38 protein-coding genes are annotated in these 50,210 nt (G+C 42.0%); 21 read left to right on the top strand and 17 right to left on the bottom strand.

Features of this window, described 5'->3' with window-relative positions; translation table 11 throughout:
* A partial coding sequence (locus tag LPA49_RS19465) for a transposase domain-containing protein (protein WP_230237514.1) occupies positions 1-205 on the bottom strand: 205 nt, incomplete at its 3' end.
* Positions 206-330: 125 nt separating this feature from the next.
* Complete coding sequence (gene mutS, locus LPA49_RS19460; protein WP_180311368.1) at positions 331-2,901, bottom strand: DNA mismatch repair protein MutS; 2,571 nt, start codon at positions 2,899-2,901, stop codon at positions 331-333.
* 21 nt (positions 2,902-2,922) lie between these two features.
* On the opposite strand from mutS, the gene LPA49_RS19455 reads away from it, so the two are divergent.
* Positions 2,923-3,420, top strand: coding sequence for a CinA family protein (locus tag LPA49_RS19455; RefSeq protein ID WP_036970798.1), 498 nt, complete (start codon positions 2,923-2,925; stop codon positions 3,418-3,420).
* 58 nt (positions 3,421-3,478) lie between these two features.
* Complete coding sequence (gene recA / locus LPA49_RS19450) at positions 3,479-4,525, top strand: recombinase RecA (protein ID WP_036970796.1); 1,047 nt, start codon at positions 3,479-3,481, stop codon at positions 4,523-4,525.
* A gap of 551 nt (positions 4,526-5,076) precedes the next feature.
* On the opposite strand, the gene LPA49_RS19445 is transcribed toward recA, so the two are convergent.
* Both LPA49_RS19445 and LPA49_RS19440 read right to left on the bottom strand, forming a co-directional pair.
* Entirely contained in the window at positions 5,077-7,200 is a 2,124-nt protein-coding gene (locus tag LPA49_RS19445) for a TonB-dependent siderophore receptor (RefSeq protein WP_230237512.1), read from the bottom strand.
* Positions 7,201-7,338: 138 nt separating this feature from the next.
* Positions 7,339-8,508: a DcaP family trimeric outer membrane transporter gene (locus LPA49_RS19440; protein WP_036970793.1), complete on the bottom strand. Its 1,170-nt coding sequence runs from the start codon at positions 8,506-8,508 to the stop codon at positions 7,339-7,341.
* 271 nt (positions 8,509-8,779) lie between these two features.
* Here LPA49_RS19440 and acs point away from each other — a divergent pair, with 271 nt between their 5' ends.
* The gene (gene acs / locus LPA49_RS19435; protein ID WP_180311371.1) at positions 8,780-10,720 is read left to right on the top strand and encodes an acetate--CoA ligase; all 1,941 of its coding nucleotides are present in this window, start codon (positions 8,780-8,782) and stop codon (positions 10,718-10,720) included.
* Between the two features lie 96 nt (positions 10,721-10,816).
* A complete protein-coding gene (locus tag LPA49_RS19430; RefSeq protein ID WP_036970789.1) occupies positions 10,817-11,467 on the top strand; it encodes a response regulator transcription factor in 651 nt (216 codons plus the stop codon).
* A 51-nt stretch (positions 11,468-11,518) separates the two neighbouring features.
* Here LPA49_RS19430 and purU read toward each other — a convergent pair whose 3' ends face one another.
* Entirely contained in the window at positions 11,519-12,349 is an 831-nt protein-coding gene (gene purU, locus LPA49_RS19425) for a formyltetrahydrofolate deformylase (RefSeq protein ID WP_074988871.1), read from the bottom strand.
* A 459-nt stretch (positions 12,350-12,808) separates the two neighbouring features.
* Here purU and LPA49_RS19420 point away from each other — a divergent pair, with 459 nt between their 5' ends.
* Positions 12,809-15,451: a DUF2339 domain-containing protein gene (locus tag LPA49_RS19420; RefSeq protein ID WP_230237510.1), complete on the top strand. Its 2,643-nt coding sequence runs from the start codon at positions 12,809-12,811 to the stop codon at positions 15,449-15,451.
* A 12-nt stretch (positions 15,452-15,463) separates the two neighbouring features.
* On the opposite strand, the gene LPA49_RS19415 is transcribed toward LPA49_RS19420, so the two are convergent.
* Entirely contained in the window at positions 15,464-18,904 is a 3,441-nt protein-coding gene (locus tag LPA49_RS19415) for a PAS-domain containing protein (RefSeq protein ID WP_075594105.1), read from the bottom strand.
* A 385-nt stretch (positions 18,905-19,289) separates the two neighbouring features.
* On the opposite strand from LPA49_RS19415, the gene LPA49_RS19410 reads away from it, so the two are divergent.
* The 12 genes from LPA49_RS19410 (at position 19,290) to LPA49_RS19355 (ending at position 32,930) form a co-directional block, all read left to right on the top strand.
* Positions 19,290-19,553 carry a DUF4212 domain-containing protein gene (locus tag LPA49_RS19410; RefSeq protein WP_036970763.1) on the top strand — a complete coding sequence of 88 codons (264 nt, stop codon included), beginning with the start codon at positions 19,290-19,292 and terminating at the stop codon, positions 19,551-19,553.
* A gap of 10 nt (positions 19,554-19,563) precedes the next feature.
* Complete coding sequence (locus tag LPA49_RS19405; protein WP_036970761.1) at positions 19,564-21,288, top strand: sodium:solute symporter family protein; 1,725 nt, start codon at positions 19,564-19,566, stop codon at positions 21,286-21,288.
* A 120-nt stretch (positions 21,289-21,408) separates the two neighbouring features.
* Positions 21,409-23,247: a DUF294 nucleotidyltransferase-like domain-containing protein gene (locus tag LPA49_RS19400; RefSeq protein ID WP_075594106.1), complete on the top strand. Its 1,839-nt coding sequence runs from the start codon at positions 21,409-21,411 to the stop codon at positions 23,245-23,247.
* A 9-nt stretch (positions 23,248-23,256) separates the two neighbouring features.
* Positions 23,257-23,880 (top strand): 3'-5' exonuclease, encoded by a 624-nt coding sequence (locus tag LPA49_RS19395; RefSeq protein ID WP_036970755.1) that lies wholly within the window; start codon positions 23,257-23,259, stop codon positions 23,878-23,880.
* A gap of 43 nt (positions 23,881-23,923) precedes the next feature.
* On the top strand, positions 23,924-24,385 hold the full coding sequence (locus tag LPA49_RS19390; RefSeq protein WP_075594107.1) for an isoprenylcysteine carboxylmethyltransferase family protein: 462 nt from the start codon (positions 23,924-23,926) through the stop codon (positions 24,383-24,385).
* A 420-nt stretch (positions 24,386-24,805) separates the two neighbouring features.
* Positions 24,806-25,822 (top strand): erythrose-4-phosphate dehydrogenase, encoded by a 1,017-nt coding sequence (epd, locus tag LPA49_RS19385; RefSeq protein ID WP_036970750.1) that lies wholly within the window; start codon positions 24,806-24,808, stop codon positions 25,820-25,822.
* Between the two features lie 41 nt (positions 25,823-25,863).
* Positions 25,864-27,039: a phosphoglycerate kinase gene (locus LPA49_RS19380; RefSeq protein WP_036970748.1), complete on the top strand. Its 1,176-nt coding sequence runs from the start codon at positions 25,864-25,866 to the stop codon at positions 27,037-27,039.
* A gap of 194 nt (positions 27,040-27,233) precedes the next feature.
* Entirely contained in the window at positions 27,234-28,298 is a 1,065-nt protein-coding gene (fba, locus tag LPA49_RS19375) for a class II fructose-bisphosphate aldolase (protein ID WP_036970746.1), read from the top strand.
* A gap of 398 nt (positions 28,299-28,696) precedes the next feature.
* Positions 28,697-29,647 carry a porin gene (locus LPA49_RS19370; protein ID WP_230237508.1) on the top strand — a complete coding sequence of 317 codons (951 nt, stop codon included), beginning with the start codon at positions 28,697-28,699 and terminating at the stop codon, positions 29,645-29,647.
* A 147-nt stretch (positions 29,648-29,794) separates the two neighbouring features.
* Positions 29,795-30,484 carry a phosphate regulon transcriptional regulator PhoB gene (gene phoB / locus LPA49_RS19365; protein WP_036970740.1) on the top strand — a complete coding sequence of 230 codons (690 nt, stop codon included), beginning with the start codon at positions 29,795-29,797 and terminating at the stop codon, positions 30,482-30,484.
* Positions 30,485-30,538: 54 nt separating this feature from the next.
* The gene (gene phoR / locus LPA49_RS19360; protein ID WP_182396142.1) at positions 30,539-31,870 is read left to right on the top strand and encodes a phosphate regulon sensor histidine kinase PhoR; all 1,332 of its coding nucleotides are present in this window, start codon (positions 30,539-30,541) and stop codon (positions 31,868-31,870) included.
* A 91-nt stretch (positions 31,871-31,961) separates the two neighbouring features.
* Positions 31,962-32,930 carry a PstS family phosphate ABC transporter substrate-binding protein gene (locus LPA49_RS19355; RefSeq protein WP_036970734.1) on the top strand — a complete coding sequence of 323 codons (969 nt, stop codon included), beginning with the start codon at positions 31,962-31,964 and terminating at the stop codon, positions 32,928-32,930.
* A gap of 53 nt (positions 32,931-32,983) precedes the next feature.
* Here LPA49_RS19355 and mdoH read toward each other — a convergent pair whose 3' ends face one another.
* The 10 genes from mdoH to LPA49_RS19305 all read right to left on the bottom strand — a co-directional run bounded on the left by mdoH (position 32,984) and on the right by LPA49_RS19305 (position 43,652).
* Positions 32,984-34,966: a glucans biosynthesis glucosyltransferase MdoH gene (mdoH, locus tag LPA49_RS19350; RefSeq protein ID WP_230237506.1), complete on the bottom strand. Its 1,983-nt coding sequence runs from the start codon at positions 34,964-34,966 to the stop codon at positions 32,984-32,986.
* Positions 34,938-36,602, bottom strand: coding sequence for a glucan biosynthesis protein (locus tag LPA49_RS19345; RefSeq protein ID WP_074988881.1), 1,665 nt, complete (start codon positions 36,600-36,602; stop codon positions 34,938-34,940). The genes mdoH and LPA49_RS19345 overlap by 29 nt, the downstream gene beginning before the upstream one ends.
* A gap of 397 nt (positions 36,603-36,999) precedes the next feature.
* Entirely contained in the window at positions 37,000-37,239 is a 240-nt protein-coding gene (locus LPA49_RS19340; protein WP_065978048.1) for a hypothetical protein, read from the bottom strand.
* 57 nt (positions 37,240-37,296) lie between these two features.
* Entirely contained in the window at positions 37,297-38,148 is an 852-nt protein-coding gene (gene panC / locus LPA49_RS19335; protein ID WP_036970720.1) for a pantoate--beta-alanine ligase, read from the bottom strand.
* Positions 38,148-38,942, bottom strand: a complete 795-nt coding sequence (gene panB, locus LPA49_RS19330) for a 3-methyl-2-oxobutanoate hydroxymethyltransferase (RefSeq protein WP_036970718.1) — start codon at positions 38,940-38,942, stop codon at positions 38,148-38,150. The genes panC and panB overlap by 1 nt, the downstream gene beginning before the upstream one ends.
* Before the next feature lie 29 nt (positions 38,943-38,971).
* Complete coding sequence (folK, locus tag LPA49_RS19325; RefSeq protein WP_118844031.1) at positions 38,972-39,460, bottom strand: 2-amino-4-hydroxy-6-hydroxymethyldihydropteridine diphosphokinase; 489 nt, start codon at positions 39,458-39,460, stop codon at positions 38,972-38,974.
* 2 nt (positions 39,461-39,462) lie between these two features.
* Positions 39,463-40,749: a polynucleotide adenylyltransferase PcnB gene (gene pcnB / locus LPA49_RS19320; protein WP_230237504.1), complete on the bottom strand. Its 1,287-nt coding sequence runs from the start codon at positions 40,747-40,749 to the stop codon at positions 39,463-39,465.
* 293 nt (positions 40,750-41,042) lie between these two features.
* Positions 41,043-41,987 (bottom strand): tRNA glutamyl-Q(34) synthetase GluQRS, encoded by a 945-nt coding sequence (gene gluQRS / locus LPA49_RS19315; protein WP_074988884.1) that lies wholly within the window; start codon positions 41,985-41,987, stop codon positions 41,043-41,045.
* Between the two features lie 20 nt (positions 41,988-42,007).
* On the bottom strand, positions 42,008-42,451 hold the full coding sequence (gene dksA, locus LPA49_RS19310; protein WP_036970706.1) for an RNA polymerase-binding protein DksA: 444 nt from the start codon (positions 42,449-42,451) through the stop codon (positions 42,008-42,010).
* Between the two features lie 211 nt (positions 42,452-42,662).
* Positions 42,663-43,652, bottom strand: coding sequence for an AraC family transcriptional regulator (locus LPA49_RS19305; RefSeq protein WP_036970703.1), 990 nt, complete (start codon positions 43,650-43,652; stop codon positions 42,663-42,665).
* A gap of 147 nt (positions 43,653-43,799) precedes the next feature.
* On the opposite strand from LPA49_RS19305, the gene LPA49_RS19300 reads away from it, so the two are divergent.
* Entirely contained in the window at positions 43,800-46,349 is a 2,550-nt protein-coding gene (locus LPA49_RS19300) for a penicillin acylase family protein (protein ID WP_118844034.1), read from the top strand.
* Here LPA49_RS19300 and sfsA read toward each other — a convergent pair.
* On the bottom strand, positions 46,339-47,058 hold the full coding sequence (gene sfsA, locus LPA49_RS19295) for a DNA/RNA nuclease SfsA (RefSeq protein WP_199525318.1): 720 nt from the start codon (positions 47,056-47,058) through the stop codon (positions 46,339-46,341). The genes LPA49_RS19300 and sfsA overlap by 11 nt on opposite strands.
* Before the next feature lie 161 nt (positions 47,059-47,219).
* On the opposite strand from sfsA, the gene pepB reads away from it, so the two are divergent.
* From pepB to LPA49_RS19280, 3 genes are all read left to right on the top strand, one after another.
* On the top strand, positions 47,220-48,515 hold the full coding sequence (gene pepB / locus LPA49_RS19290; RefSeq protein ID WP_036971743.1) for an aminopeptidase PepB: 1,296 nt from the start codon (positions 47,220-47,222) through the stop codon (positions 48,513-48,515).
* 193 nt (positions 48,516-48,708) lie between these two features.
* Positions 48,709-49,275, top strand: a complete 567-nt coding sequence (locus LPA49_RS19285) for a phosphoribosyltransferase (RefSeq protein ID WP_036970696.1) — start codon at positions 48,709-48,711, stop codon at positions 49,273-49,275.
* Positions 49,276-49,961: 686 nt separating this feature from the next.
* Positions 49,962-50,210, top strand: a 249-nt coding sequence (locus tag LPA49_RS19280; RefSeq protein ID WP_218640583.1) for a helix-turn-helix domain-containing protein, incomplete at its 3' end; no start/stop codon positions are given.

The raw sequence follows: 50,210 nt of genomic DNA, 5'->3' as shown, positions 1-50,210 counted from the left end.
CAGTTTCGTTTCGGAATAAACTCATACCAATTACAGACCACATAATAGCTTCTAGCGGTAACCGCCTTTTACGAACAGTGGCAACTCCCGCATGTTCAAATGCTTGTTCAAGAATATCAGGGTCAAGAACCTGCTTAAGTTTGTCGAGTGTATGTACATCATCTAAAAAGGAGGACATATCATCAAAGTGTTGAATTAGAGACATAAAAAAAATCCGATACTATTTCTAATATCGGATTGTGAAGCTATGAAAAGATCAGTCAAGTGATCATAAAAATATGCTTAACTGATCTGCATTAGACATATTGTCAGCTTTTTTTATGCACGCAATTAAAGTAAATCTTTTAATTGGTATAACAGCTGGTGTGCTTGTCTTGGTGTTAAACTGTCTGGGTCGAGCTGCTGTAAAGTTAGCTCAAGTTCAGAGGGTTCATTGTCAAACGCCAGTGCTTGCTGTTGTTGCACAGGGGCTGTAACAGGCTGATGATTTTCAAGCATTTTTAGTTTTTGCTTTGCTTGCTGAATAACGGCTTTTGGTACACCGGCAAGCGCGGCAACTTGTAAACCAAAGCTTTTACTTGCTGCACCTTCAAGCACGGTATGCATAAAGGCAATAGTGTCGTTATGCTCAATCGCATCTAGGTGAACATTAACCAATCCTTGCTGCTGCTCGGCCAGTTCAGTTAGCTCAAAATAATGGGTGGCGAATAAGGTTTTTGCGGCAATTTTTGAGGCTAAATAATCGGCCGTAGCATAGGCGAGAGACAGGCCATCATAGGTCGAAGTACCGCGTCCTATTTCATCCATCAAGACCAAAGATTGCGCCGTGGCATTGTTTAAAATGGTCGCTGTCTCTGTCATTTCAACCATAAAGGTTGAACGCCCTGATGCTAAATCATCACTTGCGCCAATACGCGTAAAAATGCGGTCAATATTGCCAATTTCTGCGCTGTCAGCAGGGACATAAGACCCAATATGTGCCATGAGTACAATTAACGCAGTTTGACGCATATAGGTTGATTTACCCCCCATGTTTGGCCCTGTGATGATCAACATCTTACGGTCGTTGCTTAACTCGACAGGGTTGGCAATAAAGGGGTCTTTCATTACTTGCTCAACAACGGGATGACGCCCTTGCTTTATGCTTATATTGTCGTTATCACACAGTGTTGGTTTGGCGTAGTTGAGCGCTTGCGCACGTTCAGCTAAATTATTAAGAACGTCTAAATCAGCCAGTACCGCAGCCATCGTTTGTAGCTGCTCAATATGCGGTGCTATAAATTCAAATAGTTGTTCATAAAGTTGTTTTTCGAGAGCCAACGCTTTTGATTGGCTACCGAGTACTTTGTCTTCATGCTCTTTTAGCTCAGGAATGATATAGCGTTCGTTATTTTTTAATGTTTGACGACGAATATAATCAGCAGGGACTAAGTGTGAATTAGCACGGCTAACTTCAATGAAGAAGCCATGCACCTTGTTGTAGCCAATTTTTAAGGTGCTGATGCCTGTGCGTTCACGCTCGCGCTCTTCCAGTTTTTCAAGGATATCGGTTGCGCCTTGGCTAAGCGCACGCCATTCATCTAACTCACTATTATAGCCTGGGGCAATAACTCCCCCATCACGAATAAGTACCGGTGGTGTTTCAATGACTGCGCGTTCTAGGAGATCTTGCAGCGCTGGTAATTCTTGTGACTGTGCGATGATCTGGTTAATGCGTGGATCGCTGGCATCATTAAGTAGCTCATGCAGTGGTGCCAGCGCTTGTAATGCACTACGTAAACGCGTTAAGTCACGAGGTCTGGCTGTGCACAATGCAAGGCGCGCGATAACTCGCTCAATATCACCAATTTGTTTTAATGATTCGTGCAGTTCGCCGCACAGTTGAGCATCGATGATCGCACTAATCGCATTTAGGCGTGAGTTAAGCTCATCTTTACTGCGCACAGGGGTATGAATTCGGCGTTTTAATAAACGAGACCCCATTGCTGTAGCGGTTTTATCAAGCACCTGTGCCAAGGTGTTTTCATAGCCTCCAGAGAGGTTAACAGTGAGCTCTAAGTTTTTACGGGTTGCAGCATCTAAGATCACTGCGTGTTCGTTTTGCTCAAGGGTAATGGCGCGAATATGTGGCAGAGCAATGCGTTGAGTGTCTTTTACATATTGCATTAAACAGCCCGCTGCAATCAGAGCGCAATGGGCTTTATCAACCCCAAAGCCAACTAGATCTTTGGTGCCAAATTGATCGCATAAGAGGTGTTGTGCGGTGTCTAAATCGAACTCCCATTCTGGGCGACGGCGAGCCCCTTTAATATGTTCGATTAAGTGAATATTGGCAAACGTTTCACTGTAAAGCAGTTCTGCTGGCGCGAGGCGTTGCAGTGTTGAGCTAAATGCTTCGTCAGTATTCACTTCAAGTACATTAAAACGGCCTGAGTTAATATCGAGGTAGGCAATGCCGTAAACACCGTGTTTATTTTGCCACACACTTGTGAGTAAGTTATCTTGGCGCTCTTGCAGTAAGGCTTCATCGGAAATAGTACCGGGTGTTACAATGCGCACGACTTTACGCTCTACCGGACCTTTGCTGGTTGCTGGGTCGCCTATTTGTTCGCAAATAGCAACCGATTCACCCATTTGTACAAGGCGTGCTAGGTAATTTTCTACTGCGTGATAAGGTACGCCGGCCATAGGAATAGGATCGCCACCGGCTTTACCGCGATGAGTTTGAGAAATATCAAGAAGTTGAGCTGCACGTTTAGCATCATCAAAAAAGAGTTCGTAAAAATCACCCATACGATAAAACAATAAAATATCGCGATGCTCGGCTTTTATTTTTAGATACTGCTGCATCATCGGTGTTTGTTGTTTTATAGTGTGTGGAGCATAAAGATCAAACGACATGTATTTACCCAAAGGCTGAATATGGAATTACATCAAGAGATTAAAACACTTGCTGCGAAATTAGGAGCTATTTTAACGGATAAACGCTTATGGATCACTACCGCTGAATCATGCACGGGCGGGGGCGTGAGCTATGCGCTAACAGATACACCAGGAAGTTCTCATTATATTGACCGTGCTTTTGTTACATACAGCAACCAAGCAAAGCATGAATTAATTGGTGTGAGTAACGAGACTTTACAGAACTTTGGCGCCGTCAGTGAGCAAACTGTTTTAGAAATGGCGTCAGGTGCTGCGAAGGCTGCAAAGGCAGATATTGCGATTGCTATTTCGGGTATTGCGGGCCCCGGTGGGGCAACCCGGGATAAACCGGTTGGTTTGGTGTGGTTTTGCGTGCATTTTGCAGGAAAAAATTACCCAAGCAAACATGTTTTTACCGGTGATAGAGCCAGTGTTAGAGCTCAAGCTATTGTTTATTCAATAGAAAAAGTTATCGAGATAATAAAATCAGAAAATTAGCTTGATACTGTGATTTCATACAGTATACTGTCTGCATTAGCCGGATTTGGAGAACAGAATGAACGATAACAAACAAAAAGCGTTGGACGCTGCTTTATCACAAATTGAACGTCAATTTGGTAAAGGTTCAATTATGAAATTGGGCGACAACAAAGCCCTTGATATTGAAGCTATCTCAACAGGTTCACTGGGGATTGATATTGCATTAGGTATAGGTGGTTTACCAGCAGGACGTATCGTTGAAGTATACGGCCCTGAATCATCAGGTAAAACAACGCTAACGCTACAAGTTATCGCTGAAGCTCAGAAGCAAGGCAAAACGTGTGCATTCGTTGATGCTGAGCATGCTCTCGATCCTGTATACGCACAAAAGCTAGGTGTAAACATTGATGAGTTACTTGTTTCTCAGCCTGATACTGGTGAGCAAGCATTAGAAATCTGTGACATGCTTGTTCGTTCAAGTGCGGTTGACGTGGTTATTGTTGACTCGGTTGCTGCATTAACACCAAAGGCTGAAATTGAAGGCGACATGGGTGACTCACACATGGGTCTTCAAGCTCGTTTAATGTCGCAAGCCCTTCGTAAATTAACGGGTAATATTAAGCGCTCGAACACCTTGTGTATTTTCATCAACCAAATCCGTATGAAAATAGGTGTTATGTTTGGTAACCCAGAAACAACAACGGGTGGTAACGCACTTAAATTCTACGCATCGGTACGTATTGATATTCGTCGTATTGGTTCGGTGAAAGAGGGTGATGAAGTTGTGGGTAATGAAACCCGCGTTAAAATTGTTAAAAACAAAGTTGCACCGCCGTTTAAACAAGCTGAGTTCATCATTATGTATGGTGAAGGTATCTCTAAACACGGTGAATTAATTGACTTAGGTGTTAAACATAAGATTGTTGAAAAGTCAGGTGCTTGGTATAGCTACAACGGTAATAAAGTAGGCCAAGGTAAAGCAAATTCAATTAAGTTCTTAAAAGACAACCCAGAGATCGCAGATGAGATTGAAGGTAAGTTACGTGAAATGCTATTACTTCAAGCAACTATTAAGCCTGAAGACGGTGTAGATGTTGGCTTGATAGCTGAAGACGAGCTATAAAACACCTTTACAGTGTATCGTTAAGCGTGATTTGACCCGCCCTTAACACAAAAAGACCGCTACTTAGTTAGCGGTTTTTTTATGGGCGAATAATAGTCGCACTGAACCGTTTTTATAGGTGAAAAGTTGCGCTGGGTGTAGCGGCGATTTACAGGGGCGGGCCTATACCAGTTCACTTAATTAATACCATTTTGCAAAAATACTTAATCATTTTGAGTGATTAAACCAGTCGCTACCTACGTTAAAAATTTCTGATTTAGAATAACTAAATAACTAAATAACTAAATAACTAAATAACTAAATAACTAAATAACTAAATAACTAAATTTTTGCCTTGTTATCAATGCGGTTTTATTGCCTCAAAATAGACCACTTAATTAAGCGTAATGCTATAAGTGAACAATTTTAGGAATTAAGGTAAGGGGATATAAGGGATTCAATCTGTCAACGCGGGATAAACCAGCTGCAACGAGTCGATATATAAAAGCCGCACAGTGTGCGACTTTTAAATTCTTAAAGTTTAGAGCTTATCGTTTCAAACTTGGCACTCATTAAAGCTGCCAGTTGAATGAAACAGCATAGCTACGTGGCGCACCATAGTAACCTTGTGCCCAGAATAGGCTATGAAGGTACTTTTCGTTGGTGACGTTATTAATATTTAAGTTAACACTAACATTGTCGTTAATATCGTAAGTGGCCATTAAGCTTAATAAACCATAGGCATCTTGCTGAGTGGTTATTTGCGGTGCATTAGTATCAGCATCGCGGACCTGTACGCGCTGCGTATCGTCTTGCCATTGGTAATTTAGGCCAAAGGTTAAGCCATCAACTTCAGGCACTTTGTGAGTTAGCGCAAGTTTAAATTGATTTTCTGGCGTGTAGTCTTTTACCAGCTCATCACCATCGATGTTTAAGTTGCTATAGCTAAAACTTGCACTCAATGTTTCATTGATTTGACCGCTAAGTTCTAGTTCAAAACCATCGCTATTAATGCCGTCTGCGCCATAGTAGCGTGTATCATCCGGTAAGGATCCTGGTACTGCTACAGCAAGACCCACTTGCTCTGCATCAAAGTAGGCAACAGTGACAAACAGGTTGTCATCAAGTAATTGTGCTTTTAAACCCACTTCACTACTTTTACCAGTAATAGGGTTGAGATAGTCACCATTTATGTCACGCTCAGTTTGCGGCACAAATGTTTCTGTGTAGCTTGCATAAGTTGAAAAGCGCTCGTTGATATCATAAACAACACCGTAGTAGGGCACGGTTTGATCGCTGTCTTTATCTTTCGCTTTCCCGTATGACTCACCTTCAGTTTCCCAATTTACTTGGCTGACACCTGCTAAGAAGCTAAGTGAATCGGTGGCTCTAATGCGTGTTGAAATATAAGCTGAACGTTGACGGCTAGTCAGATCTGCTCCTGTTAAACCATCAGTGAGTGTTGGAATTGGCGCAACTCCGTCCCAACCACCCAGTTCAGGCATTTTAGGGAAACCATTGCCTGTGGTGCGGTCATAAAGAGATTTATCATTATAATCCATGTCTGCTTGGTTAACACCAAACGATAGGTCATGCTCCATACCAAATAAATTAAATTTACCCGTTGCATAGATATCTAAAATGTCGTGCTTATCTTTATGATCGTATTCACTTGCGTAACCTGTTAAGCCTAAACCTGTTTCTCTATCAGGCGTGCCATAAACATAGAAAAGCTCAGAGTCTTGCTCATTTTCTAAGTGTGCATAGCTGGCTTTTAAAAACCAAGTATTAGTGATTGCTTGCTCAATAGATAAAAATAACTGCTCGGTGGTGTTGTTCCAGTATGACCAATCGGATGCAGTGCTAGTTGATACATCGAAGTTAGTCGCAGTACCATCGCTATAATAAAGTGGTAACGCCTCCCAAAGAGGGCTGTCTGCGTCTTTATTTTGTTTAACATAGTTAGCTGTTACGACTGTGCTGTTAGTCAGTTGGCCTTCATATGCTAAGTAATAAATTGTTTTATCTTGCTCGTAGCGATCAAGATAAGAGTCTGTTTTATGCTTTGTAAATACGGCACGCACTGCGTGGTTATCGTTGATAGCCGTTGATGCGTCAAGTTCAAGACGTTTATTATCCCATGAGCCATATGACACTGATGCATTGACCTGTGTTTGATATGTTGGGCGTTTTAATACCATGTTGACCGTTGCCGATGGATTACCAGCACCAGTCATTAAGCCATTAGCACCACGAACAATTTCGACACTATCGTATATAGAGGTATCAAGTGTGCCTTGAATAGAGCCATTATCTTGGGGTAAACCCATGCCATTAACTTGAAAGTTGGTAATTTCAAAGCCGCGAGCTTTAAAGTAGGTGCGATCGGTTTCAATTTGCTCAACAGTCACACCCGGGGTGCTTTCAAGTACTGAGTTTAAATCATCAAGTGAGAAGTCATCCATCAACGCACGAGAAACAACAGAGATAGACTGAGGTGTTTCTTTTATGGTTAAGCCCAATTTGGTCGCTGATTGAGCTTGTTCGGTAATATAGTTTTTGTGATGTTGACCGTAGACAGCAATTTTTTCGATCGCAGGTTCTTCTTTTGGTTGTTCTGCTAAAGCGTAGCCACTAAGAAGAGCTGAAGTCACTATGCTTAATTGTGACAAGCGCAAAAATTTAGTTGATGACATGCAAATTTCCAAATAGTTCAATGATGATTTAAATTAATGCGTAATTTAATCTAAATGAAAATGATTTGCAATTTGCTTTTTGGGGCTTTAATAAAAAAAGCGGCCGGAGCCGCTCAGGAAGTAAAACTATTTTTATACTTAAAAAACGTATTTTGCAGAAAATTGAAGGCGGTCCATATCACCATCAGCGCCACTTTCTAATTCTCGTTCAGCATGTTTCAGTTCAACACCAAATGTGAGTTTCTTTACTGGCGAGTATAAAATATTCGCGCTGTAGCTTTGACTTGTTTTAGTCGGATCACCCGAAATAGCTAACAGATCTGTGTTGTTATCAGCTGAGAAAAATGAATAAAGGAAAGTTGAACGCCACTGACTATTCCAGTGTTGTTGATAACCAATGAAGCCTGAAGTTGAGTCGATGGCATCTAGTTCATCACCATTAAGTACTGCACCATGTGCTACGTTTAAACCAACATATCGACCTAAGCCTGAACCTTGTGTCAGCATGAATTTGAGGTTGTTTTGACCAAAATTAACTTTACCCGATGCACTAATACCAAAGGATGTTTCGTCTGCATCGACGCCATTCTTTTTATAGGTTAGTTGACGCGCTAAACCTGTAAAAACTAATTCACCCCAGTCTGCTTTATGAGCATAACGCGCGGTAAAATCAGGTAAAGATGCATCATCCGTTGCAACGCGTGCGCCACCTTGGGTCGTAATTGTACTTTCTGGGTTTTCAACAGAGAACGACCAGTTGCCCGTTGAGTAACGAATTTGTGATTGGCGGGCAAAAACGGTCCCTTCTGCAGGGCCTACGAAGTCTAGCGTTTCTGGCAGTGCGCCTACGTTTTGAAAGTTTGACCACGCTTGACCAAATAACCAGCCATCATACGTGATAAAAGCTTGGCGAATACGCGGAGCATAGGAGTTGGTAACACGTTCATTACCACCCGGTGCGGAGGCTAAAAAGTCAATTTCGATTTTAGTGTTAACAGTTTTACCATTGTCTAACTTTGTTGCAGTGCCAAAGTTAAAACGCGATTGGCGGGCATGCATATCAAAGACTGCATCGCTGTCAACGTCAGGTCCCACGGGAGTTGTACTCGGTACATAAAAATCACGACCAATGCTGGTACCATCTGGAACACCTGATGAATAGTCACTCCACATCGCATCTAGCTTTACATAACCGCCATAAGTGATATCGGTATTACCTAAAGTGGCAGCACTTGCAGTGCCTGTTAGTGCGCATAACACGGCCGATGCCGTGAGGGTCTTTAAAGCGGTTATTTTTGTTGTTGTCATAATGTCTATTCCTGTTGAAGCTATTTGTGTGTTGTTGTATCACTGTTGTTTAAGAAATGACTTCTCTCAATTATCTATTGGTCTATTAGACTAAGGTGTTACATAGCGATAAATCGCTTACATCAACATATTGGAGTAGATTATAGGTGGCTATTACGAAGTTTTTAGCTATTTGGCGAGATATACAACTAAGGTCTAATACTTTAAGGGGCGTTGCTGAGTGATCCTTGAAGCAGGCCGAAGGCAAGTAATTAAAATGGAGACGACAACAATGTCACAAAGTATCTATCCAGTTCCCGCGCATATCAAGAATGCCGCATTAGTTGATAACGATAAATATAATACACTGTACAAGCAATCTATCGATGACCCTGAAGGATTTTGGCGAGAGCATGGTAAGCGTCTTGATTGGTCAACTCCTTATACTAAAGTTAAAAACACATCATTTGACAAAGGCCATATCAATATTCGTTGGTTTGAAGATGGCCAACTTAATGCCTCATATAACTGTATCGACCGTCATCTCGCTGCTAAAGCAAACAAAACAGCCCTTATCTGGGAAGGAGACAACCCAGAGCAAAGCGAAAATATTACCTACCAACAATTGCACGATGAAGTTGCAAAATTAGCAAATGGTCTTAAAAAGCTGGGTGTTGCAAAAGGTGACCGCGTAGCGATTTATATGCCAATGACTCCGCAGGCTGTATATGCCATGCAAGCGTGTGCTCGTATTGGCGCGATTCACTCTGTTGTGTTTGGTGGTTTTTCTCCATCAGCAATCGCTGACCGTATTAATGACTCAGGTGCAAAAGTCGTGATCACATCTGATGAAGGTCGTCGCGCTGGTAACTGCGTGCCATTAAAAGCAAATGTTGATGAAGCGGTATCACAAGATTCAGTAACCACAGTTGAGCATGTGATTGTTCACCAGTTAACTGGCGGTGAAGTAGAGTGGAACAGTCACGACGTATGGTGGCATGATTTAGTGGCAGATTTACCGGCAGATTGTGAACCAGAGCCAATGAATGCTGAAGATCCACTTTTCATTCTTTATACATCGGGCTCTACTGGTCAGCCTAAGGGTGTTGTTCACACTACGGGTGGCTACCTTGTTTACGCATCAATGACCCATGAATATGTATTTGATTTAAAAGAAGACGATATTTTCTGGTGCAGTGCTGATGTTGGTTGGATCACGGGTCACAGTTATATTGCGTATGGCCCATTAGTTAACGGCTGTACACAAGTGGTATTTGAAGGTGTACCCACTTACCCAACTGCAGGTCGTATGGGTGAAGTAATCGACAAACACAATGTCACTATTCTTTACACTGCACCAACCGCTATTCGCGCGTTGATGGCAAAAGGTGATGAGCCAACAGCGACATCAAAACGCACAAGTCTGCGTATTATGGGCTCTGTGGGTGAACCTATTAACCCTGAAGCATGGGCATGGTACTACGAGCATATCGGTAATGAGAATTGCCCAATTGTTGATACTTGGTGGCAAACAGAAACGGGTGGCATCATGATCACACCATTGCCGGGTGCAACAGACATGAAGCCTGGTTCTGCAACTCGTCCATTCTTTGGTATTGCACCTGCGCTTTATGATGCAGAAGGCAATACACTTGAAGGTGCGGTTGACGGTAACTTGGTTATTTTAGATAGCTGGCCTTCACAAGCTCGTACCGTGTATGGTGACCATGAGCGTTTTGAACAAACTTACTTCTCTGCTTACCCTGGTGTTTATTTCACGGGGGATGGTTGTCGCCGTGATGAAGATGGTTATTATTGGATCACTGGGCGTGTTGATGACGTACTGAATGTATCGGGCCATCGCTTAGGTACGGCTGAGATTGAAAGTGCCTTAGTTGCTCATGAAGCCGTTGCTGAGGCTGCCGTGGTGGGTTACCCGCACGACATCAAAGGCCAAGGTATTTACGTGTATATCACGCCAAATGAAGGCGTCACAGTGAGCGATGAATTAACCGCAGAAGTGCGTAACTGGGTTCGTAAAGAGCTAAGTCCTATTGCATCACCAGATATGATTCAATGGTCGCCAGGTTTACCAAAAACACGTTCAGGTAAGATTATGCGTCGAATTTTACGTAAAATTGCCGCTAATGAGCATCAACAGTTAGGTGATACTTCAACACTGGCCGATCCGAGTGTGGTTGATGAGCTAATCGAGAATAGATTAAATCGTTAAAAACGCGTTAAAAACTTGATTAGAAGTTGATTCTAAACGTAGTATATCGGCTGTCACTTAGAAATAGGTGTCAGCCGAATTTATTAGGAGTGAACCATGAGTCAGTTTTTAATAGCGGATGATCATCCGTTATTTCGTGAAGCGCTGAAAGGGGCATTGAGTACTAAGTTTACGGATTTGGAAGTATTTGAATCGGAAAACTTCGATACCACATTGCAAGTGCTAAGCGAACAAGAAGATCTTGATATCTTACTACTAGACCTTCACATGCCAGGAAATGGCGATTTATACGGCCTTATTCGTATTCGCGAAGATTACCCAAGCTTACCGATTGCAGTTGTGTCGGGGAGTGAAGACATAAATATTGTGTCGAAAGTAATGGGATACGGTGCGATGGGATTTATTCCTAAATCATCATCATCGGATGATATCGCAATGGCGATTAATCATATTCTAGAAGGCGATGTGTGGTTACCAGCAGAGCTTAAAGATAAAGTAGCAGCCGTTGATGGCGAAGACAAAGAAATTGCAGCTCAGGTGGCATCACTAACCCCACAACAATACAAAGTGCTGCAGTACCTGCATGAAGGTTTGTTAAATAAGCAAATCGCTTATGAGTTACATATCTCTGAAGCGACAGTAAAAGCACATATTACGGCCATTTTCAGAAAACTTGGCGTATACAACCGTACTCAAGCCGTGCTTATTGCCTCAAAACTTCAACTTGATCCTATTGAATCGAACTAGTCATTAGATAATAAAAATAATAAAGAGGCGAGCAGCCTCTTCATTCATTACTTAAGCAAACACCACGGTTCGATTACCGTTTATAAACAGTTTATGTTCAGAGGCCAACTGTAAGGCTTTGCAAAATACTGTTTTTTCAACATCTTTACCCATTTTTGCCATCATCTCTGCGGTATCCGCATGACTAACATGCGTCACATCTTGCAAAATAATTGGCCCTTCATCGAGTTCGTTATTAACAAAATGAGCGGTTGCACCAATGATTTTTACCCCACGTTCAAAGGCTTGGTGGTAGGGTTTTGCACCAATAAAGGCAGGTAAAAATGAATGGTGAATATTAATAATTTTACCTTCAAAGCGCGCCACAAACTCAGGGCTTAAAATACGCATGTATTTGGCAAGGCCGATAATATCAGGCTGGTAGCTGGCAATTAAATCACCCACTTTTTGGTCATGCTCAGCACGGCTTAAACCTTCGTGCGATACTACATGAAACGGCACGCCAAAGCCTGCAGCCAGTGGCGCTAAATCTGCATAGTTGGCAATCACGGCCAGTACTTCGATGTTTAAGGCTTTTTCGAATTGCTTAAGTAATACTCCCCCTAAACAATGTGCTTCTTTGGTGGCAAGCAATACCACTTTGGTTTTTTCACTGCTGTGCAGCGCAAGCTCTGCGCCATCAGGAAGTAGCTCAGCAAGGCTTGGTAAAAAGTCATCTGAAATAACCCCGCTTAATTCGGTGCGCATGAAAAAGCGTTGGGCATCTTTGTCTACAAATTCGTTATTACGGGTAATATTCAAATTATGTTGATGACAAAGACCGGTGATCTTGGCAATTAGACCCACATCATCATCGCATTGTGTTGTTAAAATCGTGTTCATAGTCCTCATTCTAATCCCATTTGTGTGAATGTTATTATTTGCTAATTTTTTAGCGCTGCATAGCGCAATTTCGACTATCTAATAATTAATTTTAAACAGACTGGTCTGGCTTTATAACAGTCAAAGCGCTGAAACTGTTGATATTACATGTAATGGTGTTGAGGTTTAACCCGATGAGCCAACAACACCTTGTTGTGAATGAAGTGCACGCATCTTATGTGATACGTGAACACACCCGACAGAGCGTCGTTTTTAAGCAACGTAACTCGGTGAGGGTGAAAATAGCGAGGATAGAGCATGATGCTATAACTTAAACTATAAAATGATGTTTGAGCGAATGGGAGCTGACCCTCGCTAATAGAAAAATACGCGAAACGACCATCGCTTTACTCTTACTAAGTGTTTATTGTATAAACAATGAACGCTTTTATGTTGTTAAAGCAGAGACAAGGATTGGGTATGGATGAAGGTATTGCGTTATTAATATTGCTTGTTTTAGTGGTATTCGGCGGTTCTGTTGCTGGAATAATTGCTTTATTTCAGCTGTCTGTTTTAAAAAAAGAAGTCGCGTTATTAAGAGAGAAGCTTGCTGAGCCAAGGCCCGATAAGCCGCAAACGGATACTGAATTTCAACAGCATGTACCAAGAACCTCATCACAATTAACAAACACAGCTTCGCATTCAACAATAACAGCAACGATTGATTCGTTGCACGTTGAGCCAATGCTCTCTGCAGCAAGGCAGCCTCAGGGGTCGTCTCATGAGCCAATGCTTACCCAAGGGAAAGCCGCTCCGTTTGAGTTTATCACGTCCCTTATTACAGTGTTTAAAACTAATTGGCTGACCTGGGTTGGGGCTATTGCACTTGCTTTTGGCGGAATCTTTTTAGCCCGTTATTCGCTAGAAGCAGGGCTCTTGTCAGAAACGATGCGATTAACTTTAGGCGCTGTTTTTGGGGTAAGTTTAATTGTGGCAGCAGAGTACTTGCATCGTAAAGGAATAGTGTTTGAAGGCTTTAATAACTATATACCGGCAGCGCTTGCCAGTGGCGGCTTTATCAGTTGTTTTGCTTTAACATTACTGGCTTATACCCACTATGCATTATTAGCGCCTTTGCCTGCCTTCGCTATTTTGACACTGGTGTCGTTGGCTGCCAGTTGGATGGCATTGCGCTTTGGTCCTCTGCTTGCGGCTATTGGTATTATTGGTGCTTACAGTGTGCCGATCTGGGTGAATACAGGGAGTAACGACTTTGTTGGTTTGTTGACCTATGTTGGCTTTGTGAGTGTTTCGGCCTCTTTGGTGGCTCATTATGTGAAACGTCAGTGGCTTTGGTATTTGCTCTGGACTGGACACCTTGGTTGGTATTGGTTAGTGGCAGTAAGCGCTTCACATAATATTCTGTGGTTTATTAACGTATACGCTGTGTTCAGTATCTTTCTACTGATTGCGATTGTGCGTTTGGGTCTTAAGTTTATTCAAATAGAACACCGCCCTCAGCGTTTCATAAAGCAGCTTAAGCAACTACCCGATAATCCATTGCTTATAGCGATTTTAGCGCCGCTTGGTTTTTTGATGTTTAGCAATAATGCGTTACTCACTTGGCAACTTAGTAGTCTGTTAATGGTCAGTGTGCTGTTGTTTTTAGTGCTTAAAAACAGCGCGTGGGATAGTTGGTTAGCGATTGCAGTTGGCTGTGTTGTGCTGTTATTAATTAGCCAGCGTAATAGCGTTGATTTTACCGAGCAGCTTTTTGTGTTTAGGCAAAACTACGGAGTCGGGCTGTTTTTTATCGCGCTGTTTATTAGTTATGGTTTGCTGTTCGCACGCAAATATCCACAACGGTTAGGATTCTCGCTGATAGCTTCGCTGTCGAGCTTTGTGATTATTGGTTGCTTGTATGTTATTACGCCTAATAATGCGCTTACAGATGCTTATCCGCTCTGGTGTACGGTGTTATTGGGGGTCAGTGCACTGTTATTTAAATTAGCGGTGCGTAACAAGCAGCCCTTACAGGTTTTTTGTTTTTGGTTAGGTGGCAATGGCAACATCAGCTTAGCGCTCACAATGTTGCTTGGAGGAAGTAGTTTGACGCTTGCATTAGCTATGCAGGTTGTATTAATTAGCTTTTATATTAATAAGCATGCACTGCGTTTACCAATGTGGCCATTAAAAGCGTTAATAGCGTGTTTGTTGGTACGCTTAAGCTTAGCACCTTGGACACCAAGTTACAGTGATGCAGTATTGCTTGGCGTTCATTGGAGTATTGTTGTCTATCCTTTGTGTGCTGGGTTATTTTATTGGGCTGCAAGGTTTTGGCAACAGCAGCCATTGAGGGTTTGGTTAGAAGGCGCAGGCTTACACTGTATTGCTTTATTTGTTACCACAGAGACCAGTTATCAATTGGTTGGGCATTATCCTGACTTTAATAACCTGTCAGTGTACGAGCACATCTTGCTTACGTGTAATTGGGGGGTATTAGGGTGTGTATATTTACTGCGTGCTCGGTATACGCAGCAAATGGTAAAACTTTACCAACTAGCGGGGTTAGGATTACTGGCACTTGCAGGGTTGCTCGCTGCTACTTTATTCATGGAGTTAAATCCTTTCTTTGCACAGATACGCATTGGTCAAATGCCTGTTTTTAACTGGTTACTGCTTGTGTGGTTAGTGCCGGCATTAATATGTGTATGGGCAGGTCAATTAACTAGGTCTATTAATTCCCGTTTACTGAAGCCATTTCATATTTTAGCGGGTGCTTTCACCGCACTGTATATTAATGCAGAAATACGCCATAACTGGCAAGGTGAGTTTATTAACTTAGCGCAGCCTACCTCAGATGCTGAGCTTTATAGCTATTCATTAGTGTGGTTGATCATAGGTGCTTTAGTGGTAGTGATGGGTCATTTAAAGTCATTGGCTACGGTGCAAAAGCTAGGGCTTGGTTTATTAGCGCTGGTGGTATTAAAGGTATTTTTGATTGATATGGCAAATTTAACAGGGCTGTTAAGAGCCGTCTCGTTTATAGGACTGGGATTATCTTTAGTGGCACTGAGCTGGTTATTTCAAAAGTTTAAGGCAAAGCCCGTTGCTTTGCCTTAATAATGGGGGCATTTAAGTGCTGTGATTAAGCAGCGCTTTTAATTTTGCCGGTTTCACTGGTTTGCTCAAGTAGTGAATATTATCGGCTTTGGTTTGCTGTTTTAGGGCTTCGTCACGCACTGCGGTAATTAAAATGGCAGGAACAGGACTTTGCCAAATCTCTCGAAGTGTTTTTATTAAGGTAATGCCGTCGCAATCATGGCCAAGCTGATAATCCATTAGAATCACGTCGGGGGCGCGATGTTCTTTGGCATATGCAAGTACGGTGTCGACATTTTCAAATAGCTTATAATTTGCTTGCCATTTTTGTAATAAACTTGCCATTGCATGCAGGTTTTCGGGGTCATCATCAACAGCCACAATATTCATGGCTGTACGATTCTCAACGCCTTTTTTCGGTGTCTCTTTTTGTTGTATAAATTGACTGTCTCCGTAGGGCACTTCAATACTAAAGCGACTTCCTTTGCCGGGTGTTGAGCTTACATCGAGACGCAAAGACAAAAGGTCGACCATTCTTTTTACAACCCCAAGACCTAGGCCAACACCTTTATTATCGCCCGCTTCAATGCGGTAAAAGTCATTAAAGATTTTCGCTTGTTCTAGCTCTGAAATGCCAGGGCCGGTATCCCATACCTCGATTCTTAAATGATGTTTTCGTTTGCGACACGCAATCAAAACTTGGCCGCTATTAGTGTATTTAACAGCATTTGAAACAAGATTTTGAACAATACGACGTAAGTAAGTGATATCGCTATGTACAATAACACCGGTTGATCGCACTTTAAGTTTAAGGCCTTTTTCGCTCGACATGATGGCGTATTCATTTTTCAACGGGGCTAAAATGTCATCAATGCTAAAGTGGCGAGGTGTTGGGGTCATTGCGCCTTGTTCTAACTTGGCTATTTCAAGCAGTGCCGACATTAAGTGGACAGTTGAATCGAGGCTTGCCCCCAGTTTTTCAAAGTTATTTAAATTGTTACTTGAAAGCGTCTTATCATCAATTGCCGCCAAGTACAGGCGGGCAGCATTTAGCGGTTGAAGTATGTCGTGACTTGCGAGTGCTAAAAATCGGGTTTTACTGTCGTTAGCTTGCTCGGCCTCTTTTTTAGCTAAAGTAAGTGCTTGCTCAGTTTGTACTCGGCTGTCTATTTGTGCTTGTAGATCTCTATTGATTGTTCGGATTTCTTGCGTGCGTGCTTCAATCCGATTTTCAAGATCCATATTCACTTCTTCAAGGGCATTTTGTGTTTCGATATGCGCTGTAATATCAGAGAAGCTGGTCACAAAGCCGCCATCTGGTAATGGGTTACCTATCATTTCAAACACTTGGCCATTTCGGCGATGACGAATAAAGTGATGTGGACTGCCATTTTTAAGGTGTTGTACACGTTTTTCTACGTGTCGTTCTATTTCACCGGGGCCGCATTCACCGCGTTCGGCGTTGTAGCGAATCACTTCTTCAATGGCTTGACCCACTTCTAAGAACCCTTCAGGGTAGTTAAACATTTCGGCATAACGCTTGTTCCACGCGACTAAATTGAGTTCTTTGTCGACAACCGAAATACCATGGCTGAGGTTCTCAAGTGATGTGAATAATAAGTTTTGATTAAATTGCAGAGCTTGTGTTGTTTCGTCAAAGAAGTTTACCACCTCTTCAAAGGCCATTCGTTTACCAGAAGCGACAGTATGAATAAGCGCTTGCGCCGATGACGCGCCCAGTACACCCGTTAAAGCGCGTTCGCAATAGGCGATAAATTCAGGGGTAGGGTGGGCATTATTATCATCTAGCTTGTGCGTTAAAGCAAAATGCGCCAGTACTTGCTGACTGCGTTGAATACCTAAAAAGGTCTGTAGCAGTACTTTAAAGTCGTACACAGTGGCCTTTACATTTTTATTTAAACGTCGTGCAAACACCGCTTGTTCTTTAGGATTAACAAATGCAGCCGCTTGAATTTTATCAATTAAACGCTCATCAGCCCCTAACGAGAAACTAATATAGCAACCAATATTGGCAAACAACGCAATGAGTGTTCCTCGCGTAATAAGGGTTTGTTGTAGTTCTGCATTTAGGCTATTACCGGCATCTAAAATCGGTAACATGAGGAATAACACCCAACAAATAAAGCCTGCAAGTAACCCTGCATATACCCCGTAAGCATGACCTTTACGCCAATATAAGCCACCGACAATGGCAGGGAGTAGTTGAGATACAAGCGAAAATGCAACTAAGCCCATACTGGCGAGGGCTTTGCCATGACCAAACCATTGTTGATAAAAATAAGACAGGATCAGAATACCGGCAATAGTAAAACGTCTCACCAGTAATATTTGTGATTTGTAGCTACTGGTGATGAGGTTACGTTTAAATTTGCGACGCAACATTAATGGCAACACCACATCATTTGAGATCATAGTACTGAGTGTGAGTGTCGCGACGACAATCATCGCGGTGGCTGCCGATAATCCACCGATAAATACAAAGGTGGTTAAAAATGCATTTTCGTGCATTAAAGGCAGGGCTAACACAAAGCTGTCGGGTGAAAAACCACTGCCGATACCAGGGTGGATTGCTGCTGTGGCAATAGGAAAAATCATTGCAGCGGTAAGCAATAAATAAAGCGGAAAAGCCCAGCGGGCGGTATAAAGATGGCGTTTATCTTGGTTATCAACAACGGTTACATGGAATTGTCTTGGTAAACAGATTATTGCCGCCGCGGCCATTAACGATTGACCGATAAAATTAAAGCTAAAAAAGTCAAAATTATGCCAGTGCTGCCACAGTGACCCAGTTAACTGCTCGCTTTGTACGGTGTTTAAGTTAAATAACGTGTATAAGGCAAGCCCAGCCACTGCAGCTAAAGCTAATAGTTTCACCATCGATTCGAACGCAACAGCCAGCATTAACCCAGAGCGATATTCAGTAACATCGACCTTACGGGTCCCAAAAAATATTGCAAACATGGCCATAATTAGTGTTGCTGACAGCGCTAACATTGACCCTGAGATACGGTTGTCGTTTTGTAATAATAAAAAGCTACTACTAAGGGCTTTTAATTGCAGCGCGATATAAGGAATGGTCGCCAACAGTGCAATAACTGTGACCATGATTGCTGTTGTTTGTCTTTTTCCATACCGAGCAGAAATAAAATCGGCAATGGTCGTAATATTTTGTTTTTTACTAACAAGTACCAGTTTTCGTAAAAAGCCTTGGCCAAAGAAAAATAACAGCGCAGGACCAATTAAAATAGGAAGGTAATTCCAACTGCTGGTGGCGGCAGTACCGACTGAGCCATAGTAAGTCCACGATGTACAGTAAATCCCTAATGAAAACGAATACACAAAAGGGTGGTGGCTAATGCGTTTAGCCAGAGGCGTGGTTTTATCCCCCCAGTTTGCTAACCAAAACAATACACCAATGTAGGCAAGAGCAACAAAAATAAGCGCAGCAGTCATGTTCAAATTCAGTCATTATTGTAATACCACTACCTTACCAGAATTAAAGCTGATTTCGATGTGTTGATTTTGATTTGTTAAAAATCAATTTTTACAAGTTTATGATATTTAATGCTTAATTTTATTTTGGCCTTTTTATTAGACTAATGTCGCAGATCATTCGTTTTTACTATTTTGGTTATTTCTCTCATTTATATTTGTAGGTTAACTTGTTGTTAAATATGGTTTTTTACCATTGATTAACAAAAGGTGCTTTACAGTTTACGTAAACGTAAACTGACTGTTACGACTATGGTCTCAATTCCATAATGCCGAACCGTTGCTAACTTAGTTAATGACAACTAATACCACTCATTACTTTTAAGTGATGCATAAGGGGATAAAAATGGCTTTTAAAGATGAAGAACAAGCAAAAGCTTACTGGGCGGAAAACATTTCGCTGCTATTTAAACTGTTAGCAGTGTGGTTTATCGTTTCATTTGGTTTTGGCATTTTATTGGTAGATGTACTGAATGAAGTACGTTTTTTTGGGTTTAAACTCGGCTTCTGGTTCTCCCAGCAAGGCGCAATTTACACCTTTGTAGCTTTGATTTTTGTGTACGTTTTCAAAATGAATACGTTAGATAAAAAATATGGCGTAGACGAATAGGAGCTAAGCAATGGATGTTCAAACACTCACGTTTATTATCGTCGGTTTAAGCTTCGCGCTTTATATCGGCATCGCAATTTGGGCTCGTGCAGGGTCTACTAATGAATTCTATGTTGCAGGTGGTGGCGTTCCTCCTCTTGCAAATGGTATGGCAACAGCAGCTGACTGGATGAGTGCAGCATCGTTTATCTCAATGGCGGGTATTATCTCGTTTGCGGGTTACGATGGGGGTGTTTACCTCATGGGCTGGACAGGTGGTTACGTATTACTGGCGCTGTGTTTAGCACCTTACTTACGTAAGTTTGGTAAGTTCACCGTCCCTGATTTCATTGGTGACCGTTATTACTCACAAACAGCACGTGTGGTTGCAATTTTATGTGCAATCTTTATCTGTTTCACGTACATCGCGGGTCAAATGCGGGGTGTTGGTGTTGTATTCTCTCGCTTCTTAGAAGTGGATATTGAGACCGGTGTTTACATTGGTATGGTGATTGTATTCTTCTATGCTGTTCTTGGCGGCATGAAGGGCATTACTTACACGCAAGTTGCGCAATACTGCGTACTGGTATTTGCTTACCTTGTTCCAGCAATCTTCATTTCAATGATGATGACAGGTCACTTTTTCCCACAAACTGGTTTTGGTGCCACGCTTGCAGATGGTTCTGGCCAGTACGTGCTTGATAAATTAGATGGACTGAGTACCGAACTCGGTTTTGCGCAGTACACCGAAGGCTCTAAGAGTATGATCGATGTATTCGCAATCACGGGTGCGCTTATGGTGGGTACTGCGGGTCTACCTCATGTTATCGTACGTTTCTTCACGGTTCCACGTGTTAAAGACACGCGTATCTCTGCGGCATGGACATTAGTATTTATTGCTATCGTTTATACAACTGCACCTGCTGTTGCGTCGTTTGCACGTGTAAACATGATTGATACTATTAACGGTAAAGATGGTAACGGTACAGAGTATGCTGAAGCACCTGCATGGGTTAAAAATTGGGAAAGAACAGGCCTAATCACTTTTAACGATAAAAACGGTGATGGCAAAATGTTCTACTCAGCTGGCAAGATTGATGATCCAAATAGCGCCAACGAAGTGAATGTTGACCGCGACATCATGGTACTTGCTAACCCAGAGATTGCCGACTTACCAGCATGGGTAGTAGCCCTTGTTGCAGCAGGTGGTATTGCGGCAGCACTGTCAACCACCGCGGGTTTGTTATTGGTTATTTCGACCTCGGTATCGCATGACTTGTTAAAACGTACCTTGAAACCAGATATTAGTGATAAGCAAGAACTACTTGCAGCGCGACTTGCTGCGATGGTCGCCATTGTTATCTCAGCGTACTTTGGTATTAACCCGCCTGGATTTGTGGCGTCGGTGGTGGCATTTGCATTCGGTTTAGCGGCTGCAAGTTTCTTCCCGGCGATTATCATGGGTATCTTCTCTAAGAAGATGAACAAAGAAGGTGCGATCGCAGGTATGGTTACAGGTATTACATTCACCGCGGCGTACATTATTTACTTCAAGTTTGTTAGCCCTGAATTAAATGGCCCAGCTAACTGGTTATTTGGTATTTCACCTGAGGGGATTGGTTTAGTGGGTATGATTATTAACTTTGCAGTAGCAGGTATCGTACTTAAACTAACAGCTGAAACACCTGTTGAAATTCAAGAAATGGTGGAAGGCATTCGTAACCCTAAAGGGTCAAGTGCAGCGCACGCGCACTAACAAACCGGTACTAAAAGAACACACTTTTGATAAACCCAAAGCCCGACTTAAGTCGGGCTTTTTATTTTTTTAAAACAGGGGTAGTGTAGTTATTAGCCTCACTTAATTTCGAGAATAGCTATGAATGCAGAGCAACAGGAAGTCGCCCAATTTGTAATTAATCAAACACCGTTTAATCAGCTCGATTCGGCGGCAAGCGAGTATTTTGTTAATCACCTCGATATTATTTACCTCACACGAGAAAACCAAAATAAATGGTTATGCTCTGACAATCCGAGATTATTTCTAATTCGCTCAGGAGATTATGACTTAGTCGATGCAAAAGGGGATGTGATCACGAAGCTCTCTGCAGGGGATTATTTTGGCTTTCCCTCTTTGCTAACGGGGGAGGCTATTCAAAATAGTCTCTCGGTGCAAAAAGAAGGCATTGTTTATATGCTGGACCAAGCGTCTTTTGATTATTTACGCCGCGAGTACAAAGTGTTTGAGCAATACTTTGTCCGTGCTCATAAGAATCGTTTGTTGTCATCGCATTATAAGAGTCAAAACGACAGTTGGTCTGAGAAGAAAATAGCAGAGTTAATGAACCGCAAAGCGGTAACTCTTTCGCCTGATGCGAGTATTCGCCAAACAGCCAAAAAAATGAAGCAGCAGGGTGTTTCATCAATAATGTTGACTGAGAACGAGCGCTTAGTAGGGGTGGTAACAGACCGAGATCTTCGTAATCGCGTGCTTGCTGATGAGGTTGACCCACACGAGTCTGTGAGCACGATTATGACTTGTAAGCCAAAGTTTATTTTTGAGAATAATCGGGTGTTCTCAGCGCTGCACTTAATGCTCAAACACAATATTCATCATTTACCTGTGCTCGATGAATATCATAAGCCCTTAGGCATGTTGACCAGTACTGATTTACTGCGTCAGCAAAAAAGCGACCCAGTGCAATTAATTGGACGCATATATAAAGCCCACTCTGTGGTTGATTTAAAGCGCTATTCGCAAGAGATCCCCAGCTTATTAAAAGGCTTTTCGAATAATATTGATGATATATCGCTTATCGGTAAGTTATTAAGTGGTTTAACCGATGCGTTAACTTCGCGCTTAATTCATTTATTTCAAGAAGATAACGGCGCTGCCCCCAGTCACTTTAGTTTTATTTGTTTTGGCTCACAAGCCCGTGAAGAGCAAACCCTGCATTCTGACCAAGATAATGGTTTACTTTTACCTGATGATTTAACAACAGAGCAGCAAGACTACTTTAAACGCATGGGGGAGTTTGTGTGTGAGCAGTTGGTTGAATGCGGTATTAAACGTTGTCCAGGTAACATTATGGCCAGTAATGCACAGTGTCGAATGGGCATCAGTGAGTGGTGTGACCGCTTTTATAAATGGATCACATCGCCGACTCCAGAAGCCATGTTAAATTGTAAAATCTACTTTGATTTACGCTTTATTGAGGGCTCAATGTCGCTGTACACGCGTTTTTATGAGCAATTAAAACGTATCTCTAAAAATGATTTATTTTATGCTGCTATGGCGAGTGATATTAAAAATACTCATGTGCCCATTGGGTTATTTAACCAATTTAAATTAGAAAAAGATGCGAAACAGCACAAGTACCTTGATTTAAAAAAACGCGGCGTGGTGATTATTAACGATATAGTGCGTTTGTATTCACTCAAAGCGGGTATTCAGCGGGCGAATACCCAAGAGCGTTTGGATGCACTGCTGAAGTATTCTTTACTTAATAAAGACGATGTTTATAACTTAAAAGATTGTTGGCGTTTCTTAACGCAGCTGCGCTTACGCACACAAATAAATGAAGAAGGCTTACCGAGCAATTGTATTAACCCCAATACCTTGAATTCTTTAGAACGCCATCAATTAAAAGAAGCCTTTTATTTAGTTAAACAAGCTCAGCAAGCCGCCGCTTTTAAGTTTGCGCGTGGCAGCTTATGAGGATAACTGATGGTTAAACGTTGGCTCAGTCGTTATATGGCTCGCAAACAATTATTGGCAGCTGATGCCTATAAAGAACGTTACGTTGTGATAGATATGGAACTAACGGGGCTTGATCCCCGCCAACATGAAATTGTCTCGGTGGCATGGGTGATGATAGAAGACCAGTGCATTAAAATGAGTGGGGCACAGCACATAATTAATAAAGACGTACAGAGCCTAGAGCAAAGCCCTATTTATCACGGCATTGCCAAGCAAGATATCGATAGCGGTGAAAGCCTTGAAGCAATTCTTGCTAAGCTTCACCAACACGTTGATGACTGTATTTTAGTTTTTCATAACGCGACGCTTGATTGGGGGTTTTTAAAACAAGCGTGCCGTAAACTAGGCTTAGAAGCTAAAGCGCGGTTAATTCTTGATACGTTCGTTATTGAAAAAAAGCGTCTCCATCAGCAAGGCCATGAAATAGGCCACGATGACCTAACATTAAGCGAGTGCCGTAAACGCTATGGCTTACCTCATTACAGCTCTCACCATGCTTTAACCGATGCCATGGCCACCGCCGAGCTTTTTTTAGCGCAGTGCCATCAAATCAGTCGGGGTAAAGCCTTAAAAGTGGGGGAGTTGCTGTAATGTGTTATGCTCATCGCTAAGTTAGACAACAAACGGAATTGGTATGGATAAATTAGAATTAACAGTGCCGCCAATTATTCAAGTCGTGATATTCGCTGCCATAATGTGGGTGTTAGCTGACGTGTTGGCACCTTTTAGTATGACGCTTGCCGTTTTGTTACCTGTGGCAGTGATCATCGCGTTAATTGGGGTCGCTTTCTCTTTATTGGGTGTTTATGAGTTTCACTCTGCTGGCACGACGGTCGATCCGAGATTGCCTGAGCAGTCGGCAAGCCTTGTTACTCATGGAGTCTATAAAGTTAGTCGAAACCCGATGTATGTCGGTTTTTTACTTATTTTAATTGGGTGGGGTATTTATTTGGGAAATATCGTAAATATTATGCTGCCTGTGGTGTTTGTCCTTTACATGAATCGATTTCAAATAGTGCCTGAAGAGAGGTACATGCAGCAAAAGTTTGGGCATGAATATAGTGAATATAAAAAAGCAGTTCGTCGATGGATATAACAATTAAAGCTGAATAAGACTAGGGACTGCTGAAGACTGTATTTTTCAATTATCGCCACCACGACTTTACACCACTTTATTTAAGTGCTCCCTCTTATAAAAAAGAGTAAGGTCGATTACCAAAACCAGGGTCATCTAAAACACCTAAAACCACTTTATTTTATCTTGCCCTTTTATAAAAAAGTGTAAGGTCGATTACCAAAACCAGGGTCATCTAAAACACCTAAAACCACTTTATTTAAGCGCACCCTCTTATAAAAAAGTGTAAGGTCGATTACCAAAACCAGCGTCATCTAAAACACCTAAAACCACTTTATTTTAGCTTGCCCTCTTATAAAAAAGTGTAAGGTCGATTACAATACCGTCATCTAAAAGGCAGCTGTCTTTATCTGCAAGCAAATAGAGTGGATTTTCTTCTTCATGGCAATCAAACTTGCAATCAATGGTTTTGGTCGTATTGGGCGTAATATTGTCCGAGCCCTTTATGAATCAGGGCTTGAAGATCAAATCAAAATTGTCGCTATTAACGAATTAGCTGACCCTAAGGGCATTGCCCATCTCCTTAAGTACGATACATCCCACGGTCGTTTTTCGTTTCCTGTTAATTTAGGTGAAGATACGCTAACAGTCGCAGGTGACTCTATTGCGCTATTTGCCGAAGAGAATCCGGCAGAATTGCCCTGGCAAACCCTTGATGTCGATGTTGTACTTGAATGCACGGGTGTTTATCACTCGCGTGAACATGCTAAGTTACATTTAAATGCAGGGGCTAAAAAAGTACTTTTTTCGCAACCTGCAGATGCCGACGTTGATGCAACCATTGTGTATGGTATCAACGACGATGAATTAAAAGCAGCGCATACAATTGTTTCTAATGGCTCATGTACAACTAACTGTATTGTGCCTGTGATTAAAGTATTAGATGATGCATTTTCTATTGAATCTGGGGCAATCACGACAATTCATGCCTCGATGCATGATCAACAAGTGATCGACGCTTATCATCACGATTTACGTCGTACCCGTGCGGCAAGCCAGTCTATTATTCCTGTGGATACAAAACTTGCCCGTGGTATCGAACGTATTTTACCTAAGTTTCATGGCCGCTTTGAAGCCATTGCCGTGCGTGTACCGACAATTAACGTCACCGCGATGGACTTAAGCGTCACAGTAAACACTGATGTTGATTTAGCCGACGTTAATCAAGCACTTAAGTTAGCAGCAAAAGATCGCCTTGAAGGGATTTTAAGTTACACTGAAGAGCCGCTGGTGTCGGTAGATTTTAATCATGACTCACATTCTTGTATTATAGATGGCACTCAGACACGTGTTAGTCATAAACGACTGATAAAGTTGTTAGTGTGGTGCGATAATGAGTGGGGATTTGCGAATCGTATGCTCGATACAGCGCGTGCGATGATGGCTGTAAGCCAATAACTTATAACTATAATTTAGTATCGTTAACAAAGGAGAAGTCCATGTCGGTCATTAAAATGGCAGATTTAGATTTAAACGGCAAACGCGTGTTAATTCGTGAAGATTTAAATGTGCCTGTAAAAGAAGGTAAAGTGACCTCTGATGCACGTATTCGTGCAGCATTACCTACTATTAAATTAGCGTTAGAAAAAGGCGCAAAAGTAATGGTGATGTCACACCTTGGCCGCCCTACGGAAGGGGAATATGATGAAGCGTTTTCACTCGCCCCTGTCGTTAATTATTTAAATGATGCGCTTGAGCAAACGGTTCGTCTTGAGAAAGATTACCTTGATGGCGTTGACGTGGCAGATAATGAAGTGGTTGTTTTTGAAAACGTACGTTTTAACGTAGGTGAAAAGAAAAATGATGAAGCATTATCTAAAAAGCTAGCTGCATTATGTGATGTTTACGTGATGGATGCATTTGGTACGGCTCACCGTGCACAAGCATCAACGCACGGTGTTGGTTTATTTGCCGATGTAGCGTGTGCAGGCCCACTTTTAGCCGCAGAGCTAGACGCTTTGGGTAAAGCGCTTGATAACCCTGCGCGTCCTTTAGTGGCTATCGTTGGTGGCTCTAAAGTGTCGACTAAGTTAACCGTACTTGATTCACTATCAACAGTGGTTGATCAACTTGTTACGGGTGGAGGTATTGCAAATACTTTCATCGCAGCAGCTGGTCACCCTGTAGGCAAGTCTTTATTTGAAGCTGACTTAATTGACGAAGCAAATAAATTAAGTGCCGCTGCAAAAGCAAATAATGGTGAAATTCCAGTGCCAACTGATGTTGTTGTTGGTAATGAGTTCTCAGAATCGGCTGTTGCGACATTGAAAGATGTGAATGAAGTAACCGATGAAGATATGATTTTCGATATTGGCCCAGATACAGCGAAACAGCTTGCAGATATTATTGCAAAAGCAGGCACGGTTGTGTGGAATGGTCCAGTTGGCGTATTTGAATTTGACCAATTTGGTAATGGCACGCGTGCGATTGCTGAAGCTATCGCAAATTCAAGCGCATTCTCAATTGCGGGCGGCGGTGATACGCTTGCTGCGATTGATAAATACGGCATTGCCGATAAAGTGTCTTACATTTCAACAGGTGGTGGTGCTTTCCTTGAATTTTTAGAAGGGAAAAAATTACCAGCAGTTGCTATGCTAGAAGAGCGTGCTAAGTAATTAGTACGAACACCAGCGTGGTTATTTAATTACGCTGGTTTGGCTGTTTATTAAAATACCTCTCACCCTTATTTTATAGACAGTTTTTGCGGTAAGCGATGGCTTCTCGTGATGCAGTGATGCATCAAAAAATAATTTATCCGTTCAAACTAGATGGTAGGAAACTACTGTCGATACAATTTGGAGAATACCAAATGGCTTTAATCAGTATGCGACAACTTCTTGATCATGCAGCTGAACATGGTTATGGCGTACCAGCGTTTAACGTTAATAACCAAGAGCAAATGCGTGCAATTATGGAAGCAGCTGACAAAACTAACAGCCCAGTAATCGTACAAGGCTCAGCTGGCGCACGTGCATATGCTGGTGCCCCTTTTATTCGTCATATGATTTTAGCAGCTGTTGAAGAATGGCCACATATCCCTGTCGTTATGCACCAAGACCACGGTACGTCACCTGGTGTGTGTCAACGTTCTATTCAATTAGGCTTTTCATCAGTCATGATGGATGGTTCATTGATGTCTGATGGTAAAACACCTTCAAGCTATGAGTACAACGTAGAAGTTACTCGTCAAACAGTTGAAATGGCGCACGCGTGTGGCGTATCAGTTGAAGGCGAGCTAGGTGTACTCGGTTCTCTTGAAACTGGTGAAGCGGGTGAAGAAGATGGCGTAGGCGCAGAAGGCAAGCTTACAACAGATCAAATGCTAACAGATCCTGAAGAAGCGGCTGACTTCGTTCGTAAAACTCACGTTGATGCACTGGCAATTGCGTGTGGTACATCACATGGTGCATACAAGTTCACGCGTCCACCAACAGACGATATTTTAGCGATTGATCGCATCAAAGAAATTCACGCGCGTATTCCTAACACGCACTTAGTTATGCATGGTTCGTCTTCAGTGCCGCAAGAATGGTTAGAAGTAATTAACCAATACGGTGGTGAGATCCCTGAAACTTATGGTGTGCCAGTTGAGCAGATCATCGAAGGTATCAAGTATGGCGTGCGTAAGGTGAATATCGATACCGATTTACGTTTAGCATCAACAGGTGCCATTCGTCGTCATCTTGCACTAAACCCTGCGAATTTCGATCCGCGTAAATATTTAGCTGAAGCAACGAAAGCGATGACAGAAATTTGTGTTGCTCGCTACGAAGCATTTGGCACAGCAGGTCAAGCAGGTAAGATCAAACCTATCTCATTAGATGATATGCACCTGAAATACTTATCAGGTGAACTTGATCCTAAAATCAAGTAATTGATATTAATATAAAAAACCGGCTTTAATGGCCGGTTTTTTATTGCCTCGATCTTAACGGATCAGTGTTTTACTTACTGTTTATTTTAAGATCATTGTTTTACTAACCATAAATAGCACGGATCATTATTTTACTAGTTTTAGGATGATCATTGCCTATTTTTGTTTAACTTTTAAACAAGCGGGTAACGTGTTGAGCATTAAATCAAAGAGTTAGTAGACTAACTTAGTAAGATCATGATCCGAAATAGATCGGCTTGGTAAAAATCTGATCCTGACTTGCTGAAGTTAGTAGATCAGTGATCTGAAATGTTTATCTTAAATATACTGTTTAGAACTTGACCAATATGGCTTTATGTTCGATTTTTAAGTTATTGCTTACATTAAGGATCGCTACCATGAAAAAAACCGCCATTATGTTCTCGAGCTTTGCAATGTGCCTACTTTCTTTTAATAGTGTTGCTGAAGCCGTTGATATATATGGTCGGGCGCATTTAGGGGTTGCCAATAGTGACACCAATGAAGGAAGTAAAACATCAGTTGAAAGCTACAGCTCGCGGATTGGAATTAAAGGCAGCGGTGAAATAAATGAGGGTCTGAAAGCGGTTTATAAGTTTGAGTTTGCTGTAAATGCAGCAGATCAAGATAGCGATGGTAAAACCGAAGAAAATATCTCTGCGCGTAATCAGTATGTCGGTTTACAAGGCAGTTATGGTCAAATTGTTTTAGGCCGTCATGATACTGCCCTTAAAATATCACAAGGCAAGATTGACCAAATGAATGACTTTAATGGGGACGTTAAAGCATTGTTTAATGGTGAAAATCGTTTAGGTGATGTCGTACATTACAGCTCACCAATTGTCGGAAACTTACAATTTGTTGTGACGTATATTGCTGAAGACAATTCAAAGCAAGATGATGAAACAGGCATCTCTGCTGCCTTTATATACGGTGATAGCAAACTTAAAAACACACCTTATTTTATAAGTGTTGCACATGACAGTCAGGTTGCGGGTTACGACATCACGCGGTTTACTGCACAAAGCAAAATAGGTGATCTTGTGATTGGGGGCATGTATCAACAAAGTGAAAAAGTATCAGGCTCAGATACTGAAGATGGTTTTTTGCTTAGTGCCTCTTATAAAATTGATAAGTATAAGTTACTTGCTCAATATCAAGACTCAGAAGGAGACTTTGGTAAATTAAAAGACTCTGGCACCGGAACATCGGTCGGCGTTGAGAGAAGCCTTTCGAAACAAGCACGTATGTATATGTGGTATACGCAGTTTTCACTCGATAATAAAGCTGACGAAGATCACCTTGCTGTAACATTAAGGTATGACTTTTAAGGTATAAAAAAGCATATTTAAGCGGAAAACCATTCATTTTTACTGAGTTTTTTTGGTGCTTTTTGAATTACTCGTTAGACTTTCATAAAAATGTCATACTTAGTCATAATAATGAAACCAGTTCGCTAACGAAAGAGATAAATTGGAATGTCACGTAAAGTACTAGTCGTCGATGACGAAGCGCCTATCAGAGAGATGCTGGTTTTTGTTTTAGAGCAAAATGGTTTTCAAGCAATTGAAGCCGAAGATTATGATTCTGCAATTGAAGCAATGGTTGAGCCATACCCCGATATGGTTTTATTAGACTGGATGCTACCCGGTGGAAGCGGAATTCAGATTGCGAAGAAATTTAAGCAAAGCGAATATACACGTCAAATCCCTATTATTATGCTAACAGCCCGCGGTGAAGAAGAAGATAAAGTACGCGGTCTTGAAGTGGGTGCTGATGATTATGTTACTAAACCATTTTCGCCAAAAGAATTAATGGCCCGTATTAAAGCGGTTATCCGCCGTGTATCGCCGACTTCACTCGAAGAGGCTATTGAAGTACATGGTTTGCGCCTTGACCCTATTTCACATCGTGTCACCTCTGAGGGAAGCGAATTAGATATGGGACCTACTGAATTTAGACTACTGCATTTTTTCATGACTCACCCTGAACGTGTTTACAGCCGTGAACAATTACTTGATCATGTATGGGGAACAAACGTTTACGTCGAAGACCGTACTGTTGATGTACATATTCGTCGTTTACGTAAAGCGATAGCACCCCTTGGACATGACAGGCTCGTACAAACTGTGCGTGGTGCAGGTTATCGTTTTTCAAGTAAATTATAAGTGCGTTGGCTGACTATATTCAGCTAATTTACATTCTTAAGGTAAAGTGAGTGTATGTATCGAGTAGTCAATAAACAGGCGTTAGCAAAACGCCTGTTTATGTATTTCTTACCTTTGTTATTAGTTGGCGTGCTTGTAGGTGCGCCATTTTTGCTTTTATTTTTAGGCTCTTTTGCACTACTGATTTGGCATTATCATCAACTCTATCGCCTTAGTGATTGGCTCCTTAATCAGCGTAGTTTCAACCCACCTGAAGGTGAGGGAGCTTGGGAGCAAGTTTTTGAAGGGATCTACCATTTACAGCATCGTAATCGTAAAAAGCGTAATGAACTGGCTGATTTAATTCGCCGTTTTCGTGATGGTGCAGAGGCGGTACCTGATGCGGTTGTGGTGTTGCAAAAAGATCTGAGTATTATTTGGTGTAATCAACTCGCGCTTAAAGTATTGGGCTTACAATGGCCAACGGATCATGGACAGCGACTCGATAACCTTATTCGTGATCCTAAATTTGCTAAGTATATGCACCAAGCCAGTTTTGATGAGCCACTGGAGCTTGATGGTGGTCACAGTTATGAACAAATACTCGAATTTAGGGTCATGCCCTATGCAAGCTCGCAGTTAATGATGGTTGTTCGTGATGTCACGCGATTAAAGCAATTAGAGCAAATGCGTAAAGACTTTGTGGCCAATGTATCACACGAATTGAGAACACCACTTACGGTCGTGACTGGTTATTTAGAAATGCTTGATGGCGATAACATGCCACCGCCAAGTATGTGGAATAAAGCGCAAACAACGATGCTCGAACAATGCAAACGCATGGACAGTCTAGTAAACCAACTCTTGTCATTGTCTCGCATTGAAGGCGCTCGCCGTCAAGACAACGACAAGCCTGTGAATGTGCCAAAGTTACTCACCTATATTCACACAGAAGCACAATCGCTGAATCAAGATAAAGGCCATGAGCTTATTTTTAATGTCGATAGCCATTTAGATATTAAAGGTGCTGAGGATGAGTTACGCAGTGCATTTTCTAATTTGGTATTTAACGCCATTCATTACACTAAGCCTGGCGGTAAAATTGTGGTCGATTGGCAGCTTAAAAATAATCAGGCTGCGTTTAGTGTCACTGATAACGGTGATGGTATTGCCAGCGAACATATTAATCGCCTAACAGAGCGTTTTTATCGAGTAGATAAAGCACGTAGTCGCACAACGGGTGGCTCTGGCTTAGGTTTAGCGATAACAAAACATGTACTTACACGTCACGATAGTCATTTGAATATTAAGAGTAAAGTTGGTGAAGGATCGACATTTTCGTTTGCCTTTGGCAGCGATAAAGTCGTTCGCTTACCAGACTCTTTAGAAATTAATGCAAAGTCATAAAACTGTCATTTTAGGGTAATCTAACTGTCATCTAGTGTCTTTAGAGTAGACTGCAGTTAGGAAATGGGACGAACAAATCGGAGTAACCCCTATGAAATTTAAAAATCTCGTTGCCGCAATGGGTGTGGCTGTAACAACATTTGTATCAGCTCAAGCAGCTGCAGTTGATAAAGATATGCCTGAGTACCAAAAAACAAGTGGTATTTCTGGTAACTTTTCATCTGTGGGCTCTGACACACTTGCCAATATGATGACCTTTTGGGCGGAAGAATATAAACGCTTTTACCCAAATGTAAACATCCAAATCCAAGCAGCGGGTTCTTCAACTGCGCCTCCAGCACTGACAGAGGGGACTGCAAACTTCGGCCCTATGAGCCGACGTATGAAGTCTAAAGAAATTGAAGCTTTCGAGAAACGTTATGGTTACAAGCCTACAGAAGTTCGCGTTGCAATTGATGCGCTAGCGGTTTTTGTACATAAAGATAACCCAATCGAAGGTTTACGTATTGACCAAGTGGATGCTATTTTCTCTTCAACTCGCAAGTGTGGTGCTGATGCTCAAGTAAATCGTTGGAGTGATGTAGGCTTAACAGGTGATTGGGCTGCAAAAGATATCCAACTTTATGGTCGTAACTCAGTATCAGGCACCTACGGTTACTTCAAGAAAAAAGCATTGTGTAAAGGTGACTTCCGTAACAATGTAAATGAGCAACCAGGTTCTGCATCGGTTGTTCAGTCAATCTCTTCGTCAGTGAATGCGATTGGTTACTCAGGTATCGGTTATAAGACATCGGGTGTACGTACTGTGCCACTTGCTAAGAAAGGTGATAACTTTGTTGATGCGACATTAGAAAACGTTGCAACGGGCAAATACCCACTTTCTCGTTTCTTATATGTATACGTTAACAAACACCCTAATAAGCCACTTGCACCTATTGATGCAGAGTTCTTAAAAATGGTGTTATCAGTAGATGGTCAAAAAATTGTTGAGAAAGATGGTTATGTGCCGCTTTCAGGCAAGATGGCAATGGCTGAACTTAAAAAGCTAGGTCTTCTGTAACAATCAATACAGACAGTGATAAAAGAACCGCTCAATGAGCGGTTCTTTTCGTTTTAGCTTTTAGCAAAGAGTTTTGCTTTTATGCGTTGCTGAGCAAGGCGAACTTGTTTGCGCTTTTTGCCAGGCTTAGCTTTAAAGCTTTGGATTGGCATCACCGTTGGGGTCTCGGCTGGTAACGCGGGAATGTTAAAATTAGCGTGTTCGTCTTTAGGAAGACCAATCTCTTGCTGATGCACACGAAGTGCTGCCAGAGTGTCATCGTTTTGCACTTCGCTTGGGCATAAGAATAAGCCCAATTTACGCATTTTTATGCCTAATCCTATACTACTTGAGTAACGTACAATCGGGGCTGCTAAAATCAGTCCAACTAAAATAGGTGATAACCACCAAAAGAAAGTCGGGGTATAGTAATAAGCTACACCACCCCAAATAATAGCGGTGATGGTTGAAAATAGAGTATACCCAATTGCTTCTTGCCACGGCACCATGCGTCCTTCACGAGGCTGCGCATCCCAGCTAACTTTCTTACCAAGAAATACACACACTACAAAGTAGCTATGAAACACCATCATGAGTGGCGCGATTACAATAGCAAATACGCTCTCAATGAGTGAGCCTGCGATCAATTTTACACTGCCACCAAAGGCTTTATTGCGATGCACTAAAGTCACTATCAATCCCATAAGTTTTGGTAAAAGTAGTAATACCGCAGTGATAAATAGCAGTGAATCAATTAAATCAGTTTTAGCAATTTGCCAAGTAGGAAATAGCTGGTACGCATGGTTAAAATACACATCACTATTCAGTGCACGCGTAACTGCATCCAAGGTACTTAATGCCAGCATAGATAACCAAATAAGTGATGAGATATACGCTGTGGCACCAAATAAAAAGTGCATTTTACTCATCAGTTTCAAACCTGATTTTGGCAATAAACCGAGATGCTGAATATTACCTTGCACCCATCGTCTGTCGCGAATTGCGTAGTCTAGAATGTTGCTCGGTACTTCTTCATAGCTGCCTTCAATATCGCTGAGTAATAATACATCCCAACCAGAACGGTGTAGCAGTGATGCTTCAACAAAATCGTGACTTAAAATCTCTCCACCAAAAGGGGCATTGCCTTTTAATACAGGAAGACCGCAACATTGCGTGAAGGCTTCAACACGAATAATTGCGTTGTGTCCCCAGTAATTTGCTTGATTGGTTTGCCAAAATGCAGAACCTGTCGCCAGCATAGGGCTGTATAAAATTGAGGCGAATTGTAAAAATCGACCAAAAAAAGTATCTTGGCGAACCGGAATCGGAATCGTTTGAATAAGGCCTGATTTTGGATTACTGATCATGCTTGTGGTTAGCTCAAGCATACATTTTCCTGTCATGATGCTGTCAGCATCAAGTACAATCATGTGCTCGTATTGACTTCCCCAGCGTTCACAAAAATCAGTGAGGTTACCCACTTTACGGTGTTTATTATCTTCACGACGACGATAAAAAGTATGCTGAGCTAAGTCACCTAAACGTGCCGTTAATGCATTCCATGCTTTTAGCTCATTGCGCGCAATCTCTGGATCTTGTGTATCACTAAGTAAATAGAAATCGAAGTTCGGCATTTGGCCCGTTTTAGCGAGCGATCGAAGACTCACTTCAAAACCAGCTATCACACGCTCGGTATCTTCGTTATAAATTGGCATTACGACAGCTGTTTTAGTCTGGCTTAATGCATGTTCGTTAATTTCAATGGGCTTTTGACGTTTAAGCGTCAGTGGGTCAATACGCAGCAGTTGTAAAATAAAGCCCATACAGCCACTACAAAAGGCTGTTACGATCCACGCGAAGGTCACTGAAAATAAAAACAGCAATGCGTACTCAAGCGGTGTCATGCCGTTAGAATTTAAAATATCGAACATGATCCACACACCATATGCAGTAATCGCTAGCGCAAGGCATGAAAATAGCCAAACGCGAGTTTTCTTAAATGGCATTGCGGTTGGTGTTAATGTTTTGCTATTGGACGTCATTTGGATACCAGACATAGCTCCATACCTCGCTGATTTCTTTGTCACGTAGTTTTAACGATAAGCGCATATCGACAGGCTTATCTCCCTCTGGCGCCACTTTAAACGCGACGCGCCATCCTTGATTATTCGGTAACTGCTGAACTGTTTTATCGCTAATCTCACCTGATGACAGTGTTAAATCGGCCTTCATAGCAAAATTTGCAGACAGTTGATTGATGTTTTCACCACTGAAGTCAACAGTAAATTGACGGTGACTTTTTGGTGGTGGATTCTTTTCGCCAGGCAGGGCTGCACTGCCTATGCGTGTTCTTAAAACACTCGCTTTATCTTGAGATGCAAGGGTTGCATTAAAAGTTGATAGCTTATAGCTGAAACTTAAGCTATCGCCTGCTTTCATCGCTTGCTCAGGCACCCAGTAGCTAACAATGTTGTCGTTAGTTTCTGTGTCTGTGGGAATCTCTACCAGCTCAACGCGGCCTTTCCCCCATGAACCCATTGGCTCAATCCACATGCTCGGGCGGTTATGGTAATGTGCCTCTGTGTCTAAGTAATTGTTAAAATCACGGTCACGTTGTGCGAGGCCAAATCCCTTCGGGTTATCATAACTAAATGATGTAACACTTAATTTTTTAGGGTTGTTAAGTGCTCGCCATACCCATTGACCCTCTGCTGATTGCATTAATAGGCCGTCTGAGTCATGTACTTCTGGACGGTAGTCATCAAAAAACTTGGTGCTGTTTTCACCGTGATAAAACATACTTGTTAGTGGTGCTATACCCAGTTTTTTAATATCTTTGCGGGCAAAAATTTGCATCTGAGTTTTTACTTCAGTGTTTGTCGAAGGTGTTAACTCAAAACGATATGCTCCAGCAACAGATGGGCTATCAAGCAGTGCATAAAGCACGATAGTGGTGTCTTCAGGCGCTGGTTTTACTAACCAAAATTCTTTAAACACGGGAAATTCTTCGCCCGAGCTAAGAGCAGTATCAACCGCAAGTCCGCGGGCTGAAAGGCCATAGACTTGGTGTGGGCCCACTAAACGAAAATAAGAGGCACCTTGGAATACCGCAACTTCATCTTTGTATTCGCTATTATTGAGCGGAAAATGCAGGCGAAAACCGGCATGACCCAACTGAGTATTCTTAATTGCAGTGCTTATTTCTGCTTCCAACGGAGCCGCGGTTGCATCGTAACGATAATAATCAGTTTTAAAAGGCAAGCTTTTAACTTCGGCATTTTGCTCTAGGGTATTAATTGCCACCGGTGATTTATATAAAAAGCCGGGATGAAATAACTGCACTTCATATAAGCTTTGATCTTTCCAGATTGCTTGATCTGGGCGAAAGCGAATAGCACGGTAATCTTGATAACCAATGCTGGTTAATGCTTCAAGTTCTAAATCTTTTGGTGCGACATACGGCTCAGAGGCTAACTTTTTAGCGCGAGCAGTGATTACATCAAATAGTTTCTCTTGTGGAATTGTGATCATCGCAGGCTTTTGCTCAACAACGGTGTGCTGTGTTTCAGTTTCTTGTGGCTGAGTTTGGTTTTCAGTTGCGTAAGTATGGCCTGCACTCATGGCTAATAATACGCCCAAGAAGGTCTTCTTTTTAACAGCGCTGAAGAGCTTAGTTCGGGTTTCTGGTTTCATTAATTTTTCCTTTAGCCGTAAATCACGTTTATTCATTCATACCTCTCAGCAAAAAGTGAACCTAAAAAAACACTAATAATCTCAATGACGTTGAGTTGGTACAGCTAAATGCGAAGAGTAAATTTTGAAATTAGTGAGAAACAATTACACGGTAGCAGTTGTTAATTCGTCACCAATATGGAGAAGTTTAATGAACGAAAGCTTGCCCTAATATGAATAGCTTAAAGGATGAACAAAAATATGAACAAAATTAGCAGAGGCTTAATTGAAAAAGTGAAATTGTAATCGAGAAGGAAGGTGCAGGCACTGAACTGACACATACCAATTCGCAATAACACTCAAAATAGAATGTTTAATTAAGTAAATTGATATAATTCAGTGCCTCAGAAAGGCAAATTTATTTAACTTCGCCTAACTTTTCTGCATTCGCTTTACATTGATTGTAAGCTTCGATGCACTTGTTACTACAGACTTTATGAACTAAGCCATCTGCGGTGCTTTGCTGTTCGCAGCTGGCTTCGCATTGATAGTTTTGTTGGGCACATTGTTGCATTTCTGGGTTATCAATCTTGCTTGAGCAAGCTGCTAACAAGGTGAATGCAAACAATGATGCTGCAAGAGCTGGTAATTTTTTCATGCTTATCCCTAGTATATGGCTATTCTTTTAAATCCATCTTACCCAGATTGTTGAAACTTAATCCAGCGTAACTTGCAAATTATCAATTAAACGAACCGATCCTAAGAAGGCTGCGGCTAAAATAACCAGTTGTTTATCCGCTGCTGATGCAGCTTTTAGCGTTGAACGCTCGGCAATCGAGTAATAATCAGGTTTTAGGCCTGCGGCTTCAAGCGTGGCTTTGGCTTTAGCTTCTAATTCAGCGAAATTCGTTTGGCCTTGTTTTAGCTGCTCAGCCGTCTCGTTAAGGGTTGCAAATAATACTTTTGCGGTGTCTTTTTGCTCATCAGACAAATAGCCATTACGTGAGCTCATAGCAAGGCCTGATATTTCACGGCACGTAGGTACACCGACAATCTCGACAGGGATAGAGAGATCGCGTGTCATGGTTTTAATCACTTGCAGTTGCTGAAAATCTTTTTCACCAAAACAGGCAAAGTCAGGTTGCACAAGATTGAATAACTTAGTCACAACGGTGGCGACACCTTTAAAATGGCCGGGACGTGAACCACCGCAATAACCCATCGACACGCCAGGTACATCAACAAAGCTTTGTTCACCAAGGCCATTTGGATAGATGGTTTCAACTGACGGCGTAAACACGATGTCAGTTTCAAGTTCTGCTAGGCCTTGTTTATCTTCGTTGAGCGTGCGCGGGTAGTTGTCGAGATCCTCATTGGCGCCAAATTGCATAGGATTAACAAAAATACTGACGACGACTTTATCGGCTAATGTTTTTGCTTTTTCAACTAATGAAAAATGCCCTTGGTGCAAGTTGCCCATGGTTGGGACGAGTGCAATGCTAAGTCCAGCTTGACGCCAAGCTTTGATTTGACTACGTAACGATTTAATTTCAGTGATTGATTGCATTATTTAAACTCATGTTCGGTACTTGGGAAAGCACCACTTTTTACATCTTCACAATACTTTTGCACGGCTGCTGGCATATTCCCTGTTTCAAGTAAAAAGTTTTTTGAAAACTTAGGGATATAACCAGCTGAAATGCCGACGAGGTCGTGCATAACTAAAATTTGTCCGTCGGTTTGATTGCCAGCACCAATTCCGATTGTAGGGATAGTTAATTCATCGGTAATACGCTTAGCCAATTCACTAGGAATACACTCTAATACCAATAATTGTGCACCTGCAGCTTCAAGCGCTTTAGCATCGCTAAGCATTTTATCAGCTTGTGATTGTTCGCGGCCTTGAATTTTAAAGCCGCCAAATACGTGCACAGACTGAGGTGTTAAACCTAAATGACCACACACAGGTATACCTTGTTGCGTCATTGCGCGGATGCTGTCGTGTAACCACTCGCCACCTTCAAGTTTGATCATGTTGGCGCCAGCACGCATTAACTCGGCTGCATTTTTACACGCATCGGCAGGGTTTGAGTAGGTCATAAAAGGTAAGTCAGCGATGATGAATAGCTCGCGGCTACCGGCGCGGACACACCGTGTATGGTAAGCAATCTCGCTGTTCGTTACTGCTAATGTGTCATCACCACCTTGTAAAACCATGCCCAGTGAGTCACCGACTAAAATCACTTCGACGCCATTATCATGAAACAATTTTGCAAAGCTGGCATCGTAAGCTGTAAGCGCGGTAATTTTTTGTTTTTCGTGTTTCATTTTATTAAGAGTTGAAACGGTGATTTTAGACATAATTTCCTCTAAGGCTTCGCCTAGGTTGATTACTGCTGAGGGAGTTTTTGTAAATCGTTTAAAGGCAACGTTTTTGTTATATCAGCAAGTGATTGGTTATTCGGTAAAACAAGAGAAGGGGCTATCTCTAATAAAGGATAAACAACAAACTCTCTCTCAACGAGGCCATAATGAGGCACGGTAAGGCGAGGCGTGTCGATCACTTGGTCACCAAATAATAGAATATCAATATCAAGGGTGCGAGGTCCCCAACGTTCTTCTTTACGTACACGGCCATGATCACGTTCTACTGCTTGGGTTAAATCGAGTAGTTGCTCTGGTTGCAGAGCCGTTTTAATACACGCAACCGCATTGACATAGTCGGGTTGATCTTGTGGCCCCATTGGCTTACTTGCGTAATCATGCGATACGCAAACCAGCTCAATTTCTGGTAGCCCTTGTAATGCTGTAATAGCATTACGAATTTGTGTACGTGGCGCATTTAAATTTGCGCCTAACCCTAAATACACTATGTTCATGTTTATTCTGCTTTTTTCTTACGAGGTCGACGGCGGCGTTTAGGGCCACCTTGATGGCCAAGTGCCTTAACCATCTCTTTTTGGCCATTTATATCTTGGCTTAAATACGCCGTCCACCACGTAGCAAGTTCTTGATGTTGCTGCTCACCAGCTTGAACACGTAATAGTAAAAAGTCGTAAGCAGCTTTAAAACGAGGCTGTTGCGTTAACCGGTATGCGCGTTGGCCACCGCGTTTATCAAGGCGTTGTTGAATATGCCAGATATCTCTAGCGCCTAAAGTGAACCGTTTAGGTACGGCAATATGTTGTGCGCTTTCACTGAGTACCTTATTCATCGCTTGTGCAAATGCATCAAACTCAGAAAGTTGGTCACGTTGCTGTAATTTTTTAGCGATGTCTAATAACGGGAACCACAATAGTGCAGCGAATATAAACGCAGGGGTTACTTTTTTCTCTGCATTGATACGTTTATCTGTGTTTTTAAACATTTGCAGAATAAATGCGTTCTCGAGTCCATCTGGGTTAGCATTCAAAATTTTATCAAGGGCAGGGAATAGGGCTTTGAAAAGGCCATACTGACGCAACATGATATAGTTTTCTTCTGCTTTACCATTTAAAAACAGCTTGAGTGACTCTTCAAATAGACGTGCAGGAGGAATGTGGTCTAATAAGCTTGCAAGCTCTTTCATTGGCTTTTCTGTCGAAGGCGAAATGGTCATGCCTAACTTTGTTGCAAAACGGACTGCACGCAGCATACGTACAGGGTCTTCACGGTAGCGGGTTTCTGGATCGCCAATTAATTCAACCTGTTTGGCTTTTATTGCACTAATACCGTTGGCGTAGTCATAGATGCAAAAATCATTAATTGAATAATACAGCGCATTAATTGAGAAATCTCGACGCTCGGCGTCTTCTTCAATACTACCGTACACATTATCACGCAGCAGTTGCCCATGTTCGCTAGATTGGCTAACGTGGTTTTTTTCTTCGTCGGCTTCATGATGGCCGCGCATCGTAGCAACTTCAATTATTTCACGGCCAAACACAATGTGCGCTAAACGAAAGCGACGACCAATTAGGCGACAGTTACGAAATAGTTTTTTGATTTGTTCTGGCGTCGCATTTGTAACTACGTCAAAGTCTTTAGGTTGTTGGCCTAACAATATATCTCGAATACAACCACCGACTAAGTAAGCATCGTAGCCACCTTCTTTGAGGCGGTATAATACTTTGATTGCATTTGGGCTAAATTGTTTGCGTGAAATACCATGTTCACTGCGCTCGATCACCAAAGGTAACTCGCTCGTTTGTGCGGCATTTGTTGAAGTCGAGGCATTTGGGCCGATAATTTGCCGACAAAATTGAAAAAGCTTGGAAATAATAATCTGTCTCCTACGACGCGGACTTTGCGACTCATCAAGTATAGCGTGTGTTTTTTCACTTCGTCGATATGAGATTGAGTCAGTAAATGTGTGTTTTATATGACGCTACAGTATGGTGTTAATGATTCGCACACTTTGGGTCGCTATCATATACCAGCGTGGCTCAAAAATTAAGTTACTCTGCCTTTAAAATTGGCAATTTATTTTGTAATGACTTGAAAATCACAAAAAGTGGCGTGTGGATTCTCACTAACTTGTATTTCTAGCGCTGTTGGGATGTTTTCAATACGGTAGGCTGAGATTGCCCAATTAAGCATTTCTTCGACTGTTGAAGACAATAGAGCAGGCTCTGGGTTTAAACCTAAAAAACGAAACGCATCAAATAATGCTGGTTTTGGCGCTCGTTTTGATATGGCCGGTGCGTAGTTTTGTTTTGATAATTTAAAACCGGGCTTTGCAACAGCCAATGGTAGATGCGCGTAGTTAGGTGCTGGTTGCCCTAGTTGCTTAAATAAGCTGAGTTGTCTTGCTGTTGGCTCGAGTAAATCGGCTCCACGCACCACGTGGCTTATTCCTTGTGCAATATCATCGACGACGACAACCAGCTGATAAGCAAATAAGCCATCACTTCGTTTTATAAGGTAGTCTTCTTTAGCAAGTCGGCTGTCAATATTCACCTGACCTTGAATAAGGTCATGATATTCACTCGTCGCAAATTGCTGAGTTAAGCGCAGTGCAGAATCGTTTAATGGGTGATGTTTTGATTTGCAATACCCTTGGTATATTCCGCCCATTGCTTTGATTTCTTTACGGGTGCAATGACAGGCGTAGACAAGGTTCTTTGTAATGAGTGCGTCAACAACGGCTTGGTATTCAGTATGGCGTTTAGTTTGGTAGATAACGCCTTCGTCCCAGTGCAGCCCATACGCTTCTAGAGTGCGTAATATGTCATCGCTTGCGCCGGGTACAACACGGGTTGTGTCAATGTCTTCTATTCTGACTAGCCACTTACCTTGATTTGATTTTGCATCAAGGAAGCTGCCCACAGCCGCTATTAATGAGCCAAAGTGCAATGGCCCAGAAGGTGATGGCGCAAAACGGCCCCTGTATGTGCGCATAGGCGCATTAACGGCTGTGGTAGACATAGGTTAATTAATGTATGTAATTAACCGCGTCCTGATTGTTTTTCTTTAATTTCCGCAAGCGTTTTACAGTCAACACATAAATCAGCTGTTGGACGCGCTTCTAAGCGGCGGATACCAATTTCGATACCACATGATTCACAATAACCAAAGTCATCATCTTTGATTAATTGAATTGTTTTTTCAATTTTCTTGATCAGTTTACGTTCGCGGTCACGAGTGCGAAGCTCTAAAGAGAACTCTTCTTCTTGTGCTGCACGGTCTACTGGATCTGGAAAGTTAGCTGCTTCATCTTGCATGTGCGATTTAGTACGGTCTACTTCGTTACGTAAATCGTTACGCCAAGCTTCTAAAATTGTTTTAAAATGAGCACGTTGTGCATCATTCATATACTCTTCACCCGGCTGTTCCTGATACGGCTCTAACCCGGCCTGAGCCAATAACCCTAGTCTTTTCTGGTCTGGCATAACTTTCTCCTAAATCCTTAATATTTTGCCCAGCATTAGCCGGCGGCTATAAATAGCAGAATCTTCTGTTTGAGGCAAATTTATTTTTTAATTAATCCTGTATGCCCCAACTTATCGACTTTAAAAATAAGAATGGGCGGTTTTATTCGTTTACACGGCCCGTGCAATTTTTAATTTGCTAAGTTATATGGGCAAAAAATCATATTACAACTTAAAACATGTGTTCATTGAGAAACTTTTTGGGGGTTGTGTCGTACCAGCGTTTAAATGCGCGTTGTAAAGCACTCTGCTCTGAAAATCCCAGTTTATTGCTGATCTCAAGCACTGAATAGCCTTGCAGTAACATGCGTTTTGCGTGTTGTTTTCTTTGCTGATCAATTAACTTTGTGAAGCTTAGTTGCTGCCCAGTGAGGTAGCGCTGCAAGCTGCGTTTCTTTAAGCCTAATTGTAATGCGGCTTGCTCAACACTTGGAATAACAGGGAATTGGCAGGCAATAAAGGCATTTAATTCATTAATATGATCTGCATACGGCGTTAAATCTCCCGCTTGCGATAACAAGAGTTGTTCAAGCTCTGGGTTTGGCGAGTGTAAACGGCTATTAAGTAGTTTTTCATTAAAAATAAGGCTGTTGGATTTGGCACCAAATTCGATAGGGCAGTTAAAAGTATGCTGATAAATGTGCACACTCGCAGTGCTCGGAATGGGTCTGGTAAGGGTTACTTTTTCAAGCGCAAGTTCAGCGTTCTGCTGGCAGCAGTGGTTTGCAAACGATAACCAACTACTAAACAGTTCATCTACCATGTAATGTCGTATTGGGCTTCGTGCATGCCAGCTCAGTTGGCATTGCTGCTGCACTTTTCTCAGCTCTATTCGACCAATGTTTCTTACCAGTGAATTTAATCTTTGCGCATGCTGCAGCGCTTTCTCAAGATTTTGACTCACCAAGGCGACATGCCCCAATAGCCCCCAGTTTTGTGCTTTGAGTGATTGACCAAACAAAAGGCCTATATGCTCTTGCTTAAGCTGGGTGTCAGCATAATGCATTAACGATTCGTAATCTGATACAGGAAATCGGTAGCTAGTTTCATTGAGATAACAGCGGCGCTCAGCAAGTAATGCATGCAGCTGTTCTTTTTCAAGCCCTTGTTTTTGTAAGAAATAGACCAAGGAGCGAATGATTTGGCTATTGACATAAAACATAGTCGTTCATTTTTTATTATTATTAGCAACAGTTAAGCTGCATGACTAGGCGCGCAAAGTCAATATTTTGCGTGGAGGGTCAAGATTTAGTCTTTTAATTAAGGCAAGCTGGTTGATGGATATAATACTCATAATAAAGGAAGCACAATGAAACTTCATCCAATAATGTTCAGCATTGCAGCCGCATTTCTTGCTGTAGGTTGTAACTCAGATAACGATAACAAAACCGTTGAGCCCCCCGTTACGACAACACCCGAACCTGAAGATGTTGTAAAGGTCGCAATACCTACTTTTGCAGATAACAAGACGCTTGATGCCAATATTCGTTGGACAAGTTATGGCGTCCCACATATTACAGCATCAAACCTTGAAAGCTTGGCATTTGGCAGTGGCTATGCTTATGCAAAAGATCATGCGTGTTTATTAATGGATCAAATAATTAAAACCCGCGGCGAGCGTGCTAAATACTATGGCCCTGATCAAGTTGCGGGGAGTGGCGATTCAAAACACTTAATCTCTGATTTTGGTTATAAAGCTCTAGGTGTAAATGAGTATGCGGCGGAACATTATGCTGAATTAGATGAAACAAGTCGTGCTCATTTTGAAGGGTTTGTGCAGGGCTTCAATAAATATGTGACTGATACGGGGGCTGAAAATTTAGCGCCTGAATGTGCATCTCAGCCTTGGGTTATTAGCTTAACGGCTCAAGATATGCTGGCTTATTCAATGGCGACAGTGCAACTTGCAAGCTCAGCTAACTTTTTAGAATTAGCATTTTTTGCAAACCCAGGTGATGGTGATGAGTATTTGCCTGTGCCAAGTGGTAGTGAACCGAGTGCCGTTTCGAGCCTTGTTAAAAATATAAATCAGCAAGCAAAGCAATTTAAGTTAGAGAAGAAATTTGAGCACTTGGGCTCAAATGGCTGGGGGCTGGGTAAAGAGATGATGGCCAACGGTCAGGGCGGATTATTAGCAAATCCACATTTTCCTCATGAAGGAAATTTGCGTTTTTGGCAGTCACACTTAACAGTCCCTGGTGCCATGAATGTGATGGGTGGGAGCCTGCAAGGCATGCCTGGTGTTATTAATATAGGTTTTAATGAACATGTGGCCTGGACGCACACCTTCTCGACGGCACGTCACTTTTTAATTTATCAGCTCGCATTAAATGAAAATGATCGCATGAGTTATGGTGTTGAGGGTGAGCAACACACTATTACCAGTAAAATGGTAACGGTGGAGGTTGCTGTGGGGCCAAACACAACGATTGAGCTTACAAAACCATTTTATTACAGCCACCATGGTTTGATGCTAGAAACGCCTGCTGAAAGAGGGTTAGGCTGGAATGACACTCAAGCATTTACCATAAAAGATGCCAATGAATTTAATATGGATGTTGTAGCGCAGTGGTCAGCACTCAACCAAGCCGTGAGTCTTGATGATATGAAAGCGTCATTCGCTCAGTTTGATGGGGTGTCGTTCAACAATACGATGGCAACAGATAAAACGGGCACTGTTTTTTACGTTGATGACAGCACAGTGCTTAAATTAGATGACACTGCTAACCTAGCAATTCGTTTGCAGCCTGAGCTCGTTGCTTTGAGGGAATCAACGGGCTTTGATTTGGTGCCTGGCAACATGAAGCTTTTTGAAAGCCAAGGTAAAGTGCCTTTTTCTGAAGCACCCCAGCTTACGCGGACAGACTATGTACAAAACTCGAATGATAGTTATTGGGTGACAAACTTAAAACAGCCTTTACTTGGTTTTGCTGCGCAGTATGGTGATGTACATAAGCCTTTATCACTAAGAACACGAATGGGTCTGAAGTTATTGCAAGAAGGCGGGGGAGAAGACGGTAAATTTACACTTGATGAATTAGAACAGGCATTAATTGGCAATCGCATCTACTTAGGTGAACTGGTGTTTACCGATTTAGCCTCACAATGTATTGCCCAAGGAAATACACCGGTGCAAGTTTCAGCGGGTATTGACGTGGATATTAGTCCTGCCTGCGATATCGTTGCTAACTGGAATGGTGCTATGAACTTAGATACAGAAGGTGCTGCATTGATCCGTGAGTTTGCGCATCTATTTAATCCTTCAGCACACTTATATAACAACTTTGATGTTACAGACCCGGCTAATACGCCTCATACTCTACGCCAAGATAAAGTTGCATTAAAAGCGCTGGCGCACGCTATGTTAAATGTGCAGGCGAATGGGGTGCCATTAACAAGTACTTTAGCTGAGCTTCAGTTCGTAGAAAAATCACTGGCCGGAGGGCATGCTTCAGGTGAGCAGCTTCCATGGGCTGGGCCGATGCATGTTGAGGGAGGCTTTAATGTTTTCAGATACGATAGAAGTAATTTAACACGCTCTACTCTGATACCTTATGCTGATTATCAAACATTACCGGATGCAGTTACAGGCCAACCTTTAGCGTCAAATTTATCAGCGCAAGGCTACCCTGTGAACTATGGTTCAAGCTGGATGTTTGTGATGAATTTTACTGAGGATGGACCGGTTGCTAAAGGATTATTAACCATGTCACAGAGCTCTGATTCACGTTCAGAGCACTTTGATGATCAAAGCCGTTATTATTCTCAAACAGCAAAACTCAGACCGTTATACTACAAAGAAGCAGATATAGAACAAAATCTGATCGATGAAATTGATATCTCAATGACTAAGCAATAAACGGCACTTCTTCAGCCAGTACAATGTGACTGGCTGAAATCTCTGCTTTATAAGCATATACTTCTACACCACAGTCAACGGCGTGTACTAATAGTTCGCTGTATTTAGCATCTATATGTGATGCGCCACTGACTGTATTAATTCCTTGATGTAATACAGCAAAAAACAAAACAGCTCGGTGCCCCTGTTGCACCATTTCTATTAACTCGCGCAGGTGTTTTTGTCCTCGCACTGTTTTAGCATCGGGAAAGTAACCTTGACCAGTTTCTGGCTTTTCCTCTGATAGCAAGGTCACTGACTTAACCTCAACATAGCAATGAGCGGTGTTTTCAGCCGTTAATAAAAAATCGATGCGGCTATTCTCTTGACCGTATTTCACTTCAGCTTGCAGTGTATCGTAGCCATCAAGCTGCTTGATAAGATGATTTTCGAGAGCTTCTTGAACGACTTGATTAGCAACTGCAGTATTAACACAAATTAAATGCCCATGTTGATTTTGGGTGAGTTGTAACGATTGCGGGTATTTACGTTTTGGGTTATCACTGGTTGAGTAAAACGCGTTAAAACCTGGCTCGGCACAGCCTGTCATTTTGCCTGTATTGGCGCAATGTGCTGTAAATTGTTGATTATCTTGCGTGACTAAATCAGCCAAAAATCGCTTATAGCGCTTTAATAAAGTGGCTGATTGTAATGGAGGATTAAATTTCATTATTTTGTTTTTATTTGAGCTTTTCTATATTGTAAGTGAATAACCAAGCAGAGTGCACCTTGGTTGTCATTTAAGGCGTTATTTATCGCAAGCGGTTGGGAACTGACGTAGCCTGTAGTAAACTCAGTGAACAATTTTTAGCGCAAAAAGAGTATTCTAACATGTCGGAAAAATTTTTAGTTCAACTAAGCGAGCAGGCTGCTGCCGCACATTGGGGTGATAAAGCCTCTCTTTCTTTTACTGAACAAGGCGCAACTATTCATTTAACTGAACAAGATACACTTAAAAACGTTCAGAAAGCAGCGCGTACGTTAGCGAATCAAGGTTTAAAAAATATTGCGCTAACGGGTGATGTTTGGTGCACAGAAACACAGTGGGCTTTTTACCAAGGCTTTGTTTCACCAAAGAATTTAGACGCAGTTGAATTTGCCGAGAATGCAAAAACAGACAGCAAAGAGCTGGCTTCTTTAACGCAAGCAGCGACTTGGGCTCGTCAAATGATCAATGGGACCGCTGATGATATTTTCCCTGAAAGCCTTGCTGGTAAAGCGGCTGAGTTTATTCAGTCATTAGCGCCTGAGCATGTTAGCTATCAAATTATTAAAGGGGATGCATTACTTGAGCAGCAATGGATTGGTATTCATGCGGTTGGTCGTGGTAGTGAGCGCCCACCTGTACTACTTGAGCTAGACTATAACCCTACGGGTGACGAAACGGCGCCAGTGGCCGCTGCGCTAGTTGGTAAAGGTATTACATTTGACTCTGGCGGTTACTCTATTAAGCCAAGTGAAGGCATGCTAGGCATGAAGTGTGACATGGGCGGTGCAGCAACCGTAACGGCTGGTTTAGCACTTGCGATTAACCGTGGCGTTAATAAGCGCATTAAATTATTCCTATGTTGTGCTGAAAACTTAATTTCAGGCCATGCATATAAACTAGGTGATATTCTTACCTATAAAAATGGCACCACAGTTGAAATTGTTAATACCGATGCAGAAGGCCGTCTAGTGCTTGCTGATGGCTTAATGGCTGCGGGTGAAACCGGTGCGCCATTAATTATTGATGCAGCAACGCTAACCGGTGCTGCACTGGTGGCTGTTGGTCAAGAGTACAACGCACTATTTGGCCTTGATAAAGAATTTGTCCGTGAAGTGCAAGACTTTGCAGAGCAAGAAATGGAAGGCGCTTGGCCATTACCGCTTGAGAAGTGGCATCAACAAAATTGCCCTTCACCATATGCTGATACAGCAAACAGCCGCCCACAAAAAGGCGGTGGCTATGGTGGTGCATCGAATGCGGCTGGTTTCTTATCTCGCTTTGTGCCAAATGATGGCAAGGGATGGGTTCATATTGACCTTGCAGCAGCATTTAATATGGGTAGCACAAGCGAGTGGGCTGCAGGTGCAACAACCCAAGGGATGCGCACAGTAGCAAGAACGTTATTAGAGAAAGCGTAATAACCAGTTTGCTAACTAAATAAGTAAAAACGCCCGATGATGGGCGTTTTTCGTTTTTGGTAATTTTACAAACGGATACAAGATTTTTCGCACAATATAGTATAAAATCTCGCCCCACATTTTCTCATCAAGTGGTTAGTTTATATTTCATTAACTACACTTGGATGATCAATTCACACTGGGGTTTCTATTTATGTCAGATAAGTGCTATATCACTGCGCAGCAGCTTCTCGAAGATTCATTTCGTGTTGCGGCACAAGTTTATGACGATGGTTTTCGTCCTGATTTCATCATTGGTATTTGGCGTGGTGGCGCTCCAATTGGTATTGCAGTACAAGAATACTACGATTACAAAGGCATAGAGACAGACCACATTGCTGTTCGTACATCATCGTATTACGGTATCAATCAGCAATCGAAAGAAATTAAAGTACACGGCCTGCATTATATTATTGAAAATGCAAATGCGGGTGACTCTTTGCTTATTGTGGATGATGTTTTTGATTCTGGCCGCAGTATTTTTGCATTAAAAGAAAAGTTATCTGAATTAATGCGCTTAAACTTACCACGCGATATTCGCGTTGCTTGCCCCTACTACAAGCCTAAAAACTCAAAGGTAGACATGGTGCCAGATTATTATATTCATGAGTCTGACGAGTGGCTGGTGTTCCCTCACGAGCTTTCAGGCTTAACACCGGATGAAATTATTGAAGGTAAATCGGATTTAGCCAATATCCACGATTTACTGCTCAAAAAGTAAGTTTTTTAAAAATGTATGAAAAAGGCCCTGTTTAGGGTCTTTTTTGTATTCAGTTCTCACACCAATTCGCAATAATACTTAATCATTTTGAGAGATTAAACAGGTCACTACCGGGCTAAAAATTTCTTATTTACGGCTGCATCGAAGCAGGAGGTAGAACAATGCAGGAGCAATTGCTGAGAACAACTAAATACCGAAATTTTGCTTTATTATCAACGAAGTTTTATCGCCTCAAAATTTCTTACTTAATTAAGCGAATTAGTATCATTTGATAGTGCTTGTTGAAGATCGCTTTTTGTTATTTAGCCTTGTTTGCTACTAGTCCCAGCTGCTATTCGTTGTTGTTGATGAGAATAAAAAGTTAGTGCTTCGGGAATGTATTTAATTTATCTCTTGTCTTTTTAGGGTGTATACAGCACCGCTCTGAAACCTCAATCTTACCGAATTATTTTAGGGCACTATTAGAATGTTAAAGATCAGCAAGCACATTTAGCATGCTCACATGTTCAAGAGAATAAAACTCATGGTAACTGTTGTTTAACATACTAATTTTGAGGGGTTTTTTAGGAGGTAGAGCCGTGGTATCAAAAGCTTCTTTTCGGCAGGGTGATATTGATGTAATAAAAAACCGCGCATAATGAAGTGACCCCCAATAGTTGGACATTCCAATTACTGGGGGTCTTTTTATGTCCAAACATCATCGAGCTTTTAAGCTCAAAATAGCAGAGCTCGCTTTGTCTGAAAGCTCTTCGACAGTAAGTAACAGATTTAATGTTACAGATAGGCAGGTCCGATATTGGACCGCTATTTATCGAATTCATGGCGCTGAAAGCTTCAGGTCTGTTCACAAACCTTATTCTCAAGCATTTAAGGTAGAAGTGTTAAAAACGATGACAGCAAACAGTTGGTCACTCGGTTATACCAGTGCTTTCTTC

This window comes from Pseudoalteromonas sp. MB41 (assembly GCF_020966275.1).
Lineage (GTDB): Bacteria > Pseudomonadota > Gammaproteobacteria > Enterobacterales > Alteromonadaceae > Pseudoalteromonas > Pseudoalteromonas lipolytica.
The sequence above is the reverse complement of the archived record's forward strand: the minus strand, read 5'-3'. Positions and strand labels throughout refer to the sequence as shown.

Bases quoted from the DNA above. Each gene is read 5' to 3' on its own strand.
- mutS (WP_180311368.1), bottom strand. From the start codon at position 2,901: ATGTCGTTTGATCTTTATGCTCCACACACTATAAAACAACAAACACCG.
- LPA49_RS19455 (WP_036970798.1), top strand. From the start codon at position 2,923: ATGGAATTACATCAAGAGATTAAAACACTTGCTGCGAAATTAGGAGCT.
- recA (WP_036970796.1), top strand. From the start codon at position 3,479: ATGAACGATAACAAACAAAAAGCGTTGGACGCTGCTTTATCACAAATT.
- LPA49_RS19445 (WP_230237512.1), bottom strand. From the start codon at position 7,200: ATGTCATCAACTAAATTTTTGCGCTTGTCACAATTAAGCATAGTGACT.
- LPA49_RS19440 (WP_036970793.1), bottom strand. From the start codon at position 8,508: ATGACAACAACAAAAATAACCGCTTTAAAGACCCTCACGGCATCGGCC.
- acs (WP_180311371.1), top strand. From the start codon at position 8,780: ATGTCACAAAGTATCTATCCAGTTCCCGCGCATATCAAGAATGCCGCA.
- LPA49_RS19430 (WP_036970789.1), top strand. From the start codon at position 10,817: ATGAGTCAGTTTTTAATAGCGGATGATCATCCGTTATTTCGTGAAGCG.
- purU (WP_074988871.1), bottom strand. From the start codon at position 12,349: ATGAACACGATTTTAACAACACAATGCGATGATGATGTGGGTCTAATT.
- LPA49_RS19420 (WP_230237510.1), top strand. From the start codon at position 12,809: ATGGATGAAGGTATTGCGTTATTAATATTGCTTGTTTTAGTGGTATTC.
- LPA49_RS19415 (WP_075594105.1), bottom strand. From the start codon at position 18,904: ATGACTGCTGCGCTTATTTTTGTTGCTCTTGCCTACATTGGTGTATTG.
- LPA49_RS19410 (WP_036970763.1), top strand. From the start codon at position 19,290: ATGGCTTTTAAAGATGAAGAACAAGCAAAAGCTTACTGGGCGGAAAAC.
- LPA49_RS19405 (WP_036970761.1), top strand. From the start codon at position 19,564: ATGGATGTTCAAACACTCACGTTTATTATCGTCGGTTTAAGCTTCGCG.
- LPA49_RS19400 (WP_075594106.1), top strand. From the start codon at position 21,409: ATGAATGCAGAGCAACAGGAAGTCGCCCAATTTGTAATTAATCAAACA.
- LPA49_RS19395 (WP_036970755.1), top strand. From the start codon at position 23,257: ATGGTTAAACGTTGGCTCAGTCGTTATATGGCTCGCAAACAATTATTG.
- LPA49_RS19390 (WP_075594107.1), top strand. From the start codon at position 23,924: ATGGATAAATTAGAATTAACAGTGCCGCCAATTATTCAAGTCGTGATA.
- epd (WP_036970750.1), top strand. From the start codon at position 24,806: ATGGCAATCAAACTTGCAATCAATGGTTTTGGTCGTATTGGGCGTAAT.
- LPA49_RS19380 (WP_036970748.1), top strand. From the start codon at position 25,864: ATGTCGGTCATTAAAATGGCAGATTTAGATTTAAACGGCAAACGCGTG.
- fba (WP_036970746.1), top strand. From the start codon at position 27,234: ATGGCTTTAATCAGTATGCGACAACTTCTTGATCATGCAGCTGAACAT.
- LPA49_RS19370 (WP_230237508.1), top strand. From the start codon at position 28,697: ATGAAAAAAACCGCCATTATGTTCTCGAGCTTTGCAATGTGCCTACTT.
- phoB (WP_036970740.1), top strand. From the start codon at position 29,795: ATGTCACGTAAAGTACTAGTCGTCGATGACGAAGCGCCTATCAGAGAG.
- phoR (WP_182396142.1), top strand. From the start codon at position 30,539: ATGTATCGAGTAGTCAATAAACAGGCGTTAGCAAAACGCCTGTTTATG.
- LPA49_RS19355 (WP_036970734.1), top strand. From the start codon at position 31,962: ATGAAATTTAAAAATCTCGTTGCCGCAATGGGTGTGGCTGTAACAACA.
- mdoH (WP_230237506.1), bottom strand. From the start codon at position 34,966: ATGTCTGGTATCCAAATGACGTCCAATAGCAAAACATTAACACCAACC.
- LPA49_RS19345 (WP_074988881.1), bottom strand. From the start codon at position 36,602: ATGAAACCAGAAACCCGAACTAAGCTCTTCAGCGCTGTTAAAAAGAAG.
- LPA49_RS19340 (WP_065978048.1), bottom strand. From the start codon at position 37,239: ATGAAAAAATTACCAGCTCTTGCAGCATCATTGTTTGCATTCACCTTG.
- panC (WP_036970720.1), bottom strand. From the start codon at position 38,148: ATGCAATCAATCACTGAAATTAAATCGTTACGTAGTCAAATCAAAGCT.
- panB (WP_036970718.1), bottom strand. From the start codon at position 38,942: ATGTCTAAAATCACCGTTTCAACTCTTAATAAAATGAAACACGAAAAA.
- folK (WP_118844031.1), bottom strand. From the start codon at position 39,460: ATGAACATAGTGTATTTAGGGTTAGGCGCAAATTTAAATGCGCCACGT.
- gluQRS (WP_074988884.1), bottom strand. From the start codon at position 41,987: ATGTCTACCACAGCCGTTAATGCGCCTATGCGCACATACAGGGGCCGT.
- dksA (WP_036970706.1), bottom strand. From the start codon at position 42,451: ATGCCAGACCAGAAAAGACTAGGGTTATTGGCTCAGGCCGGGTTAGAG.
- LPA49_RS19305 (WP_036970703.1), bottom strand. From the start codon at position 43,652: ATGTTTTATGTCAATAGCCAAATCATTCGCTCCTTGGTCTATTTCTTA.
- LPA49_RS19300 (WP_118844034.1), top strand. From the start codon at position 43,800: ATGAAACTTCATCCAATAATGTTCAGCATTGCAGCCGCATTTCTTGCT.
- sfsA (WP_199525318.1), bottom strand. From the start codon at position 47,058: ATGAAATTTAATCCTCCATTACAATCAGCCACTTTATTAAAGCGCTAT.
- pepB (WP_036971743.1), top strand. From the start codon at position 47,220: ATGTCGGAAAAATTTTTAGTTCAACTAAGCGAGCAGGCTGCTGCCGCA.
- LPA49_RS19285 (WP_036970696.1), top strand. From the start codon at position 48,709: ATGTCAGATAAGTGCTATATCACTGCGCAGCAGCTTCTCGAAGATTCA.